This is a genomic window from Stenotrophomonas sp. Sm10 (genome assembly GCF_030985515.1).
In the GTDB taxonomy this organism is placed as follows: domain Bacteria; phylum Pseudomonadota; class Gammaproteobacteria; order Xanthomonadales; family Xanthomonadaceae; genus Stenotrophomonas; species Stenotrophomonas hibiscicola.
Map to the genome: position 1 here is coordinate 1 of NZ_JAPTFO010000024.1, position 53215 is coordinate 53215.

Here is a 53215-nt window from a genome sequence, read left to right on the forward strand (position 1 = left end):
GGGCCGCAAACGCCATTCCCCCACGGTGGGTGCCGACCGTTGGTCGGCACGGAGTCCTCCATGGCCATTCATCCACGCATGGCGTGGATCTACTGATCGCCGCGCCAGGCATGGATTGTGGTGGGTGCCGACCGTCGGTCGGCACGGCGACGCCACCCCGGTCATGACCCCAATCCACCGGCACGGTATCCTGCACGACGGAATCGAGTTCAGAGGTAGTCCATGGCGGGAGCCAAGCGCGGGTGTCTGTTCGTGGTAACGCTGGTGGTGGTGCTGGCCGCCGTCGTGGCCGGCGCGGGCGCGTGGTTCTTCTACCAGCAGACCCGGTTCGCCGATGCCCCGATCACCCCGACCGCCGAGAGCGTGGTCATCGCCAGCGGCGATGGCATGAACAGCGTGCTGCGCAAGCTGCGCGATGCCGGCGTGGACGAGGGCCAGGACACCCAGTGGCAACTGCTGGCGCGCCAGCTCGATGCGGCCGGCAAGCTGAAGGTGGGCGAGTACGCGCTCAGTGGCGAGCTGACCCCGCGCGAGCTGTTGCTGCGCATGCGCGCCGGCAAGGTGTTGCAGCACCGCGTCACCATTGTCGAGGGCTGGAACATCCGCCAGCTGCGTGCTGCACTCAAGCGCGCCGAGCCGCTGCTGCACACCACCGATACCCTGGATGACGCCGCGTTGATGCAGCGCCTCGGCTTCGGTGGCCAGCACCCGGAAGGCCGCTTCCTGCCGGAGACCTACGTCTACCAGCGCGGCGACAGTGATCTGGACGTGCTCAAGCGCGCCCACGCCGCAATGGAAAAGGCGCTGGACGAAGCCTGGGAAAGCCGCGCGCCGGACCTGCCGATCAACACGCCCTACGAACTGCTGACGCTGGCGTCGATCATCGAGAAGGAAACCGCGCTGGCCAGCGAGCGCCCGCAGATCGCCGGCGTGTTCATGCGCCGCCTGAAGATCGGCATGCGCCTGCAGACCGACCCGACCGTGATCTACGGCATCGGTGCCGCGTATGACGGCAACATCCGCCGCCGCGACCTGACCACCGATACGCCGTACAACACCTATACCCGTGCGGGCCTGACCCCGACCCCGATCGCCATGCCCAGTCGCGACGCGCTGATGGCCGCCGCGCAGCCGGCCGCCGGCGACGCGCTGTACTTCGTCGCCGTGGGCGACGGCAGCGGCGCTCACGTGTTCTCGCCCAGCCTGGAGCAGCACAACGCCGCCGTAGCCCGCTACCTGCAGCAGCTGCGCCAGCAACGTACCCAGGAGATCCCGGCGCAATGAGTCCCGCGCTGCTTCGTCACCCGCGTTTCGTCAGCCTGGAAGGCGGCGAGGGCGCGGGGAAGACCACCGCCATCAATGCCATCCGTGACTGCCTGCGCAGCCACGGCCACGAGGTGGTGCTGACCCGCGAGCCGGGCGGTACGCCACTGGCCGAGCGCATCCGCGGCCTGGTGCTGAAGCCTGATGCCGAGATCGCTGCCGAGCCGCTCAGCGCCGAAGCCGAGTTGCTGCTGGTGTTCGCCGCACGCGCCCAGCATGTGCGCCAGGTGATCCGGCCGGCGCTGCAGCGCGGTGCCTACGTGCTGAGCGATCGCTTCACCGATTCCAGCTACGCCTACCAGGGCGGCGGCCGTGGCCTGGATCCGCAGTGGATTGCCGACCTGGAGCGCCGCGCGGTCGGCCTGCTGCCGGGCCTGACCCTGCTGCTGGATGTGGATGTGGCGGTGGGCCGCGCCCGCGCGAATGGCCGTGACCTGTGGCCGGACCGCATCGAGAGCGAGCAGGACGATTTCTTCCAGCGCGTGCGCGCCGTGTTCCGCAGCCGCGCACAGCAGGACCCGCAGCGCTTCGCGCTGATCGACGCCGGCCAGGTGCAGGAACGCGTGGCCGCCGATGTGGTCGCACGTATCGAGCGTTGGCTGCAGGACGGGGAGGGCGCATGAGCACGTTTTCGCCGTGGCAGCAGCGCGCGTTCGACCAGACCGTGGCCGCGCTCGACGCCGGTCGCCTCGGTCATGGCCTGCTGATCTGCGGCCCGGCCGGGCTGGGCAAGCGCGAGGTGGCGCTGGCGCTGGCCGACCACGTGCTGGCGCAGGGTGATGCAACGCACGCCACGCGCACGCGCCAGCTGATCGCCGCCGGCACCCATCCGGACCTGCAGCTGGTCAGCTTCATTCCGAACAAGAGCGGCGACAAGCTGCGTACCGAGATCGTCATCGAGCAGGTGCGCGAGATCACCGAAAAGCTGGCGCTGACCCCGCAGTACGGCGTGGCGCAGGTCGTGATCGTCGATCCGGCCGATGCGATCAACCGTTCGGCCGCCAACGCGCTGCTGAAGACGCTTGAGGAGCCGCAGCCCGGCCGCTATCTGTGGCTGATCAGCAGCGATCCGGCACGCCTGCCGCAGACCATCCGCAGCCGTTGCCAGCGACTGGAATTCAAGCTGCCGCCGCAGCACGAAGCACTGGCCTGGCTGCAGCAGCTGGGCCACAGTGAAGCATCGGTGCGCGAAGCGCTGGAGGCCGCCCGCGGCCATCCCGGCCAGGCCGACAACTGGCTGCGCGAAGACGGCCTGAGCCTGCGCCGCGAAGTCGGTCGAGATCTGGAACAGCTGGCCGCCGGCAAGACCGGCGCGGTGGAGCTGGCGCAGAAGTGGTGCGGTGATGACAACGCGTCGCTGCGCCTGCGCTTCGCTGCCGATCTGGCGCTGGCCCAGGCCAGTACCGATGCCTTGACCACGCCGGAGCGATTGCACAAGCTTGCAGCCTGGTTCGATGCGGCCAACCGCACCCGCGACCTGCTGCGCACCACGGTGCGTGCAGACCTTGCGGTGGTCGAGTTGCTGCTGGCCTGGAACAAGGTGAACGAGCGGCCTGCCGCAAGGGGAAATCGATGAGTGCCAGCAACGCCCGCCAGGGCATCCTGTCCCTGGCTGTGAAGGACAAGGCCGCGCTGTACAGCGCGTACATGCCGTTCGTGAAGAATGGCGGCATCTTCGTGCCCACACCCAAGCGCTATTTCCTGGGCGACGAAGTGTTCCTGCTGCTGACCCTGCCCGATTCCAGCGAGCGCCTGCCGGTGGCCGGCAAGGTGATCTGGGTGACCCCGGCTGGCGCGCAGGGCAACCGCACCGCCGGCATCGGCGTGCAGCTGGCCGACGGCGCCGAAGGCGAGGGCGTGCGCCACAAGATCGAGACCCTGCTGGCCGGGCTTACCAGCTCGGACAAGCCGACCCATACGATGTGATTCCGGTAGCGCCGGGCTGGGCTCGGCTGCATGCCCCGAAACGCCTGTGAACCCGCTGTTCTGTAGAGCCGAGCCATGCTCGGCTGCGCACCCCGAAAACACCCGTGAACACGAATGTGAAAAAGTGTTGACGGCCTCTGAAAAGCCCCTATAATGAGCGGCTCAGCAACACACCGGGCGGTTAGCTCAGCGGTAGAGCATTGCCTTCACACGGCAAGGGTCACAGGTTCGATCCCTGTACCGCCCACCATGTTGCAGAACGAAAAAAGCCTCCAGCAATGGGGGCTTTTTTGTTACCTGCGATCCAGCAGGATCAGCCGAATGCGCGCTCCGTCTCAGCCGTGTTCTTCCAGCGGCGCGCTTGATCTTCGCCGTGCGTCAATCAGGCCGTGCCCGCATCAACGTGCCTTCAGTCACCCGACGCATCGGGCCGATCAACGACGGGGCCGACGAAGTCAATGATTTCTTCGATCTCAATGCCTCGTTGATTAGGTTCATCGTCAGGCCCCAAGCCGCTCTCTGACAGTTCTTCCAGCAACGCATCAATCAGCGACTCGCGATCACGCTCAACGAGGTATCTGACGCCATTCTCGGGTAGGAGCAAATTGTGCTTCGCTGCGATTTCAACCAACAGCGAGCGCAGGCTGGGTGAGATATCCTTCTTCATCTTTACTTTACCTTCGGGTCTCTCAGTCCTTCGCTATTCTTCGGGAAGGCCGTTATGACCTTCCCTTCGCCGTTCAAAACTACTTTCGCATCCTTCCCTGTGTACGCCGTCTTGCCGCCGGCCTGCTCGGCAACCTTCGCGGGTTCTTTCACTGCCGATAGTATGGCCTTTGCAGAGACCCCCCTGCCTCCATCGCGGGAGATTGCCTGATTCAAGCCGTGCTTAGTGTAGCCGGTGATCTTTCCCGCTACTGCGCCAGAAGTGCCCGTGACACCGGCGGCTCCTGCGCCAATCTCTGCCGCAGTGGCTACCGCTCCTGGATTTGCCATTGCGGCCAGACCACCCTCTGCGAGTACTGGAGCCGCCAGAATTGCGGTTAACGCGACACCAATTGCCGGTCCGAGGCTATCGCTTGGATTTCTCGGCGGAGGAGTAATCGGTTGCCCATTCGTGGCGTCGTTGACTACCTTGAAGGCTGCACCACTCTCCCGCCCATCAGGATCCGTGAACTTGTAAGGGTTTCCGTTGGCATATCGATACCGGTTGAACTGTTCAACTGGCTTCTGATAGGCCGTTACCGGGTCCACCGATAGGAAAATCCCCAACTGTGGATCCATGTACCGCTGCTGCATGTAGCTCAGCCCGGTGGCCGAGTCGCTCACTAAGTGACTGTTTCCTGGCCTGCGGCGATGGCAGATGGTAATAGGCCAAGGCCAAACGGCAGCGCAAAGCACAACCAGGTGCCTATGGCAGCCAACTGGCGGAACTGAGATTCAAATCTCCTGAAGCGCGAAATTACACCACCTGCAGCATCCCTGGATCTACGCATTCTTCGCATCCCCGAAAACGCCTTCGAGTAAGGCTTGACCGGATATTACGATCATGAAGCTTGTTGGTCGATGCGGGCCACGCAGGGGATGGGGCGGAAAGTCCTGCGCTACAGCGGTTCCAGCCATTCTCTGAGCTCACTGCTGGCCTTCATTTACAAAGTGGTTTTCTTCTGTGAATGGGAACAGGCCTTGTCTCAGCCGTGTTCGTCCAATAACTCGCGCGCGATCATCGCCGTGGCATCCAGCAGGTCATGGCCGCTGCCGGCCTGCACCACCACCGCCAGCAGACTACGGCCCACCCCGGCATTGCCGCTGGTCAGCTCCATCTCGCCTTCAAAGCACAGATCGGCCAACCACTCATGAGCCTGTTGCAGCCCGCGCCTGCGGACGCGGCGGAACTCCGCGAGCAGCTTCGCCTGGCCGGCCTCCTGCTCACCCTCGGCCAGCAGGCCGATCGCACCGCCGTGCGCTGCGCGCCAGAGGGCCGGTAGCGGGCGACCGTTCGCGTCCACCACGTCCGGCGAGAACTGCGCGCAGTACATTTCGTAGCGCTTGCCCGCTGTGCTGCGGGGCACGATGCCGGCTTCGGCCAGCAGGCGTTCGGCTTCATCCAGTGTGCTGAACTTCAAGCGCAGCAGTGCAGGGCGGCTCAGCTGTTGTGCCAGCGCGTGCTGGTTGGCAGCGAACCAGACGTTCCAGCCCACGGTTGCGCGGCCTTCCAGTGCGGCCTTGAAGTATTCCAGGTGTTCGGCGTCCATTGCGGTCTCCTGCGCTCCCTGCGCGATTGTAGCGGGAGCGTATCCGGGCCGCTCAGGCGTCGCCGCCGGAGAGGCAATGATGTGCCTCGCGCACCAGTTGTCGTGCGGCCACGATCAGTCCGTCGACATGGAAGGCACCCAACTGTTCGTCCGGGCCGCCTTCGTTGCGCGCATGGTCGGCGGCCTGCAGCAGATCGAGCAATGCGCCGAGCCCAGATAGCGAGCGGCGCAACGAAGCGTGATTGCTGGCGCCGAGGGTGAGGCTGATGCACGGCTGTCCGTCATCGCCGTCAGCATGGTTGATCGCATTGAGACGGGCGAAGAAAGTGGGCAGCTGCGCGGGCAAATTCTGCGCGTTCAGGGCGCACTCGATCTCGCGTGCGAGGTCTTCGGGCACATCGGCGGCGACGTCGCCGATAAGGGTGTACAGGCGGGGATGGACGGCGGTGCGGTTGGTCATGGCGAAACCCTCACTGGCGTAGGGCCACCTTCCGGAGTGAAGGTGGCGGACGGTGCGGGTTGGCGTACCGGGGCAAACACAACGGAGTGAGAAATCACCCGGCGGATCGAGTGATCCCCACACACCGCCCGCCATTGAGGGCAGTTGGTGCATTCTTGCGGCTACGCACTGCTGCGCAACCTATCCGTTCGGTTTGCTTTTTCGAGACGCCAATCCCGGCCAAGGCGTCTTGCCTCGGCGCGGCGATCTTCAAGCCGGGCAATCACATCGGTCTGTAAGGAAAATTCTCAACTGTCCCTAGGCAGGCCAGACGTTTTCCGATGTGTGTCGTTCGACACGCGCGAGTAGTGCGGCCCATCACTGATGGCGCGCATCGCCGCCCCTGCCGACCGTGCACATGACGACTCCGGAGGGATGCCACCATGGCAATCGCGTCATCCCGCGCGGCGGAGGCGGGACCATGCCACGCATGGAGCCAGAAGGTTCCATCCCTGCGCTGTCCCACCGCCCCGGGCAGGCGTAGTCTCAGCCCGTTGCCGTGCCCTTCCACCCTGGAGTGCCACCATGCCGCTCACCCGCATCGATCTTCGCAAAGGTAAATCCGCCGACTACCTGCAACGCGTCGGCGACACCATCTACCAGGCCATGCGCGCGGTGGGCGTGCCGGAGAACGATCGCTTCCAGATCTTCCAGGAGCACGCACCTGGCACGCTGATCTACGACCCGGGTTACCTGGGTGTGGATCGTACCGACGACTTCATCTGCATCCAGATCACCTGGAACGAAGGGCGCACGCTGGAGCAGAAGAAGGCGCTGTACGCCGGCATCGCCGATGGACTGCATGCAGCGGTGGGCATCCGCCGCGAGGACGTGTTCATCAACCTGGTGGAGGTGAAGAAGGAGAACTGGTCGTTCGGGAACGGTCAGGCGCAGTACGTGAGTTGATGCGGGAACGGTGCCTGCGCCTGATGCGGCTGGGTCAGGCCATGCGCGGCGACGCCTGCTGTTGTGCCTGTTGCTCGTCCTGCGCCAGCCGGCTTGCGTCGCGGGATTGCTGCTGCACATTGGCCTGCTGATACAGCGTATCCGCGTCGCCCTGCTGCGTATCGAGCAGGGACAGGCGCTGGCGATTGGCGGCAGGGTCCGGCGAGGCGGTGTCGCCGCTGCGATGCAGGAATACGTAGCCGGGTGCCTCGGCGGTGCTGTTTGAACTGAATGCCACCTGCAGCGTGTCCTTTTCGCCGAAGCCGGCCTGCACCGCCGCGTGGGTCAGATGGCCGGCCAGTCGTTCGTGCTCCTGGCCGGGGGGCAGTCCCTGCTGTTCGCTGGCCTGGGCGAGTGCGGTACGCACTTTCTGGTCCAAGGCATGAAGGCTGTGCCCCGGTGCGCGCGCGTCCGCAGCCAGACGCTCGCTCAAGGGGCCATCAATGCCATCGGTTTCGCTGAGCAGACGCTGCTTCAAGCTGCGCTCGGGCAGGGGATGAGTGGTGGTGCGGTTGAGTTCGCTGTTGGGGAAAGGGGGCTCAATGCTGTCCACGCCATGGATGTTGCGCAGCGGACGATAGCCGTCCTTGCCCTGTGACTGGACGCCCAGCGGAATGCGGACATCGGGCAGCAACTGGCCGACGGGGCCGCCGATGCTGTTCACGTCCAGGCTGTGCTTGCGCTGGATGCCGGCATGATTCAATGCGCCCCAGGTGAAGTCCACGCAGTTGTGGCGCACGTCGGCATAGTGCTTGCTGAAGCCGTACTTCACTGGATCGTCGCCGAACGCCTTGAGCTTGTTGTACTGGGCTTCGGTGATTTCCAGAGAGCGCGTGTAATGTGGGTTCTTGTAGGTCTTTGCATCGCTGTCCACGATGTCGCCCGGTCCGTTCATGCTGCCGTGCTTGATCGGTGCAAAGCCGTAGCTCGCCGGATCTTTTCCCGGTGCTCGCAGGACGTAGAACATGTGACCGGGCCCGGATGTCTGCGGGGAACCATCCGGATTGCTCAGCGGCTGCTGCGTTACGGGGACGAGAAGCGGTGTACCCGGTGCCGCAATGACGATATCGACGATGTAGCGTGGCTTGTCCATGTGCGTGGTGTTCCTCCTGGAAGGTGTACGAAGGCGCTGTGCTACTTGGCGAGCGGACGCGATTCGTGAATCAGCATCCTGGCGCTTGCGCCACGAAGTGGTGCGATGTCTTCAACCGTGCTGACCTGGACCCGATACCGGCCATGCGCCTGCAACGGCAGCAACGCGACATGCAATCGGTATGCGCCATCGCTGCCCCGTTGGATCTGGGCGTAGTTCAGACCCTTACCGCGGTGCCAGTCTGGCAGTGGCTGGCCAGATTGCGACTGTGCGATCTGATACGCGTCGGGGCTTGCCAGCGGCTGCCAAGTGCCGCCGGACCATTGCTGAAGTCCAACGCGTAAAGGAATGTGCAGGTCGCGCGGAGAAGCAGCATCTGGCGATGGGGAGACGTGCTGCAGATCCAGTTCCACCGCATAAGTGCGGTAGCTGGCAAAATTGCGCGCCGTGGTTTCGAACTCGAACTGCACCTGCTGGCCGGTCGCGTCCACGGCGATGGGCTGTGAGAGTTCCAGCGGCTCTGGCGGTGGGGGCGGCCCCTTGTCGGCGCAGGCAGCAAGCAGCGCGGTCAGGCCGAGCAGGCTGATGCGCTGCCGGTGTGTGATGCGGGTGGTCATGCAGATTCCTCTGGCTCCTTGCCGTGGCCAATTGAACCCTAACGTTGGCGAGGCAGAGCCCGCAAGCGCAGGGACCGCGGTGTGGTGCATTCACATGTCGCCGCGCGAGGCGAGCTCCTGCGTCACCGTGTCGCAGGGGGCAAACCCTGAACGGGGTCCAAGGTTGGCCATGGCCCCGTAGAATGGCGACGTGCGCCGTTCTGTTCTCCACCGCCGGTTCCAGGCCCTGGCATGGCTTGCCATGCTGCTGGTGCTGCTTGCCCCGCTGGTGAGCCGCTGGCTGGCGCATGGTCACGTGGCTGCCGCTGCAACGCCGGTGGCGGCCATGGACCACGCAATGCAGGCAGAACATGCGCAGCACGCGTTGGAAGGGCACCACGACCATCACGCGATGGCGATGCCGCACGGCGAGACCGCAAAGAAGCCGCCCGCCGATCCGCATGCCGATCATGAGATGGGCGTGGATTGTGATTACTGCCTGATTGCAGCGCGGTTGATCACCCTGTTGGTGGCGGCAGTGCTGCTGTTGATGCCGATGGCTCCGGTGTGCCGCGCGTTGCGCGGTGCGGTGCAGACGTTGCCGCAACGGCTCAGCGGCACATTGGGAGCGCGTGGGCCGCCGGCCTTGATGGCCGTCTAAGCCGCACGCGCGTTGCATTGATCGTTTTTCCATGAGGTTGCCGGCCACGGCCGGTACCCGCACGCGCGTGTTTGTCCCTTTCTGATTGCTGCCCTGCCATCGCGGGGTGGCCTTGCATGCCGTGAAAAAATGAAAACGAACCCCAAGTCCGCGCGCCTGCGCCGGGCGACGCTGCCTGTCCTGTGCGCGTTGCTCCTGCATGCCGCGCCCCTGCTTGCCGCCGACGCGGCACCCCCGACCACGCTGGAGACCGTGCGGGTGGTCGATACCCGCAGCGGCGAGCTGTCCTCCACCGCCAGCGCCGGCTCTGCATTGGGCCTGAGCGTGCTGCAGACGCCGGCCAGCCTGACGGTAATTTCGCGCGAACAGCTGGATCAGCGCGGCGACAGCAACCTCAACGATGCGATCAGCCGAGCGGGTGCGATCAGTGCAATGCCGCATCCGGGCAATGGCCTGAGTGCGCTGTCCAGCCGCGGCTTCACCGACGGTGCTTCGGTGATGCGGCTGTACGACGGGCTGCGACAGTACGGCGGCGTGGGCATCACCTTCCCGTTCGATACCTGGTCGATCGAGCGCATCGAAGTACTGCGCGGGCCGGCCTCGGTCATCCATGGCGATGGTGCGATCGGCGGGGTGATCAACATCGTGCCGAAGAAGCCCACGCGCGGCGCCATCGAAAACGAGATCAGCGTAACCGTGGGCAGCGAGGACACCGCGCGGCTGGGCTTCGGCAGCGGTGGCGCGCTGTCGCCCGAGCTGGCCTACCGGCTGGATGTGAGTGGCAACTACAGCGGTGGCTGGGTTGATCGTGGGCGCAACAGTGACGCGACATTCTCCGGTGCGTTGCTGTGGCAGCCACGTGCGGACCTGCAGCTGACGCTCACCCATGCGCAGGGCTACCAGCAACCCATGCGCTACTTCGGCACGCCGCTGGTCGAGGGCCGCCAACTGGAGGCGCTGCGCCACCGCAACTACAACGTCGATGACAGCGAGATCCGCTTCCGCGACCGCTGGACCCAGCTCGACGCGCTGTGGACACCGAACGCGAACGTGGAATGGCGAACCCGCGTCTACCAGATCGACAGCCAGCGTGACTGGCGCAATGCCGAGGTCTATGTCTACAACCGCGCTACCGGCTTGATCGATCGCTCGGGCAATACCGAGATCACCCACAACCAGGACCAGACCGGACTGACCTCGACGCTGCGCGTGCAGGGAACGGCGGGTGGCCTGCAGAACAACTTCGCGGTGGGCCTGGATGCCAACCGCGCGCACTTCAAGCACACCAACAACACCTATGCCGGCAGCTCGGGCCCGGTCGATCCGTTCGATCCGGTGCCGGGCCAGTTCGCCAGCGACGCGCCGAACCTGCCGCGCTATCGCAACCGCGCCGAGCAGTACGCGCTGTTCGTGGAGGACCGGCTGGCGTTGAGCGAACGCTGGTCGGTACTGGGTGGGCTGCGCCACGACCGCGCGCGCATCGATCGCACCGATCTGATCAGTGGCCAGAACGCGTTCTCGAAGACCTACAGCAGCACCGGCTGGCGTGCGGGTACGGTATTCGCGCTGCAGCCGACGCTGAGCCTGTATGCGCAGTATTCGCAGGCGGCAGATCCGGTCAGCGGGCTGCTGATGATCAGCCCCGCGAATGGAGCATTCGATCTGGCCAAGGGGCGGCAGATCGAGGTGGGCCTGAAGCAGGCCTTCGACGGTGGCGAGTGGACGCTGGCGGCGTACTGCATCCGCAAGACCGGGCTGCTCAGCCGCGATCCGCTGGTGCCGGATCGCCGCGTGCAGGTGGGCGCGCAGACCTCGCGCGGTATTGAAGCGTCGTTGACCTGGAACGTCGCGCCGCACTGGTCGCTCGATGCCAACGCGACGGTGCTGAAGGCCGAGTTCGAGAACTTCCTGGAAACCACGGGTTCGCCGGCGGTGCTGGTATCGCGTGATGGCAACGTGCCGTCGAACGTAGCCGAGCGCCTGGCCAGTATGTGGCTGAACTGGCAGTTCGCACCGGACTGGAGTGCGGCGGGTGGCGTGCGTTACGTCGGCAAGCGCTACGCCGACAACGCCAACACACTGGAGCTGCCCGGCTACAGCACCACCGACCTGGCACTGACCTGGCAGGCGGCACCGCGCACGCGGCTGTCCGCGCGGTTGTTCAACGTGTTCGACAAGGCGTACTACGCCACCGCGTACTACACCAGCACGCAATGGCTGCTGGGTGCGGACCGGCGCGTCGAATTCACCGTCGACCATCGCTTCTGAGGAGGCCGGCCATGACGCTGCGATCCACCGCCAGGCGCTGGACCTACCTGGTGCATCGCTGGCTGGGCATTGGTGGGTGCCTGCTGATGCTGCTGTGGTTCGTGAGTGGCATGGTGATGCTGTTCATTGGTTACCCGAAGCTGACGCCCGGCGAGCGGCTGGCGGCGTTGCCGGTGCTGGGTGAGGCCCGCGACCTGCAGGGGCTGTCGGTACTGCCTGCCGCCGTGCAGGCCGAGCCGGAGGCTGTGGCATTGACCACGCTACGCGGCGAGCCGGCGTATGTGGTGCGAAGTGGCAGCAATGTGGGCGCCTGGTCTGCCGTGACCGGCCAGGCGCTGCTGCCGGTGTCGGCACAGCGTGCCGAAGCGTCCGCTGCACAGTTCGCGGGCGGCCCGGCCTTTGTGGGTGCGATGCGCGTGGACGAGGACCGCTGGACGCATTCGCGTGCACTGGACGCGCATCGGCCGCTGTATCGCGTCGAGGTGGGCGGTGAGCAACCGGGCGACCTGTATGTGTCCTCGCGTACCGGTGAAGTCGTGCTGGACGCGCCGCATATGCAGCAGCGCTGGAACTATGTGGGCGCCTGGCTGCACTGGTTGTATTTCCTGCGCATGCAGTCGGTGGACCCGGTGTGGACGTGGGTGGTGATCGTGCTGTCCGCACTGTGCACGCTGGCGGCGGTCAGCGGCATCGTGGTGGGTGTGTGGCGCTGGCGTTTCCGTGGGCACTATCGTTCCGGTGCGAAGACACCGTACGTCGAGCCGTGGATGCGCTGGCACCATCTGATCGGTCTGGTGGCAGCGGCCTTCGTGTTCACCTGGATCTTCAGTGGCCTGATGTCGATGAATCCATTGGGTGTCTTCAGCAGCACGCATGCTGCCATCGACGGTGGGCGCTATCGTGGCGGCGCGGTGGCGGTGGATGGCGCGTTGGGCGATCCGGCGAAGCTTCTGGCGGTGGCCGATGCTGAGTGCTTCCGGCCGGTGGAGATCCAGTGGCGACGGATCGGTGGTGAGCTGTTCGCGGTGCTGCTGGATGGGAAGGGCGGCACCCGCATCGTGTCCAGCACCCATGGGCGCCTGCAGGTTGCGCGGTTGCTGCCGGCCGCGTGGCTGCAGCAGAAGGTGCGGGCGCTGTCCGCTGCGCCCATGCAGGGTTTCATGGTGCAGCATGCAGCGGATGCCCACTTCTATCCGCGTGCGCCCGAGGCCATGAACGGCGCAGCGGAACGCCGCTTCCCGGTGGCGGTGGTCGACTTTGGCGATGCGGAGGCGACGCGCGTCTACCTCGATCTGGCGACCGGCGATCCGTTGCTGACGATGGGGCATCGCGAGCGGGTGGGGCGCTGGTTGTTCTACTTCCTGCACAGCTGGGACCTGCCGGCGATGCTGCGCCAGGAAGGTGCCCGGCTGGCGGTGCTGCTGCTGCTGAGCGCTGCTGGCACCGCACTGTGTGCCACGGCGACGGTGATCGGCTATCGGCGCTTGCGGATGAAGCTGCGGCGCAGGCGGCGCTGATGCCCTGGGCTACACCCGCAGCCAGCGCGTGGACACCGCCACCAGCAACAAGGCCGTGGCCACGCCGACGAACGCGGCGATCAGGCCGAAATGGTCTGCGGCGAAGCCGATCAGTGCCGGTCCGGCAAGGATGCCGGCAAAGCCGAGCGTGGACACGGCAGTGATCGCCAGCGCGCCGGGCATGCGGGTCTGGTGGCCGGCCAGCGAGAACAGCGCCGGCGCGATGTTGGCGCAACCGAGGCCGACCAACACGTAGCCGACCAGCGACGCCTGCCACGGCGTGACCAGGGTCAGCACCAGCACGCCCGCAGCGGCAAGCAGAGCACCGAAGACGATCGCGCGCTGGCGGCCCACGCGCGCCACCAGTGCGTCGCCGAACAGGCGCGCCACGGTCATGGTCAGGGTGAAGGTCACGTAGCCGACGCCGGCCAGGCTGGCATCGACGCGCCGCACATCGCTGAGGAACACCGCGCTCCAGTCGAGCATCGCGCCTTCACCGAGGAAGGCGACGAACGCCAGCACGCCGATGAACAGCACGATGCCGTGCGGCAGGGCCAGCATCGGTGTGTCGTGCGGCATGCGTTCGCTGTGCCAGTGCGCTGCCGACAACAGCATCACCAGCAGCATGGCGCCAACGCCGATCAGCACCGATGCCAAGGGCGGCAGCTGTGCGGACAGCAGCACGGTCATGGTGGCCGCGCCGAGGAAACCACCGATGCTGAAGAAGGCATGGAAGCCGGACATCATCACGCGCCGTGCTTCGCGCTCGACGATGACGGCCTGCACGTTCATCGTGCAGTCCATTGCGCCCACGGCGGCACCGAACACGAACAGGACCAGCCCGAGTGTCCAAGCCGAACCGGCCAGCGCCAGGCCGGGCACGGTCAGGCAGATCAGCAGGCTGCTGGCCACCATCACCCGCCGGCAACCCAGGCGCGCGGCCAGCACGCCGGACAACGGCATTGCCAGCAGCGAACCGGCACCGAGGCAGAGCAGTACCAGCCCCAGCGTGGCGTCGTTGATCCTGGTGCGTGCCTTGGCGAACGGCACCAGCGTGGCCCACAGCGCGGTGGCGAAGCCGGGAATGAAGAACGCAGCGCGGGTCGCGTGCTGTTCGGCACGCGCGCGGTTGGCAAGGGACATGAGCGGTACGGTCACGGCGGAGTGGGGTGTACCGCGATGCCTGCGGCGCGGAAGCGTGCCGCCAGCGCCGGCGGGGCCGAGGTGGTGAGCACCAGGTCGTCGATCTCGTCCAGGCTGGCAATCTGCCAGTTGCCGCGTGCACCCAGCTTTTCAGTCGTGGCGGCGACGATGACGCGGCTGCTGCACGCGACCATCGCGCGCTTCAGCGTGGCCTCTTCTGCATCCATTGCCCATACACCAGTATCGCCGTCCACCGCGCAGGGGCCGGGCAGGTACACGTCGGCGCGCAGGCGCTGCACCTGGGCCAGTGCTTCTGCGCCGACCGCACCGCCACCGCTGGCCAGGCGGCCGCCGATCAGCTGCACCGAGGTGCCTTCAAGCAGGCTGGCGGCCGTGGCGATCTGTGGCGCATTGGTGATCACCGTCAAGCCGAGGGCGGGCGGCAACTGCTGGGCGATCGCCAGGTTGGTTGAACCGGCATCGAGCAGTACAACCTGATTGGGTTGCAGCAACGCGCAGACGCGGGCGGCCAGCTCGGCCTTGTCGCCGCGGTCGCGGGTCAGGCGCTCGCGCAGCGGGCGTTCCTTGGGCGGTGGCAGCACGGCGCCACCGTAAACGCGCTGGCACATGCCCTGTGCGGCCAGTTCGCGCAGATCGCGGCGGATCGAATCTTCGGACACGGCATAGCGGCGCGCCAGCTCGGCGGCGACCACGCGGCCCTGCTGGCGCAGTTCCTCCAGGATCTGCCGGGTGCGCTGGGCGGGGAGGGGGCTGGGATCGGAGCTCATGCTGCAAGTCTGCACGTTCGTGCATTAACGTGCAACAACGTGCATGTGGCATTGGGGGGACACAGGGCGGCTGGACTGCCGGTGAATCCGCCCACGCCCACGCCCACGTCTATGGATCGCCCTCGCGGCCCGGCATGATGGCGGGGCACCTGGCATGGAATCCCTGATGTCCCCCACCGTTCACCGCAAGCTGCGCATCGGCGCGCACCAATACACCGGCCAGAAAGTGGTCGACCAGCAGTTCCATGAGTGCGATTTTTCCGGTGCCGACCTGACCGCCACCGAGTTCATCAACTGCAGCTTCTACGATGCCGACAGCCGCAGCGGCTGCCGCTTCAATGGCGCCACATTGAAGGAAGCCAGTTTCCGCAGCTGCGACATCAGCATGTGCCACTTCAACTTCATCAAGGCGCTGGGCCTGGAGATCAGCGAGTGCCGCGCGCAGGGTGCGGATTTCAGCAACGCCAGCTTCATGAACCAGATCACCACGCGCAGCTGGTTCTGCAGCGCCTTCATCAAGAAGTCGAACCTGCGCTATGCCAATTTCTCGCGGGTCACGCTGGAGAAATGCGAACTGTGGGAGAACCGCTGGGACGGTGCGAACGTGAGTGGCGCAAGCTTCGCGGGCTCGGACCTGTCCGGTGGCCAGTTCGAGGGAATCGACTGGAACAGCGCCAACTTCACCGACTGCGACCTGACCAATTCCGATCTGGGCGAGCTGGACCTGCGCAGCACCAACCTGCGTGGCGCCACGCTGGACGTGCAGCAGGTGGCGCTGTTGATGCAGCGGATCGGCATCACCGTGGTGCCGTAGACATCACCCGGCGTACGCCACCCAGCCCTTGAAGCTGAAGCCCGCATAGAACAGCTCCACGCCATCGAAGCCGGCCTCCTGCATCAGCGCGACCTCCTGTTCGGGGGCCAGCAGCGGCAACCGCTCGGCAATGGCGTCGATCGCGCGCTGTGCATCGGCGTGGGCAACCCCCGAGGCTTCGGCGAACGCGGCGTAGCGCTGCAACCAGCGCAGCTTGCCGGCCGGATCCTGCGGCACGCTGTGGTGGGCCACCACCAGCGGTGCGCCGGGCTGCAGGCGCCTGTGCAGCCCGCGCAGCGTGTGCAGGCGCTGCGCGGCATCGAGGAAGTGCAGGGTCAGCAGGCAGCTGGCACCATCGAAGCGCAGATCGGGCGCATCGTCGATGTAACCTTCCAGCAGCTGCACGCGCGGCATCAGCGGACCCAGTGTCTGCTCGGCCAGGGCCAGCATCGGCGCGGCCGGATCCACACCCAGCAGCTGCCAGCCCGGCTGCGCTTCGGCAAAGGCCTTCAGCTCAAGCCCGCCCCCGGCGCCGAGTACCAGCACGCGGCCCTGTGCGGGAACGTGTTCGGCCAGCAGCAGGCGGGTCATCTGCTGCAACGCGAGGAAACCGGGCACCTGGCGCAGCGGCGCTTCGGCATAGCGGGCCACCGCCTGCGGATCGGAGAACGTGGACATGCGCGGATTCCTGCGGCGGAGGACATGCCACTGTAGCGCGGCGCGCAAGAGGCGTTGCGCGCCGCTGCCGCATCGTCGCGGCCAGTTGCGGGGCGTACGCATGGTGGTGGCTGCGCTGGTCGCGCATTCCCGGCTCAGCGCAGCGCGCGCGCCAGTACCTGCCAGATTCTCGGGTCCTGGCACTGCGAAACGTTGAAGCGCAGATAGTCGGCCGCGCGCTGCGACTGGCTGAACGCGTTGCCCGGCGCCAGCACGATGCCCTCGCGCAGGCAGTGCCGCGCCAGTGCGGTGGCGTCGCGGCCATCGGGCAGCTGGCACCACAGGAACAGGCCGGCTTCCGGCTGCAGCCACGGCGTGATGCCCAGCGTCTGCAGTTTCCGCAGTGTGTGACGGCGTGCATCGGCCAGTCGCGAACGGATCGACTGCATGTGGCGGCGGTAACCGCTATCGGTCAGCGCGATGTGCATCAACTGCGCGGCCAGATGGCCGCCGCCAAAGCTGGTGGCCAGCTTCAGGTCGGTCAATGCCTCTATCCAGTCGTGGCGCGCAGCGATGTAGCCGCAGCGCGACGCTGCCGACAGCGTCTTGGAGAAACTGCCGACGTGGATCACCCGTGACAGTCCATCGAGCGCGGCCAGCCGCGGTGCCGGCTGCAGTTCGAAGTCGGCGAAGATGTCGTCCTCGACGATGATCAGCTCGCTGCGTTCGGCCAGGCCCAGCAGGCGGTGCGCGGTGTTGGCTGAAAGCACCGCGCCGGTCGGGTTGTGCAGTCCGGAATTGGTGATGTACAGCCGCGGCGAATGCGCCTGCAGGGCTTGCGCGAACGCCTCCAGGTCCGGGCCGGTGGGCGTGTACGGCACACCCACTGCCTGTACCTGGTGCGCCTTCAGCAGCGCGTGGTAGTTGAAGTAGCTCGGGTCATCGACCAGCACGCAGTCGCCGGGCTTGAGCAGGAAACGGCAGAGCAGATCGACCGCGTGCGTACCGGATTCGGTCAGCAGGATCTGCTCCATCGGTGCATCGATGCCAAGCGAGGCGCTGCGCCTTTGCAGCAGCTGGCGCAACGCGGGCAGCCCGAGCGGGCCGGCGTAGTCCACCAGTTGCATGGCATCGGCACGCGCCAGCCCGCGCAGGCCGCGGCGCACGCCATCGTGATACAGCCAGTCACTGGGCATCCAGCCGCACCCTGGCTTGAGATCGCCCGCGGGCGTTTCCAGCGATTGTCGTGATACCCACAACGGATCCACCGCGCGGTCCAGCCGCGGCTCCATTTCGGCCAGCGCCAGCGGTGCGGCCGGGCCACTGACGTAGAAGCCCGAGCCTGCGCGTGCACTGATCAGGCCTTCGGCCGCCAGGCGCTCGTAGGCCTCGACCACGGTGGAGACTGAAACTCCCATGGTCGCTGCCTGCGCACGTACCGAAGGCAGGCGGGAGCCGGGGCCATCCACCCGTGCACTGATGCGGGTGCGGACGGTCTGGATGACCGATTCGATGCGGGTGAGCGGGCGCGGCATGGTGGAACCGTAGTGGAAGTGTGGGCAGTACAGTTACTTGCGGCTGTACTGGATTGTAGCTGGGGTCGTTCCGCGCTGGATGCTTCCATACAGGTGCAGCCAGGCATCGTCCGGCACCTTCAGGAGTACAGGCGTGGAACGGTCGGCGAGTGGTTGGATCAATGGCTTCATCGGTGTGGTGATCTTCGCCGGCTCATTACCGGCCACCCGCCTGGCGGTGCTGCAGCTGGATGCCGGGTTCGTCACCGCCGCACGCGCCACCATCGCCGCGGTGCTCGGCCTGGGCCTGTTGTTGATGCTGCGCCAACCGTGGCCGCGGCGCGGCGACCTGCCGGGGCTGGTGGTGGTCAGCCTCGGCGTTGTGGTCGGCTTCCCGCTGCTGACCGCGCTCGCGCTGCGCCATGCTTCGTCGGCACACACCATCGTGTTCCTCGGCCTGCTGCCGTTGAGTACAGCGGTGTTCGGCGTGCTGCGCGGTGGCGATCGGCCGCGCCCGGCGTTCTGGCTGTTTTCGTTGCTGGGCAGCGCCTGCGTGGTCGGCTATGCAGTGCGCAACGGCATCGAGGCGTCCTTGCAGGCCGACCTGCTGATGCTGGCGGCCATCGTGGTGTGTGGGCTGGGCTATGCCGAAGGCGGCCGGCTCGCCCGTCATCTGGGCGGCTGGCAGGTGATCAGCTGGGCACTGCTGCTGGCGTTGCCGGTGATGCTGCCACTGACGGTGCTGATGCGCCCGGCCTCGTTCACCGCGGTCGGTGCCTCGGCGTGGTGGGCGCTGGGCTACGTGGCGGTGTTCAGCATGCTGATCGGCTTCCTGTTCTGGTACCGCGGGCTGGCCCAGGGCGGCATCGCTGCCGTCGGCCAGCTGCAGCTGCTGCAGCCCTTCTTCGGCCTGGCCCTGGCCGCGCTGCTGCTGCACGAATCGGTCAGCCTCAGCATGGTGCTGGTGACTCTGGTCGCGGTGATCTGCGTCGCCGGCGCGCGCCGCTTCAGCCGCTAGGAAAAAGGGGACGGAAAAAGGGGACGGAGGGGATTAAGTCGTTTCAGGCATGGCAGACCCGATTACGACTTAATCCCCTCCGGGGAGCCGCGGAAAAGATGCGCAACGGCATAGTCGATGAACGCCCGCAGGCGTGCACTCGGATGGCGCCTACCGGGCCATAGCAGCGAGAACTGCCCCTGGTGCGTCGGCAGCGCGGGCAGCACCCGTTGCAGGCGGCCATCGGCCAGCGCGTCGGCTGCGAGGAAGTCAGGCATCCAGGCCAGGCCCATGCAACCGATCGCAGCGGCCAGCACGGCCTCCATGTTGTTGCAGGTCATCGCCGTGGGAAGGCGCGCCCCGGCGTCGCCTTCGATGCCCGGCAGCTGCCACGGATGCAGCTTTCCGGTGGTGGGGTAACGGAAGCGCAGCGCGCTATGCATGCGCAGGTCGCCCACATCGCCGGGCGTTCCATGCATCTGCAGATAGCCCGGCGCCGCACAGAGGATGAAACGAAAACCACCCAGCCGCCGTGCGGTCAGGCTGGAATCGGCCAGTTCGCCACTGCGTATCACTGCATCCAGGCCTTCGCTGACCACATCGACGATGCGGTCGTTGAAGTCCAGTTCCAGCTGCACCTGCGGATAGCGTTGCTGGAAGCCGGGCAGCACCGGCAGCAGGAAGCGGTAGCCGATGGTCGGCAGGCCGATGCGCAGCAGTCCGCTGGGGGCGTGCTGTCGCTGCGCCAGGTCCGCCTGCGCTTCGGAAAGCTCATCCAGCGCACGCCGGCAGCGTTGCAGCAGCAGTTCGCCTTCGTCGGTGAGATGCACGCGGCGGGTGGTGCGCTGGAACAGGCGCGTGCCGAGCTCCTGTTCAAGCCGGGCGATGCGCTTGCCGACGGCCGAGGCTGACAGGCCGAGTACGCGGGCGGCACCGACAATGCTGCCTGCCTCCGCGGTGCGGACGAAGGCGAGCAGGGCGGAGATGGAGTCCATGCTTGGATGATTGCGGAACATCTCGCCGCAATCAACGTCCACCGAGCCTGTTTTTCTGGAATAGCGGCCTGTCCATCATCAATGCCCCTGATGGATGGAGGCCCGCATGGCCCCGGATTCGATGCTCCCTGTACCTGTCCGCGCGCAGCAGCGCTGGGCGCTGCTTGCGGTCTGCCTGGCCGCGCTGGCGTTGCCGTTGTCCTTCTCTGCCGGTGCAGTCGCGGTGCCGGCGCTGGCCCGTTCCGCGGCGGCATCGCCCACCGCGCTGGCCTGGGTGACCAACGCCTTCATGCTCACCTTCGGCAGTCTGTTGCTCGCTGCGGGCGGCTTGGCCGATCGATATGGCCGTCGGCGGCTGTTCCTGCTGGGCACGGCGGGCTTCACCACCGCCACCGCCGCCGTCTGCCTTGCTCGCACGCTGCTATGGCTGGATCTGGCGCGCGGGTTGCAGGGCGTTGCCGCGGCGGCGGCGCTGGCATCCGGCACGGCGCTGCTGGCACAGGCCTGGCAGGGGCCGGCGCGTGCCCGTGTCTTCGCCCTGCTGGGCACCACGTTCGGCATGGGGCTGGCGTTGGGGCCCCTGCTCGCGGGCCTGCTGCTGCAGACATTGGGATGGCGCAGCGTGTTCGCCGCGGGCGGTGTGCTCACGTTGGTGGCCTTCGGCCTGGGGGCACGCGCGTTGCCTGAAAGTCATGGCGAGCGCCGACCACTGGATATCGGCGGCATGCTGAGTTTCAGCCTGACGCTGGCGGCGTTGACCCTGGCGCTGCTGTGGTCGGGCGAGTTCGGCCTGCATGCCGCGCGCGTGCAGCTGGCGCTGCTGGCGACGCTGCTGCTGGGCGGGGTGTTCGTCTTCATCGAACGGCGGCACCCCTCACCGTTGCTGGACCTCTCACTGTTCTCGCAACCGGCGTTCCTTGGTGTCCAGTTGCTGCCGGTGGCGACCTGCTTCGGCTACGTGGTGCTGCTGGTCGTGTTACCTCTGCAACTGCTGGGCGTGCATGGCCAGAGCGCGACGCTGGTGGGACTGCAGATGCTGGCCCTGTCCGCGCCGATGCTGGTGCTGCCGATGCTGGCCGCGCGCTGGGCGGAGCGCGTGGGAAGTGCGCGGCTGTGCACGCTGGGCCTGCTGGTCTGTGCCTCTGGTCTGTACCTGCTGTCGCGCCACGCATCGCATCCGTCGCCGTCGCAGTGGGTGCCGTTGCTGATGCTGATCGGCGCAGGAACGGCCTTGCCGTGGGGCTTGATGGATGGGCTGTCGGTCAGCGTGGTGCCGGTACAGCGTGCGGGCATGGCCGCTGGCATCTTCGGAACCGTGCGGGTGGCCGGTGAAGGCATCGCGTTGGCCACAGTCACTGCCTTGCTTGCGCTGCTGATCGGCCATCAGCTGCAGGGCGCGTCGCCGGCATCGCTGGTGCGTGCCGGTGCCTATCTGGCCACGGGGGCGCGGGAACAGGCGCAGGCACTGCTACCGACGATAAGCGGCATGCAGCTGCAGCACGCCAGTAGTGAGGCGCTGGCGACACTGCTGCGTGTACTGGCGCTGCTGACCGCCGCCTGTGCCGCCGTGTTGCGCCTGTTGTTGCGGAAAAGGACAGGTGCCTTGGTCGGGAACATGGTGTAGCAGGCTCATCGCCGCCTCCGCCGTCATCCCGTTGTCGTCTTCCGCTCACGTCGCCTATGCCCACCCGGGCCTAGTGTTGATCGTCCCCGTCCCCCACGGAGACCCGCCATGTGGCTGCTCGACCATCTCTGGCCCAGCCGTCGACCGCTTCCTCCCCCGGTCGCGGATGCGCCGCAGGCACCGCCGCGCCGGCCTTGGCTGAAACGCCCGGCGCGGGCGGGGCGCAGCGGCATGGCGCCCTGGCAGAAGATCGCCACGCCGCCGCGGCGCACGCGCCACTAGCCGGTGCGGTCTGACGGGTGGTTGACCCCGTCGCTGACCGGAATAACCCCCAGCGCGAACGGATCAATGCCCTCCAGGCAGGCCACGTTGTAGCCGTACTGGTCGGGGTTGGAGCGGCGCCGGTGATGGGTGTAGATGCCGCACACCCCGCAGAAGTAGTGCTCGGCCACATGGGTGTTGAACTGGTACTTCTGCAGGTGATGCTGCCCGCGCACCACCTGCAGGCCCTGGCGGGGGACGCTGGCGGCGATGGCACCCCGGCGCCGGCACATCGAGCAGTCGCAGCGGCGGGGATCGACGATGCCGTCCGGCAGGTCCAGCAGCAGCTCGACCGTGCCGCAGTGACAGGTTGCGCGGTGCCGGGGTTGGACCGGAACGCCGGCCACGGAAGTGATGCCCATCATTGCTCCTGTGTGATCCATCTGGCCGTGCGGCCGCCGGAGACGGTGCGCCGGCGTGCCTGAACGGGCCGTAGATGCCACGGTGAACCCGCTTGTGGCTAACTATGCGGCTTCGGGACCGCGACAGGATGCCAGTGAGAGCCGCAGGACGTTGGATGACAGGAAGTGCCATGGCGCTGGCGGCGTTGTGGGTGACCGGGCTGCTGGCCTATCAGGTGCCGGGGCCGGGCTGGCTGGCCAATGGCGTTGCGGCGCTGTGGCTGCTGGTTGCGCTGTGGGCGTCGTGGCAGGTCGCGCGTGGCCTTGGCCATCGTCGCCTGGGCATGGCGTTCGGCGCGTCGCTGGCGCTGGCCGGCCTGTGGTGGCTGCTGCTGACCCCACGCCAGGACCGCGTGTGGGCCGATGACGTGGCCCAGCGCCTGCATGTGGTGTCCTTCGACGGGCGCCACGTGGTGTTCGACAACGTGCGCGATTTCACCTGGCGCAGCGAAACCGACTACGACGCGCGCTGGGTGCGCCGCGAATACGACCTGGACCAGTTGCGCTCGGCCGATCTGGTGCTGTCGTACTGGATGGGCCCGGCGATCGCCCACACCCTCATCTCGTTCGGTTTCGAGGACGGTCGCCACGTGGTGTTCTCGCTGGAGATCCGCAAGGAGCGCGGCGAATCGTTTTCGGCACTGGGCGGGTTCTTCCGCAAGTTCGAGATGACCCTGGTGGCCTCGGAAGAGACCGACATCATCCGCACCCGCACCAATGCGCGTGGCGAGGATGTCTACCTGTACCGCCTGCACGGCATGGACCGTGCGCAGCTGAAGGAGCTGTTCGCCGCGTACATCGCGCAGGCGCGCGAACTGGATGCGGAGCCGGGCTTCTACAACACACTCACCAGCAACTGCACCACCATCGTCTTCGACCTGGCCCGCCATATCGCGCCGCGCCTGCCGCTGGACTACCGCCTGCTGCTGTCCGGCTACCTGGCCGAGTACGCACAGGAGGTCGGTGCACTGACCCCGGGTGTGCCGTACGCCGAGCTGCACGACAAGGGCCGCATCACCCAGCGTGCGCTGGACCTGGGCAGCGGCGAACACTTCTCCACCGTGATCCGCCAGGGCGTACCTGGCACCGAGCAGGACCCGCAGTAATGACTCGACTCCTCCTGATCCGCTGGCAGCGTGCGCTGCCGGTGTTGTTCGCCGCCTTCCTGCTGCTGGGCAGCAGTGGCTGCGCGATGGTCACCGTCAAGCAGGTCAAGTCCAGCGATTCGCTGGTCAACAAGCGTGCCGACGTGCTCAATACCGGCAAGCTCAGCCCCGCTGCGCGCGAGACGCTAAGCGCGGCAGGCCTGGACGAATCGCAGTGCGAGAAGGACTTCCTGGTCTGCCGCAGCACGCTGCTGATGACCGACGATCTCAATGTCGAGCAGCGGCTGTCGGCGCTGTCCGAACTGTGGGTGAAGGCCGCGCTGGCGCTGACGCCGAAGAAGACCGCAGCCGCTGATCCGCCGATGAGCGACGCAGCGCTGGACGCCTGGCTGGAAGCCGCGCGCTACGCCTATGCCTACCTGTTCTACAGCGGCCGCTCACCATCGGATCGCGCCTTCGAAGACCGGCAGACACAGGTGCGTGACTACTACAACTACGCGGCCGAGAAGGCGGCGGTGGTGCTGTTCGTCCGCGCGCGCGCCGCTGCGTTGGCGGGCGAGGACTACACGAAGCCGATCTCGGTCGGCAGCTGGTCGCTGGCTTCCAACTACCAGCAGCTGAACCTGAAGAGCATTCCCGCGCAGCTGGTGCCAGCCGGCACGGTCAGCTTCGTCGGGCTGCGCAGTACTTATCGCCGTGATGGCTTCGGTGCCGAACTGGTGATGGTGATGGACCCGCCGAAGCTGGTCGCACCGGTGATCGCACCCGAGGGCGCCAAGGCTGAGGCGCCGCAGGAGGATGAGGACGACGCACGCCGTGGCCGCCGTCATCGCCACGACGATTCGGTGCCCGAGTTCAGTGAGATGTCCTCGATCAACGTCACAGCACTGCTGCGCTTCGAAGGCAGTAACCTGGACGATGTGATGCGCACGCGCCGGGTCGAGCTGGACGCTTATTCGCCTGAAGCGACCGAGCGCATCACCCTGCATGGCGAGCAGGTGCCGCTGGCCGGCAACTTCACCGCCGCCTATGGCCTGTGGTTGGCGCAGAGCGGTTTCGCCCGGCAATCACTGCGCACCCTGTTCGGCATGAGCGAGGGCATCGGCGAACCGCACATCTACCTGATGCAGCCGTGGGACCCGAACCGCCGCATCATCTTCATGCTGCACGGCCTGGCCAGCAGCCCGGAAGCCTGGGTGAACCTGGCCAACGAGATCATGGGCGACCCCGAGCTGCGCCAGCAGTTCCAGGTGTGGCAGGTCTACTACCCGACCAACGCGCCGATCGCGCTGAACCGCTACGAGATCGCCAACGCGTTCAATGACACCCTCAAGCACTTCGACCCCAACGGCAGCACGCGCGCATCGAAGGACATGGTCTATATCGGCCACAGCATGGGCGGCGTGCTGGCGCGGCTGCTGGTGAGCGACTCGGGTGATGTGCTGTGGGATGACCTGCTGGCCAACTATGACCTGAAGGGCGAGCGGCTGAAGCGGGTGCAGGCCAAGCTGGGGCCACTGCTGCATTTCAAGGCGCAGCCGAACGTGGAACGCGCGATCTTCATCGCCGCGCCGCACCAGGGCACGGATATCGCCGGCAACAGGGTCGGGCGGCTGATCGGTCGCCTGGTACGCCTGCCGCTGACCATTCTCGGCAAATTCGAGGACGTGTTCATGGCGCTGGCACAGGCCGAGCAGCAGGTCGACGGCACCGCCAAGCCGAAGATCCCCAACAGCATCGACAACCTCAAGGCCAGCGATCCATTCGTGAAGGCCGCAGCGCAGCTGCCGATCGAAGCGGAACTGAAGTACCACTCGATCATCGCCCAGCGCAAGCCGGAGCTGCCGGTGGACAAGTCCGATGACGGACTGGTGCCGTACTGGAGTGCGCACCTGCCGGGTGCACAGTCGGAGAAGGTCATCATTTCCGGCCACAGCGTGCAGGAGACCCCGCAAGCGGTGCTGGAAGTGCGGCGCATCCTGCACCGGGATATCGACGACGTGGGGACGGGGACCCGGTAGTGCCGGCCGCTGGCCGGCACCATCACGGGATTCCCGCGTGCGCGGAGGTTGCCGGCCAGCGGACGGCACTACCGAAACCCGGCGGCGCTACACCCGCCGCGCGATCACCGCAGCCAGCACCGCCAGGCCGAAGGTGATCGCCAGGCACAGCAGGTAGCCGGTGTGCGGCGCGCTTTCCACGAACAGCGCGAACAACGCACCGGAGACCGCCAGCGCGGTGGCAACCGACAGGGCCTCGCTCAGCTGAAGGGCAGAGGTGTTGGCACCCTGCTCATGCGCTGCTGACAGTGACAGCGTCAGCACCGAGAGGCTGGCGTAGATCATGCCCATGCCGAAACCGGTGACCGTCCAGCCCACCAGGGCCACCGGCAATGGCACTGCATTGAACAACACCGCAAGCGTTGCGGCGATACCGAGCGTCATCATCGCCGTGCCGACGCGCAGCAGCTGCTGGCGTGACCAGCCGCGCTGCTGGTGACCCTGCAGCCAGGAGCCGGCGAACCAACCGAGTGCGCCGAGGCTGAGCACCGCGCCGGCCCAGCTGGGCGGGAGCCCGCGTTCGCGCTGCAGCAGCAGCGGCAGGTAGGCTTCGCAGGCGAAGAATGCGGCAGCGGCGATGCCGCGCAGTGCGATCACGCTGGGCAGGCCCCTGCGCAGGATCAGCGTTCCGGCCGGCAGCAGGCGATGCACGCATAGCAGCAGCGCCAGCATCGCCACGCCGATGCAGAGCAGGGCGGTCGGACCGTGCTGCTGGCCGCCGAAGTACAGCAGCAGCGCCGCCAGCGATGCACCACTGGCCCAACGCACGAGGTTGCCGCGCCCCTCGTCGTTGTTGCTGTCGGCGGAGGGCTGCATGCGCGCCAGCGCAGGCCGCAGCAACAGGGCAGCAGGGACTGCCAGCAGCGGCACCGCCAGGAACACCCAGCGCCAGCCGAGATGCTGGACGATCAGGCCGCTCAGAGCCGGGCCGACCATCGAGGGCACCACCCAGCCCGCCGAGAATGCCGCGAACACCTTCGGCCGCAGGTGCTCGGGGTAGCTGCGGCCGACCATCACGTACAGCGAGACCGAAATCGCGCCCGCACCCAGGCCCTGCAGCAGGCGCCCGGCCACCAGCATGCCCATGCGCACAGCGAAGCCGGCCAGCAGCAGGCCCAGCACGAAGCAGGCCAGGCCGTACCACAGCGGCCGTGCCGGGCCCTGGCGGTCGGCCCAGCGTCCGGCCAGGGTCATGCCGATCACGCTGGTGGCCAGTGTGCCACCGAAGGCCAGCGCATACAGGCGCAGGCCGCTGAGTGCTTCGGCCACCGTGGGCATCGCTGCCGCGACGGCCAATGCTTCGAAGGCGTGCAGCGCGACCAGCGCGACCATGCCGAGGGTGGTGGCGCGGTAGCGCGCGGACAGGATCGATGTGTCAGCCGGCAGGCGGGTATCGGCGGGAGAGAGGGTCGGGGTCATACCGGTCAGGAGCGGGCCGCGCTTGTCAACGGGCGGCGAAGATAGCAGCATGCCACCTCAACTATAGTTGAGGTAAAGCAATGGCATCCCAGGAACTCAGCGTTGGCGAGGTCTCCCAGCGCAGTGGCGTGGCCGTTTCCGCACTGCATTTCTACGAGCGCAAGGGGCTGATCAGCAGCCTGCGCACCTCGGGCAACCAACGCCGTTACAGCCGCGACGTGCTGCGCCGGCTGGCGGTGATCCGCGTTGCGCAGCGGGTGGGCATGCCATTGGAAGCGGTCGGCCGCGCCTTCGAGAGCCTGCCTGAAGGCCGTGCACCGACCAAGGCTGACTGGGCCAAGCTGTCCGCGCGCTGGCGCACCGAGCTGGAACAACGCATCCACATGCTGCAGCTGCTGCGCGATGAACTGACCGGCTGCATCGGCTGTGGCTGCCTGTCACTGCAGCATTGCCGCCTGGCCAACCCTGGCGACGTTCTCGGCGAACGCGGCGACGGCCCGATGCGCTGGGAGTGAGCGAGAAAAAGGGGACGCGCTCCCGGTAGCGCCGGGCCATGCCCGGCGGACGAAAACGACTTAATCCCCTCCGTCCCCTTTTTCTTACCAGACCGTGATCGTCTCGCCGCTCTGGATGCCTTCCACTGCACGCTGGAAGGCCAGTGCGGCGCGTTGTGCGCTTACCGCTTCGAATCCCGGGAAGTAGGGGCCGTAGGCCGCCATTGATTCGATCAGTACGTTCGGGCTGACCACGTTGATGCGCAGGCCGCGCGGCAGCAGCTCCAGTGCGGCGGCGCGCACGAAGCCTTCCAGTGCGGCATTCACTGCGGTGGCGTTGACGCCGTCGCGGATCGGTTGCGCGCTGACGATGCCGCTGGTCAGGGTGATCGAGCCGCCCGCACTGAGGTGGTGCTGCGCGGCCAAGGCCAAGCGCACCTGGCCAAGCAGTTTGTCCTGCAGGCCGATGTTGAACTGCTCGGGCGTCATGTCCTGCAGCGGACCGAAATGCAGTTTGCCTGCGGTCGAGATCACCGCATCTACCGGGCCTGTACGCGCAAACAGTTCGGCAACGCTGGCGTCATCGGTCAGGTCCACGCGCAGTTCGCCACTGTGGCGACCGGCGGCGAGGATCTGGTGCTGCTGGCCCAGCTGGCGGGCGACTGCCTGGCCGAGGGTGCCGCTGGCACCGACGAGGAGAATCTTCATGGCCGTTCCTTGCGTGAGGGAGTGAGCGCAGTCTGCGCCGTCACAGTGGGGTTAGGTAAGCGGCGTATGATTCGCAGATTCCTAACTCTGGATTAGCAATGGATACCCTTCGCTGCATGCAGGCCTTCGTGGCAGTGGCCGAGCGCGGCAGCTTCGCCGGCGCCGCCGAACAGCTGCAGGTGTCGGCGGTGATGGTGGGCAAGTACATCCAGCAGCTGGAGGCGCATCTGGGCACCGCGCTGCTGCAACGGAACACCCGCCGCCAGCGCCTGACCGAAGCCGGCAGCGCCTATCTGGCCGGATGCCGGCAGGTGCTGGAGCAGGTGCAGCAGGCCGAGGCCGATGTGGCCGGTCTGCAGGTACAGCCACGTGGCCTGCTGCGGGTCAGTGCGCCGACCACCTGGGGCAGCTGCGTGCTGGCGCCGCAGCTGGCCGGCCTGCTGCGCGCACAGCCGCAGTTGAATATCGAGCTGGACCTGAGCAACCGCCGCGTGGATCTGATCGAGGATGGTTTCGATGTGGCGATCCGGGTCGGGCCGCTGCCATCGCAGGAACTGGTGGCGCGGCCGCTGCCGCCGTATGCGATGAGCCTGTGTGCGTCACCGTCGTACCTGCGCCGGCGCGGCACGCCGCGTACGCCCGCCGATCTGGCAGGGCATGACTGCCTGAGCCATCTGGCCTGGCGCGGTGGCCACGGCTGGCAGCTGGCCAACGGTGAACAGGTGGACTGGGAAGCGCGCCTGACCTGCAACGATGGTTTCGCGTTGCGCGAAGCTGCCGTTGCAGGAGCGGGTCTGGTGCTGCAACCGACGGCGCTGCTGGCTGGCGAAATTGCTGCCGGGCGCCTGAAGCCGCTGCTGCGCGACTACCTGCCCGAGGCGCGGCCGATGCACCTGATCTACCTGCCCGACCGCAGGCCACGCCCGCGGTTGCAGTGCTTCGTGGATTTCGTCATGACCACGTTGGGGCAATGAGCATCCACGCCATGCGTGGATGATGGTAGGTGCCGACCGTTGGTCGGCACACATCGGGATCAATCATTCGCCGCAGACAGTTCCTGCCCACGCACCTGCGCGGCGCGCAGTGCGGTGTCCACCAGCGCCTCGAAGCCACCGGCCTGGAAGCTCTCGATCGCGGCCTGGGTGGTTCCGTTCGGCGAGGTCACGCGGCGGCGAAGCTCGGCCGGGCTTTCGCCGGCTTCAGCCAGCATCCGCGAAGCACCCAGCAGGGTCTGCACCACCAGCGTGCGCGCGGCGTCGGCCGGCAGGCCCTGGGCAATACCCGCCGCTTCCATCGCTTCGGCCAGCAGGAAGACATAGGCCGGTCCACTGCCGGAGACCGCAGTCACCGAATCCATCAGTACCTCGCTCTCGATCCACACCGTGCGCCCGGCGCTGGCCAGCACCTGTTCGGCCTGCGCGTGCTGCTGCGTGTCCACCGACGGTGTGGCGAACAGGCCGGTCACGCCAGCGCCGAGCAGGGCAGGGGTGTTCGGCATCGCGCGCACCACTGCCTGGTCGCCTCCCAGCCAACGCTGCAGCTGCGCACTGGTGATGCCGGCGGCAATCGACACCACCAACGGCTGGTTTGCCTGGGCCAGCGCCTGCAGCGACTGGCAGACCTCACGCAGCACCTGCGGCTTCACCGCCAGCAGCCAGGTGCTGCCCTGCGCAGCGGCATCAATCGCGTTGTCATGCACCTGCACACCGAAGTCGGCGGCCAGCGCCTGGCGCAGTGCGGCCACCGGTTCGGCGACGTGGATGTGCGCGGCGGGTGTGCCCTGGCGGATCAGGCCGGCGATCAGGCTGCGCGCCATGTTACCGCCGCCGATGAAGGTGATGGAATCAGTTGCCATGGACGTCTCCTTTGAAAATCAGGCCGGGCGCGGGCGCGCGCCGAACAGGGCGGTACCGATGCGCACCAGGGTGGCGCCCTCGGCGATGGCTTCGGCGTAGTCGCTGCTCATGCCCATCGACAGCGTGTCGACCTGCGCGTGCTGGGCGGCCAGCGACTGGAAAAGCGTGCGCATGCGCACGAATGCACCCCGACGGCGCTCGGCCTCGGGCCACGGCGCCGGAATCGCCATCAGTCCGCGCAGGCGCAGGGTGGGTTTGGCGGCAATTGCGGCGGCGAGTGCGTCCACTTCCTCCGGTGCACAGCCATGCTTGCTGGATTCGTCGTCGATGTTGACCTGGATCAGCACATTCAGCGGGCCGCGTGCGGCCGGGCGATGGCGCGCCAGCGCCGTTACCAGCTTGGGCCGGTCCACGCTCTGCACCCAGTCGAAGTGGGTGGCCACGGCATCGGCCTTGTTCGACTGCAGGTGGCCGATCAGGTGCCACTCCAGCGCCAGGTGCTGCAGCGCCTGCATCTTGGCCAGCGCTTCCTGCACATAGTTTTCGCCGAAGGCCTGCTGGCCCTGTGCGGCCAGCGCAGCCACGGCCTCGGCCGGTTGGGTCTTGGACACGGCCAGCAGGCGCGGATCGGGCCGGCCGGCCGCCTCGGCGGCGGCATGCAGGTTGCTCAGGATCTGGGGCAGGGGAGTGGCCACGTAACGCGTTCCATTGAATCAGGAGGCTATACTGCCGCCCGGGGAAAGATCCTTCCAGTCGAAGCCGTTATTGGGGAGTAGCCGCTCATGGATATCGCCGAACTGCTGGCGTTTTCCGTAAAGAACAAAGCGTCCGACCTGCACCTGTCTGCAGGCCTGCCGCCGATGATCCGCGTGGACGGCGATGTTCGCCGGATCAACATCCCGGCCCTGGACCACAAGCAGGTCCACGCGCTGGTGTACGACATCATGTCCGACAAGCAGCGCCGCGATTATGAGGAATTCCTCGAAGTGGACTTCTCCTTCGAGATCCCGTCGCTGGCGCGCTTCCGTGTGAACGCGTTCAACCAGAACCGCGGCGCCGGTGCGGTGTTCCGTACCATTCCGTCCGAGGTGCTCACCCTCGAGGACCTGGCCTGCCCGCCGCTGTTCCGTGAAGTGATCCAGCAGCCGCAGGGCCTGATCCTGGTAACCGGCCCGACCGGCTCGGGCAAGTCGACCACGCTGGCGGCGATGATCGACTACATCAACAAGAACGAATACGGCCACATCCTCACCGTCGAGGATCCGATCGAATTCGTGCACACCTCGCAGAAGTGCCTGATCAACCAGCGCGAAGTGCACCGCGACACGCATGGCTTCAACGAAGCGTTGCGCTCGGCACTGCGCGAGGACCCGGACATCATCCTGGTCGGCGAACTCCGCGACCTGGAAACCATCCGCCTGGCACTGACCGCTGCGGAGACCGGCCACCTGGTGTTCGGCACCCTGCACACCAGCTCGGCGGCCAAGACCATCGACCGCATCATCGACGTGTTCCCGGCCGGCGAAAAGCCGATGGTGCGCTCGATGCTGTCCGAGTCGCTGCGTGCGGTGATCTCGCAGGCGCTGCTGAAGAAGGTCGGCGGTGGCCGCACCGCAGCGTGGGAAATCATGGTCGGCACGCCGGCCATCCGCAACCTGATCCGCGAGGACAAGGTGGCGCAGATGTACTCGGCCATCCAGACCGGCCAGCAGTACGGCATGATGACCCTGGACCAGCACCTGCAGGACCTGGTCAAGCGCAGCCTGATCACCCGCAACCAGGCCCGCGACTACGCCAAGGACAAGCGCCTGTTCGAGTAAGGCAGGGCAGCCACGGGCGGCGCGTGCAATGGCGCGGCCGCTCCGTGTTGTTTCCTCCACCGACCGTTACCTGGTAAACCGCTTTTCCGGGAGCCTGCCGTGAACACCACCGCGACCACCATCGATTTCACTTCGTTCCTCAAGCTGATGGCGCACCAGCGCGCCTCGGACCTGTTCATCACTGCGGGCATGCCGCCGGCGATGAAGGTCAACGGCAAGATCTCGCCGATCACGCAGACTCCGCTCACGCCGCAGCAGAGCCGCGACCTGGTGCTCAACGTGATGACCCCTGCGCAGCGCGAGGAGTTCGAGAAGACGCATGAATGCAACTTCGCCATCGGCCTGTCCGGTGTCGGCCGCTTCCGCGTCAGCTGCTTCTACCAGCGCAACCAGGTCGGCATGGTGCTGCGTCGCATCGAGACGCGCATTCCGACCGTGGAAGAGCTGAGCCTGCCGCCGATCATCAAGACGCTGGCGATGACCAAGCGCGGCATCATCCTGTTCGTTGGTGCCACCGGTACCGGCAAATCGACGTCGCTGGCGGCGATGATCGGCTACCGCAACCAGAACTCGACCGGCCACATCATCACCATCGAAGATCCGATCGAGTTCGTGCACAAGCACGAGGGCTGCATCATCACCCAGCGCGAGGTCGGCATCGATACCGACAGCTGGGAAGCGGCCCTGAAGAACACCCTGCGCCAGGCGCCGGACGTGATCATGATCGGCGAGGTGCGTACCCGCGAAGGCATGGATCACGCCATCGCGTTCGCCGAAACCGGCCACCTGGTGCTGTGCACCCTGCATGCCAACAACGCCAACCAGGCGATGGACCGCATCGTCAACTTCTTCCCGGAAGACCGCCGCAACCAGCTGCTGATGGACTTGTCGCTGAATCTGAAGGGCGTGGTTGCGCAGCAGCTGATTCCTTCGCCCGATGGCCGCTCGCGCAAGGTGGCGATGGAGATCCTGCTGGGCACGCCGCTGGTGCAGGACTACATCCGCGATGGCGAGATCCACAAGCTGAAGGAAGTGATGAAGGACTCGGTCCAGCTGGGCATGAAGACCTTCGACCAGAGCCTGTTCGAGCTGTACCAGGCCGGCGAGATCAGCTACGAGGACGCACTGCGCTACGCCGATTCGCAGAACGAGGTACGCCTGCGCATCAAGCTCAGCCAGGGCGGCGACGCGCGCACCCTGTCGCAGGGGCTGGATGGCGTGGAGATCTCCGAGATCCGGTGACCTGGCGATGTGTAGAGTCGACTGACAGTCGACTCTACCGGGCGCGCGGGCGATTGATGAATTCCGGTCATGACCGACTGCCGTCCAGCCGGTTCAATCCATCGCCAATGCAGGCGTATCGTCAGCGCTCCCCTCTCTGGAGCACGACGATGCAGACACGTGAACTCGGCCGCAGCGGCCTGAAGGTTTCCGCCCTGGGCCTGGGTTGCATGGGCCTGACCCATGCCTACGGCCAGCCGGTTGAACCGAGCCAGGGCATCGCCCTGCTGCACGCTGCCGTCGAGCGCGGCGTGACCTTCTTCGATACCGCCGAAGTGTACGGCCCGTACACCAACGAAGACCTGCTCGGCCAGGCCTTGGCGCCCTACCGCGACAGGCTGGTGATCGCCACGAAGTTTGGTTTCAGGGACGCGCGCACCGATGCCGGCCTGGACAGCCGCCCGGAGAACATCCGCGCCGTGGCCGAAGCCAGCCTCAAGCGACTGCGTACCGACCATATCGATCTGTTCTACCAGCACCGCGTCGACCCGAACGTGCCGATCGAGGATGTGGCCGGCACCGTGCGCGACCTGATCGCCGAGGGCAAGGTCGGCCACTTCGGCCTGTCCGAGGCCAGTGCTGCCACCGTGCGTCGCGCGCATGCGGTACAGCCGGTCACCGCCGTGCAGAGCGAGTACTCGCTGTGGTGGCGCGAACCGGAGCGTGAACTGCTGCCGACGCTGCAGGAGCTGGGCATCGGCTTCGTGCCGTTCAGCCCGCTGGGCCGCGGCTTCCTGACCGGTGCGATCAACGCCGACACCACCTTCGACGCCAACGATTTCCGCAACAGCGTGCCGCGTTTCGAAGTGGAAGCGCGTCGCGCCAACCAGGCGCTGGTGGATCGCATCAGCACGATCGCGGCAGCGCGGGGTGCGACCCCGGCGCAGGTGGCGCTGGCCTGGCTGCTGGCACAGGCGCCGTGGATCGTGCCGATCCCAGGCACCACCAAGGTCCATCGTCTGGAGGAAAACCTGGGCGCGGCCGACCTGCAGCTGGCACCGGAGGAGCTGCAACGCATCGCACAGGCGCTGGACGAAGTGTCGATCGTCGGCGAGCGCTACAACGCGCAGCGCGCCGCCCAGGCCAAGGGCTGATCAACAGCTGGGTGCGGACCGTTGGTGGTGGGTGCGGAACGTTGGTGGTGGGTGCGGACCGTTGGTCCGCACTCCTTGATCCTCACCCCATCGGCCCACGCAGCGCATCAAGCACCGTCCGCATCGCCACGGTCACGTGGCGGCGCGAAGGGTAATACGCGTAGTAACCATCGAAGTGCGGGCACCAGTCGTCCAGCACTGATTGCAGCCGTCCATCGTCCAGCATCGGCTGCACCTGGTCTTGCGGCAGCCAGGCCAATCCGCTGCCGGCCAGCGCAGCGGTGCGGGTCATGCCCATGGTGTTGAACGTCCACTGGCCGCTCACGCGCACGCTCAGTTCATTGCCGTCCTGGCCGAAATCCCACGACATCAGCCCACCATGCGTAGGCAGGCGCAGGGTCACGCAGTTGTGCCCGGCCAGCTCGTCCGGATGCCGCGGCACCACGTGCTGGCGGAAGTAGCTGGGCGCCCCGACCACGCGCATGCGCAGCGGCGGGCTGATCGGTACGGCGATCATGTCGCGCGCCAGCCGCTCGCCCAGGCGGATGCCGATGTCGTAGCGCTCGGCCACGATGTCGGCCAACCCGTAGTCGGCCGCCAGTTCCACCTTCAAGTCCGGATACTGCTGCAGCAGCGGCGCCAGCCTGGGCCAGGCGATGTACTCGGCGGCGTGGCCGGTGGCATTGATGCGGATGGTGCCGGCCGGGCGTTCACGGTACTCGGCCAGCGCGGCCAGCCCATCCTCGATCTCGGCCAGGCGCGGGGCCAGCGTTTCCAGCAGGCGGGCGCCGGCTTCGGTGGTGGACACGCTGCGGGTGGTGCGGGTCAGCAGGCGCACGCCCAGGCGCTGCTCCAGTCCGCGCATGGCATGGCTGAGCGCGGACTGGGACACGCCCAGCTGGGCGGCAGCCTTGGTGAAGCTGCCCTCGCGGGCAACGTGGACAAAGGCCTGCAGGTCGTTGAGATTTTCGCGGGGCATGAGGGGATGATACGGCCGGGCTGCGCCCGGCAGCTGCCGAATCAACGTCAACGGCAACGTCAAAAGCTGGCTTCCCGTGGGAGGCGGGGTGGCTCAGGTTGCGGGGGACGGCGCAAGTCCCCCTCCGGGGCCCGGCCCAGCCGCTGGCGGCTGTGCGTTCGGGCGCTTGCGAAGCAGTGCTTCGCAAGCAAAGCGCCCTCACCCATGTAGCCTCGGTCGCGCTTGCTCGTGTGCGCTGTCCTGCGCACACGGCAAGAGCGGGGTTGGGCGTCCTGCCCAACCCGTCCGAGGCATGCCTCGGGCCCATGGCGCTCACGCCCCCGCAACCTGAGCCACCCCGCCTTCGACAATTTCCCGCGAGCTGTTGGAACGGCATTCTGCTTTGGTGGGTGCCGACCGTTGGTCGGCACTGGGTCGGACGTGTGGGTATGTCGATTTCTGCGTCTGTGGTTCGTCGAATGAATGACTTCAACGGGAGCTGCACATGAGCACTGACACCAAGCCCAAGGGCCCGGCCTCGTACTTCCCCTCCATCGAGAAGACCTATGGGCAACCGGTCGCCCACTGGCTCGGGCTGCTGGCAGGGAAGAAGGGCCTGAAACACATGGAACTGGTCAGCTTCCTGAAAAGTGAGCATGGGCTGGGCCATGGCCATGCCAACGCGCTGGTGGCGCACCATCTGGCCGGCAAGGGCTGAGCAGCGGCGGGCCCGGGGCAGGGCGGGGCGCATTCAGCTGAACGATTTCATCTGCAACTGTCATGCGGATCGTGTCTAATACCGCTCCCCACCTGCTGTTCCCCCACCCGCATGTCCCTTCCTTCCCATGGCCCCGCGCCGTGCGACGACGCTGACGGCCACCTGGTCACCGCCGGTCCGCTGACCCCGCCGCCCGACAGCGCCGGCACCACCGCCGACGAAAAAGCGCTGCGCCACTCGATCGCCGAGGACGTGCAAGGCATGGTGCTGGCCACGATGGTGGCCTCGCTGGGCCTGGCCATCTTCGCCAAGGGCGGGCTGATGATCGGCGGCATGGCGGGCATGGCGTTCCTGCTGCACTACGCGATGGGCTGGAACTTCGGCCTGGTGTTCGTGCTGGTCAACCTGCCGTTCTACTGGGTGGCGCTGCGGCGCATGGGTTGGGAATTCACCCTGAAGACCTTCGCTGCGGTCACCGCCTGTGGCGTGTTGACCGACCTGCTGCCGCGCTGGATCGACTTCTCGCACATCAACCCGCTGTATTCGGCGATCGTCGGTGGCGCGTTGTCTGGCCTGGGCATCCTGTTCTTCATCCGCCATCGTGCCAGCCTCGGCGGCATCGGCATCCTGGCGGTGTACCTGCAGCGCACCCGTGGCTGGAGCGCGGGCAAGGTGCAGATGTCCTACGACGCCTGCCTGATGGTGGCCGCGTTCTTCGTGCTGTCGCCGTCGAAGGTGCTGTATTCGGCCATCGGCGCGGTGGTGCTCAGCCTTGTGCTGATGTTCAACCACCGCCCTGGCCGCTACATGGGCGTGTGATCGCGCTCTTCGCGTTCGCCGGGCCATGCCCGGCGGCCGTCCTTCAACGTACGGCGGCCTGCAGCCACGGCGGCGACAGCGTCAACAGCCGCGCGTGCACCGGGCAATCCTCGGCGTGCGCACCGGGCAGGTAGCCCAGGCTCATCAGGAATTCGCCGGTGATCTCGCCGCCGGTGAAGCGGAACGTCTTCTTGAACAGCTTCACCCAGTCGGCCTTGCTGCGCGGGTGGTGCGCATCCAGCCACGCCGCGAAGCTGCCATGGCTGGCCCGCAACTGCTGGATCACCTGCGCGTTGTGGATCGCCGCCATCACCTTCAGCCGGTTGCGGATGATGCCCGCGTCCGACAGCAGGCGCGCAATGTCCTGCTCGGCGTAGGCCGCCACGCGGTCCACATCGAAGCCGTCATAGGCTGCGCGGAAGCCCTCGCGCTTCTTCAGGATCGTTTCCCAGCTCAAACCGGCCTGGTTGATTTCCAGTACCAATCGCTCGAACAGTTCACGCTCGTCCCGCTGCGGGAAGCCGTACTCGTTGGCGTGGTAGTAGTCGTGCACCGGATGGCCGGGGGCAATCAGGCAGTAACCGCTCATGGGGAAGGCTCGTTGGATTCGGATTCGGATTCGGATTCGGATTCGGGTTCGGGATCGATGGCCACTGCAGGGTGCCCGCCGATGGACAGCATCGGCCAGCGCGGTGGCACGAGCGTGAGTTTGCCGTTACGCAGGGCCTGGTTGATCGCCTCGGCCGGGCCGCTGACGGTGCCGAACAGCGCACCGGCCCGGCGCCACTGGGAATCGCTGCCACGTGCGTACAGCACGCAGTCCGGTCCACGGTGGGTGTACAGCTCGCACAGCAGCACTTCGCCGGTACCATCACCGTCCAGGTCGCGATGCACGACCAGGCAGTCGCGCTCGCTCTGTGCGCAGGATTCGCCATTGATCGATCGGGTGGCCAGAGCTTTCCACCAGTCGTCCGGTGGCGAGCTGGATCCGGCGGCCAGCTTCAGCGCGCGCCGCAGGGCGGCGACGTCCTGCGGCCCCTTGTCGAGGCGGTGGCCGTCGTCCCAGCGGAAGGTACGCGCCAGTGCTGCCGCGACCACCTGTGGCGCGTTGGCATCGGCGATGATGGCCGGATCACGCTGCAACTCGCGCAGCGCCTGCACGCCACGGCGGCCAAGATCGAAGCGCAGCACGTTGACGTCACTGCTGGTGATCGCCGGCGGGTCCGCGCGCAGGCGCTCCAGCTGGCTGGACAGGGTCAGCCGCACCGGGTCCAGCAGGGGCGAGTTGCCCAGCAGGGCCAGTGCGAGCACCACCCAGCACATCCAGCGGTTGACCGGTTCCAGCGCCTGCAGCCAGCGGCCCTGGCGACGCAGTACCGCCAGCGCATAGCCCAGGGCATAGCCGGCCACGGCCAGCGCGATCAGCAGTGCCCAGAACCGGTCCACTGTCCACCCGTACTGCACCACGCGCAGGCCCAGCGCATACAGCGCCAGCGCGGCGTAGACCGGCAGCGCCAGCAGGCTGGCCTCGACCAGACGGCGCAGCACGAGAGGGTACGGCGGGGAGTCTTCCCCCTGCTGGTAGACCGCATTGGTGAACGTCACCAGCAGCAGTGACACCACCACCAGCAGGCTGGCGGCCGAACGGGTCTTCCACAGTGGTTCCAGCCCGGCAAGCGGCAGGCTCAGCACGAACAACACGGCGATGAACGACAGCAGCGGCAGCAGCCCGCGGCAGATCGCGAACAGCACCTGGCGGGTGATCTGGATCGCCCGATGCTGGGTGCGCCCGATCAGCACGCCAAACCCGGCCAGGCTGCCGGTGGCCAGTGCGATGAAAGCATCCTGGCGGAACAGATCGCGGAAGAAGGTGACCTCCAGCAGCTGGAACAGCGCCGCCCACAGCCACAGCAGCAGCCAGGTCAGCCCGGTGAACAGCGCCGCCAGGGCCAGGGTCAAGCCGTTCTGCCAGGCGCGCTCGAACAGCTCGGGGTAGCTGGCGCGCCACTGACCGTGCTGCAGCTGGAACTGCCACCATGGCAGGGCCACGAACACCGCCACGGCCATGCCCAGGGTCAACGGAAGCTGCAACGCGCCCGATTCCAGTGCGGCCTCGCCATTGAGGTTCCAGCCGATCCAGGCGGCCAGTGCCAGCACCACCACCGAGCCGAGCGCCGCCTGCAGCCACAGGCGGCGTTGGCCCAGCTCGACCAGGCTCAGCGCCACCGCGCTGGGAATGGCCAGCACCCAGGCGTACCAGCAGTAGCGCCAGCCGATATCGCGGAACGGCCACGCATCGGACAATTCCTGCGCGGCATACAGCATCAGACCCTGCAGCAGGGCGATCAGGACGATGGCGCTGCGTGCCGGCAGGGTCAGGGGCGATGAAGACTGCATCGATGACCTTCCGTGGCAAAGCACCATCCTAGCCCATCGCGGTTCGGCGCCATCGCGCGACCATCCCGCCCCCAGCAGGTAGAATGGGCCCATGCCTGTAATGCCGACCTCCCTTGCCGATCACCTGCTCGTCGCGCTGCCGTCGCTGCTCGACGCGACCTTTGCCCGCAGCGTCGCGCTGATCTGCCAGCACGACGAGAACGGGGCGATGGGCGTACTGGTCAACCAGCCTTCCGAATACACGCTGGGTGAAGTGCTTGCGCAGATGGACATCACCACCGGTGATGGCGAGCTGCAGGCGCGCATGGTGCTTAACGGCGGCCCGGTGCATCCGGAGCGCGGTTTCGTCATCCATGACGACGCGCGGGCGTGGGATTCCAGCCTGACCGTGGGCGACGGCCTGTACCTGACCACCTCGCGCGACATCCTCGAAGCGATGGCGCGCGGCGAAGGCCCGGCCAATGCGGTGGTCACCCTCGGCTGTGCCGGTTGGGGCGCAGGGCAGCTGGAAAGCGAGCTGTCCGAGAACAGCTGGCTGACCGTGCCGGCCGATGCCGAGCTGGTGTTCCAGCTGCCGCTGGAGCAGCGCTGGCAGGGTGCGGCTTCGCGTATCGGCGTCGACCTGTTCCGGCTGACTGACTACAGCGGCCATGTCTGAGCCCATCACGCCCGCACCGGATTCTGCTGCCCCGGCCATCCGTCGTGACGGCACGGTCCTGGGTTTTGATGTCGGCTCGCGGCGGATCGGCGTGGCCATCGGCAGTGCCTTTGCCGCGCATGCGCGCGCGGTGGCGGTGGTCGATGTGCACGGCAACGGCCCGGACTGGACCGCGATCGAACGCCTGCTCAAGGAATGGAAGCCCGACGGCCTGGTGGTCGGCGACCCGCTGACCCTGGACGGCCAGGACCAGCCCAACCGCAAGCGTGCGCAGGGCTTTGCCCGCCAGCTGCGGGAGCGCTTCAAGCTGCCGGTGGTGATGATCGACGAGCGTTCCAGCTCGGTCGAGGCTGCCCGCCGTTTCGCCGTCGAGCGCGCCGAAGGGCGCAAGCGTCGCCGTGATGCGGCCGCCCTCGATGCTGTGGCCGCGGCGGTGATCATCGACCGCTGGCTGTCGTCCCCCGACGACGCCACCCCCATTCCCTGACTGCACGACTCCCGCCATGACTGCCCAGCAAATCGATGCCTCCGGACGCCTGCGCCACCTGCTGACCCTGGAGGGCCTGCCGCGCGGAACACTGCTGCAGTTGCTGGACCGGGCAGGGCAGATCCGTGACGCCGCAGTCGGCCGTGTCGGCAACAAGCGCCACGTGCTGGCCGGTTCTGCGGTATGCACGCTGTTCTTCGAACCGTCCACGCGCACCCGCAGCTCGTTCCAGCTGGCCGCGCAGCGCCTGGGCGCCGATGTGCTGAACTTCGACGCGTCGACCTCGTCCACGCGCAAGGGCGAAACGGCCTGCGACACGTTGCGCAACCTGGAAGCAATGGGCGTGCGCGGCTTCGTGGTGCGTCACCCCGATGACGGCGCCGTGGCCGCGCTGGCCGAGGCGGCGGGCGAGGGCACCGCACTGATCAACGCCGGCGACGGCCGCAGCGCGCACCCAACCCAGGGCCTGCTGGACATGCTGACCCTGCGCCAGGCCAAGGGCCCGGATTTCTCGAAGCTGAAGGTGGTGATCGTCGGCGACGTGAAGCACTCGCGCGTGGCGCGCACCGACCTGCATGCGCTGCGCACGCTGGGGGTGGGCGAGATCCGCGTGTGCGGCCCGCAGTCGCTGCTGCCGGACGACGAGACCCTGAGGGGTTGCGTGGTCGGCGATGATTTCGACGCGATGCTGGAAGGCGTCGACGCGCTGATGATGCTGCGCCTGCAGCGCGAGCGCATGGAAGAAGGCCTGGTGCCGTCGCTGGAGCAGTACCACGCGCAGTACGGCCTGACCCGCGAGCGCCTGGCGCGTGCCGGCAAGGACGCTGCGGTACTGCACCCGGGGCCGATCAACCGCGGCGTGGAAGTGACCGACGACGTGGCCGATGGCCCGCAATCGTGGGTGCTGCGCCAGGTCGCCAACGGCGTCGCCGTGCGCATGGCCGTGCTGGAAACCCTGCTGGGCTGACCACTTTGGTGGGTGCCGACCGTTGGTCGGCGCGGTTGATCTGTCCTCATCCGACCCGGTGGGGGCCGATCGTTGGTCGGCACGGTTGATCTGTCCTTATCCGACCCGGTGGGTGCCGACCGTTGGTCGGCACTGAACCATCAGTGCGGTGAAGTGCGGGCCTGGCCATTGAATGGTTCCGGGCCCACCTGTACTGACGTGGTTGCCCGATAGAAGAGGGATACCGGCAGGCGCACGCTTGGGCCCATGAACCGCGCACGCCTACGCCTTGGCCGTCATTCCCGGATCGGGCAATCCTACATCCTGACCACCGTCACCCAGGAACGTCGACGCTACTTCGATGATGCCACTGCGGCACAGGAGGTGATGGATGTGCTCCGTCGCATTGATGATGATGGCCTGACGCACTCACTTGCCTATGTGGTCATGCCGGACCACATCCATTGGCTTGTGGAGATCCGTGCGTTCTCGCTGGACTACATCATGCAACGCTTCAAATCGAGCAGTGCATTGCGGATCAACCGCATGCTGGGTAAGACAGGACCATTTTGGCAATCGAGCTATCACGATCACGCCATGCGTTCTGAAGAATCACTGTTTCGCCATGCGATGTACATCGTCGCCAACCCGGTCAGGGCGAACTTGGCGAGCTGCGTGGGAGAGTATCCGTATGCCTGGTGCCGATGGGAGATCGATGGGAGGTACCAAGCAATGGATTACCCCGAAGCGGAGAGATAGTGCCGACCAACGGTCGGCACCCACCAATACCCAAGCCGACCAACGGTCGGCACCCACCAATACCCAAGCCGACCAACGGTTGGCATCCACCAATACCCAAGCCGACCAATGGTTGGCATCCACCCACAGATGTTTCCCAGCAGAAGCTATGGCTCAGCGCTTCTGCGCGAACATCCATTCCCACATCGCCGGGTCGGCGTAGGTGGCGTCCCAGGCATTGTGGTTGCCTTCCGGGTATTCGGTGTAGCGCACGTCACGCGCGTTGGCGTTCTGGAATGCGGCGTGCAGCCGGCGGTCGTCATCCGGCGGCACCACGTCATCCAGCGCGCCATGGAAGATCCAGATCGGCGTCTGCCGCAGGCGCTGGGCAATGGCCGCATACGGGTCGGTTTCACCGGCCACCTGTTCGACGAACAGGGTCGGACGTACCGCGCGCGGGGCCAGCACCGCGCCGCACACCGGCACGATCGCAGCAAATCGCTGCGGGTTGTCCAAGGCGATATTCCAGCTGCCGTAGCCACCCATCGACATGCCGGTCAGGTATTGCCGCGCCGGATCGGCACCGAACTCGGCGATCGCTGCATCCAGCGCGGCCAAGGCCACACGGTTGTTGCGCCCGCTCCATTCCCCGCGTCCCGGCGCCTGCGGAAATACGGCCAACGCAGGGAAATCGGCGGCCTGCTCGCGCAGGTACGGTCCCAGCCCCGCGTGGGTCTGCTTCACGCCATCGGCGCCGCGCTCGCCCGAACCGTGCAGGAACAGCACGACCGGCAGTGAGCCCGGTGTACGCGCCGATGCGGCCGGAATGAATACCTGGTAGTAGGCCGTCTCGCCATCCACCTTCACGGCGCGGGCTTCGAAGCGACCCCGCGCGCCATCCGGCAGCGACGTGCAGCCGCTCATCAACAGAAGGGCCAGCAGTGGCAGCCAGCGCGACAGCAAACGGACCATGGGGTTTCCCGAAGTGGCGAGATCGCCTGCATCGTAGTCCGCTGTCGCCAGCGCGGCATCGTGCGCCGCGTCACTGCGGGCGCGGGAAGCTGGCAATGATGTCCAGTTGTTCCTGCGCTTCGGCATTGCCTGCCGCCGCCGCAGCCTGCACCTGCGCCATATCCGGGTGCAGGACCACCAGCAGCGGGTTCTCGCAGACCGGGCAGTCATACTCGGTGGCGTCCTCGTCCAGTTCCATCTCCATGGCGCGCGAGCTGCCCTTCCACTCGCAGGCCGGGCAGGTGTGCTGCTGGTCGCGCCAGCCGGGCTGGAAATAGTTTTCGATCGTTGTTGCCATGGGTGTTCCGGTTGGGTGGAGTCAACGACCCGTGTGGCGGGGGCCGATCCTCGATGCGGTCAGTGCAGCAGCACCAGCGTGGCCAGGCCAAGGAAAGTGAAGAAGCCCATCGAGTCGGTCACTGCGGTCAGGAAGATACCGCTGGCCAGCGCTGGATCGAAGCCGAAGCGTTTCAGTGTGAGCGGCACCAGCACGCCGGCCAGCGCTGCGAACAGCAGGTTGCAGGTCAGTGCGATGGCAATCACCGCAGACAGCCCGGGTGAATGGAACCAGGCCAATACGATCAGGCCCAGCACCGAGCCGAGCATCACGCCGTTCAGCAGCGCAACACGCACTTCCTTCCACAGCAGGGTGCGCGCGTTGGAGGCGCCCACCTGGCCCAGCGCCAGGCCGCGCACCATCAGCGCCAGCACCTGGGTGCCGGCGTTGCCACCGAGGCCGGCCACGATCGGCATCAGCACCGCCAGCGCCACCAGCTTGTCGATGGTGCCCTCGAAGTGACCGACCACGCTAGAGGCCAGGAAGGCCGTGCACAGGTTGATCGACAGCCACATCAGGCGGCGGCGCATGGCGCGCCAGACCGGGCTGAACAGATCCTCGTCCTCGTCCAGGCCGGCGGCGCCCAGCGCCTGGTGCTCGGCCTGGCCACGGATGATGTCGACCACGTCATCGATGGTGATGCGACCAACGAGGATGTTGTTCTCGTCCACCACCGGTGCGGAGATCCAGTCATGGTCGGAGAACTGCCGCGCGACTTCCTGGTCGCTCTCGCCGACGTCGATGGCCGGCTGCTCGTCGTCGATCAGGCGGTTGATCGGGGTGGTGTCCTCGTGGGTCACCAGTGCCGCCAGCGACACCCGGCCAAGGTACTGATGGCGCCGGCTGACCACGAACAGGTGGTCGGTGTGGTCCGGCAGTTCGCCGCGCAGGCGCAGGTAGCGCAGCACCACGTCCACGTTGACGTCGGCGCGCACGGTCACCACGTCCGGGTTCATCAGGCGGCCGGCACTGTCCTCGGGATAGGACAGCACCTGTTCCAGGCGCTCACGGTTCTCGCGGTCCATCGACTTGAGGACTTCGTCGATGACCGTATCGGGCAGGTCTTCGACCAGGTCGGCCAGGTCGTCGATGTCCAGGTCTTCGACCGCGGCGATGATTTCGTCCGGGTCCATGTCCGCGAGCAGGCTCTCGCGCACGTCGTCGCCGACGTGGACCAGCACCTCGCCGTCATCTTCCGGATCGACCAGGCCCCACACCACCTCGCGCTTGCCCGGCGGCAGCGATTCAAGCAGGTTGCCGATCTCGGCCGGGGCCAGGGTGTTGACCAGGCGACGCACCGGGCCCAGCCGACCGCTGTCCAGTGCGTCGGACAGCATCCGCAGTTGGCGCGCAGTCTTGTCGTGGCGTACGGCTTCAGCCATCGCAGCTCCCGCGGGATAAGAAAAGCCGCGATCCCGGCAAGGATGCGGCAACAGGGGTGTTCAGCGCGTCATTATCGCAAGGGGATGTTTCAACGCATAGCCGAGGGGCGGTGGTTGCGCCGGCCGCTGGCCCGCAATCGTCCCCATCGAAGTCCACGAGATTGCCGGCCAGCGACCAGCACCACCCTCGGCAGTCAGGCCGTTTCGGCCACCAGCGCCAGCCAGCGCTCGATCGCGCGGCGGTCGCGTGCGGCCAGCAGCTTCGGCGCGCGCGCGCGCAATGCGGCCAGATCGGCATCGCGGATCGCACGGCGCACTTCCAGCAGCGTGCCGGGGTGCAGGCTGAACTCGGTCAGGCCCAGCGCCAGCAGCAGCGGGGTCATCCGTGCGTCGCCGGCCATCTCGCCGCAGACCGCCACCGGGATGCGGTGACGCGCGCCGGTCTCGATCACCATCTGCAGCAGTCGCAGCACGGCCGGATGCAGTGGCGAATACAGTTCGCCCAGTGCCTCGTTGTTGCGGTCGGCGGCCAGCAGGTACTGCACCAGGTCATTGGTGCCGATCGACAGGAAATCGACCAGGTCGATGAAGCTCTCCAGCGCCAGTGCTGCCGCAGGAACTTCGATCATCGCGCCCAGCGGCACGTGGTCGGACACCATGTGGCCCTCGCCGCGCAGCTGTTCGGTCAGCTTGAGCATGCGCCGGCGCACCGCCAGCAGCTCCTCGCGGGTGCTGACCATCGGCACCAGCACGCGCAGCTTGCCGTAGGCGGAGGCGCGCAGGATCGCGCGCAGCTGGGTATCGGCCACCTTCGGGCGTGCCAGCGACAGGCGTACGCCGCGCAGACCCAGGGCGGGGTTCTCTTCATTGCTGAGGGTCAGGCCGGTGCGGTCGGCCTTGTCCGCGCCCAGATCGAGCGTGCGGATGGTGACCGGTCGCCCGCTCATGCCCAACGCGGCATCCCGGTAGGTCTGGAACTGTTCTTCTTCATCCGGCAGCTCGTTGCGCTGCAGGAACAGGAACTCGGTGCGGTACAGGCCCAGTCCCTGCGCGCCCAGCGCGTGCGCCTGGGTGACGTCTTCCAGCGATTCGGCATTGGCCAGCAGGGCGATGTCGACCTGGTCGCGGGTGCGGCTGGGCTTGCTGCGCAGGCGGCCGAGCTCGCGCTGCTCGCGCGCATGCTCCTTCAGGCGCGCGCGATAGTCACGCAGGTTGTCGGCCTGCGGGTTGGCGGTGATGCTGCCGTCGGCGCCATCGATGATCAGCACGTCGCCATCGGCGATGCGGCTGAGCAGCTGCGGAACGTTCACGATCAACGGCAGATGCAGGCTGCGCGCCAGGATCGCGCTGTGCGACAGCGCGCTGCCGGCGGCGGTGACGATGCCAACCACGCCCTGGGCCTGCAGCTGGGCCAGTTCGGACGGGGCGATGTTGTCGCAGACCAGGATCTCGCCGGCCAGGCCCTTCATCACCGGCGCGCGTTCAGGCTGCAGGAACGCGTGGATGCGGCCGATGACATGGTCCAGGTCGTCCATGCGGCTCTTCAGGTAGGCATCGTCCATGCCATCGAAGACCTTGGCCAGGCGGTCACGCTGCAGGCGCAACGCGTAGCCGGCACTGTAGGGACCGCTGCGGATCAGCTCGTCCAGCCCGAACAACAGCTCGGGATCGTCCAGCAGCAGCGCGTGCAGGTCCAGGAACTCGCCCACTTCCTGGTTCAATGCGCCATGCAGGCGCTGGCGCAGTTCGTGCATTTCCGTGCGCGCGGCATCCACCGCACGATGCAGGCGGGCCAGCTCGGCCTCGACCTGGTGGGCGCCGATGCGTTGCTCGGCCACCTCCAGCGCATGCGGCAGGCGTACCCGTGCGCGGCCCATCGCCGCGCCACGGGCAGCACCGTGCCCAGCCAGCAGCTGGACCGGCCGCTGGCCGGAAGGAACCTGGCCGGCGCGCGCGCGCGGCACGCTCAGCTGTCCTCGTCGAAGCGGCGCTCGAACAGACCGACCACCGCTTCCATCGCGGCGGCTTCGTCCTCGCCGTTGATGCGCACCGTGACCGGAGTGCCCTGGCCGGCGGCCAGCAGCATCACGCCCATGATGCTCTTGGCGTTGATCTCACGGCCCTTGGCGGCCATGGTCACGTTGCAGCGGAACGGCGCCAGGGTCTGCACCAGCTTGGCGGTGGCCCGGGCGTGCAGGCCCAGGCGGTTGCTCACGGTGAGTTCTCGTTCAAGCATCGTCGACTATCGCTCCATTACGGGTGCCCGCCGCGGCTGTGGCGGGCAGTAGATCCAGTCCCTGTTCCGGATAATTCATCACCCGCAGCAACATCGGCAGGCTCAGCGCCGATACCCGGCGAACCGGGGTCCCCAACCGGGCCAGCTGCCCGGCTAGGTTGGCGGGGCTGGCGCCGTACAGGTCGGTCAGGATCAGCACGCCATCCCCTGCATCGACCCGCCGCAGGGCGGCCGAGGCGAGCGGGAGCAGGGCGTCCAAGTCTGCGTCGAACGGTACTTCGAAAGCTTCGGTTTTCAGCGGCAATTGCCGCAGGAGCCGGGTCGCCACCTCAAGCAGGGCGGGCCCGACCCCCGGATGTGTTACGAGGAGAATGCCACAGGTCATTACTGCACGTTAACAGGTCAAGGTGAATTGGCGATAGCAGCAGATGAGGGGCACTGTGTCCCGTATTCAGCGTTGCTCGCAAGGGGAGCCTTTCCGTTGAGAAAGAGATCCGACCCCATCCGTTTTTCGATGCCTGACAGCGATTCATCCACGCACGCGTGGATCCATCGTGTCGACCAGGGTCGACACCCACCAACAGCACACGGAATCTGTCAGAGGCGGGGCGGTGTGGGCAGGCAGGACCGTTGGCGCCATGGATGGCGCCATCGAGCCCCCAAGGGTGAGGGCGCTTTGCTTGCGAAGCACTGCTTCGCAAGCGCCCGAACGCCCAGCCGCCAGCGGCTGGGCCGGACCGCGGAGCGGGGTTTACGGCGTGTGCTGCAGATCCACACCGCCCCGCCATCCCACGGAATGCCGCTTCTGCTGTTGCTGTTGCTGGCCAGCGGCCGGCACTACCGGCGGGTGCCGGGCGCAGCCCGGCCGACTCTCTCAATCCTGTTCGCGGTGATACGTGGCCACATCTTCCCAGCCCATCTCGCGGGCATGCCGGGCCAGGCGCTCGGCCAGGAACACCGAGCGGTGCTTGCCGCCGGTGCAGCCGAACGCCACCGTCACGTAGCTGCGGGTGCCATCCCCCAGTTTCGGCAGCCACGTATCGAGGAAATCCATCAGCTGGGCCAGGTAAAGCTGCACGTCCGGCTGTGCTTCCAGATAGTCGCGCACGCCCGGTTCGCGGCCGCTCAGCGCACGCAGATCGGGGTCCCAGTGTGGATTGGGCAGCACCCGCGCATCGAATACGAAGTCCGCCTCGGCCGGCACGCCGCGCTTGTACGCGAACGACTCGAACAGCAGGGACAGTCCGGTGGCATGGTCCAGCGTGAACTCGGTGATGATCCGCCGCCGCAGCTGATGCACGTTGAGGTTGCTGGTATCGATCACCGCATCGGCCTCGCGGCGCAGCGGTGCCGTCAATTCACGTTCGCGTGCGATCGCTTCGGGCAGCGACAGGCCCAGCTGGCTCAGCGGATGACGGCGCCGGGTGTCGGCGTAGCGCTTGAGCACAGCCTCATCGCTGGCCTCGAAGAACAGTACCTTCACTTCCACGCCGGCGTCAGTGGCCAGCTGCCGCCAGTTACCCAGCTGGCTCAGATCGGCCTGTCCGCGAACGTCGATGCCCACGGCCAGGCGGCGCGGCGCGCTGCCGTCATGGTTGGCCAGCAGGCTGCGCACGAAGTCGGGCAGCAGATTGATCGGCAGGTTGTCCGAGCAGTAGTAGTCCTGGTCCTCGAAGGTCTTCAGGGCGACGGATTTACCCGAGCCGGACAGGCCGCTGACGATGATCAGGGTCGGGGCGGAGGGGGTGACGGTGCTCATGGACAGGCTCTTCGAGGGGCAGGGAAATCAGGGTGTTCGCCGTTCCAGCAGGTTGCTGTGGCGGGCGATGAACATAGCCGCCGGGTCGATGCCCTTGGTGCGCAGGATGTGCAGGCGGGTCGCGGCTTCGGTCAGTACGGCCAGGTTGCGGCCGGGCATCACCGGCAGGGTGATCAGCGGAACGTCCAGGTCCAGCACATGGCGGGTGCCCGAATCGCCGGTCAGGCGTTCGTAGCCATGTGGGGTGGGTTCGGTCATCGGCTTGGTCAGGTGGACGATCAGCCGAAGGTACTTGTTCTTCTTTACAGCCGTGTCGCCGAACATCTCGCGCACGTTGAGCACGCCCAGGCCGCGCACTTCCAGCAGGTCCTGCAGCAGTTCGGGGCAGGTGCCGTCGAGTACGTCCGGGGCGATCTGGGTGAACTCGGGGGCATCGTCGGCGACCAGGCGATGGCCGCGGGTGAGCAGCTCCAGCGCCAGCTCGCTCTTGCCCGATCCGGCCTCGCCGGTGATCAGCACGCCGATGGAATAGATCTCCATGAACACGCCGTGCAGGATCACCCGCGGCGCCAGCGTACGCGCCAGATGGTAGGACAGGTGGTTGAGCAGTTCGTGGCCGCGCTTGGGCGAGAGCCACAGCGGCGTGCCGGATTCGTCAGCAGCGGCGCGGAGGTCTTCCGGGCAGGGCTGGTTGCGGGTCAGCACCAGCGCCAGCGGGTGCGACTGCATGATCTTTTCGATGGTCTCCCAGCGCTGGCGTGGTTCCAGTGCATCCAGCCAGGACAGTTCCTCGGTGCCCAGGATCTGCACCTTGTTGGGATAGATCGCGTTGAGGTAGCCGGCCAGCGAGGGACGCCGCGAGACGGTATTGCCGGCCTCCAGCTCGCGCTTCTCACCGGACTTGCCGGCGGCCCAGCGCAACCCCAGCCGCTCGCGCTGCTGTTCGAACAGTTCACGGGCGGTGATGCTGGTATTCATGCGGCACTCGCAGGAGGGGTCATGTCCAGCGCCTCGCGCAGCGCCCGGGCATCGCCCGCTTCGCGCAGGGCCTGGCGGATGTCCGGCGCGGAAAACAGTTCGGCCAGCTCGGACAACAGCATCAGGTGCTGGTGGGTGTAGTGGGCGGGGACGGCCATGGCGAACACCAGGTCCACCGGTTCGTCGCCGCCGAAATCGACCGGGGCGGCCAATCGCAGCAGGGCGCCACGGGGGCGGTCCAGGGTCGGCGCGCGGCCGTGGGGGATGGCGATGCCATGGCCGATCGCGGTGCTGCCCAGGGCTTCGCGCTGGCACAGGTTCAGATAGATCTGTTCGGCATTGGCCTGGCGGCAGGCCAGCAACCCGGCGGCGGCCTGCAGGACGCTGTCACGGTCGGTGGCCGTGCAGAGCTGGGTCTGCACGGCCGCCAGGAGGTCAGTCAGGGGCATGTCTGCGGGGAACGGTGGCGATCAGCCACCATTGTCGCCCACCGGCAGCGGCGCGTGCTGCTGTTTTTTCTCCTTGTGCTTGATCACCAGGCGGTCAAGCTTGTCCGCAAGCAGGTCGATCGCGGCATACATGGTCTGGGCATTGGCCTCCGCGTGCAGGGTCTGGCCCGGGATGTTGAGGCTGGCGTCGACATGGTGTTCGGTCTTCTGCAGCTTGAGGGTCACCCGCGCTTCGCAGTGCTGGTCGAAGTGCTTTCCGATCCGGGCCAGCTTTTCCTCCACATAGGACTGCAGGGCCGGGGTGACTTCGACATCTTTGCCAAACGTTTCGATGCGCATCGGGTTTCTCCTGTGTTCGGATGTGCCAATGAACCTCTCCGCCGGGCGCGGCGGCGCGTCAAGCGATTCTGACCCTTTCGTGCGAGGCGGAAATGTTCATGGCTTCACGATACTTCGCCACGGTGCGCCGCGCTACTGGGATTCCCGACGATTTGAGCAGGTCAGCCAGCTTGGCGTCAGAAAGCGGCTTGCGCGGATTCTCATCGTCGATCAGGCGCCGGATCATCGCCTGGATGGCGGTGCTGGACGCCTCGCCGCCGCCGTCGGTATCGATGCCGGAGGCGAAGAAGGCCCGCAGTGGCAGGGTGCCGCGAGGGGTGCGCACGTGCTTGCGGGCGATCGCACGCGACACCGTGGATTCGTGCAGGCCCAGTTCGGTGGCAATCTCGCGCAGGGTCAGTGGGCGCAGCGCCTGCTCGCCGAATTCAAGGAAGCCGGCCTGCTGCAGGATCAGGCTGCGCACGACGCGCAACAGGGTTTCGCCGCGCTGCTGCAGGCCTTTCAGCAGCCAGCGTGCTTCCTGCAGCTGGGCACGCAGGTAGCCGGCATCGGCATCGCCGCAACGCCGGATAAGCTGTTCGTAGCCGCGGTGGATCACCACCTTCGGCCCGGCATGGGCGGCCAGTGCAGCGCGCCACACGCCGTTCTGCCGCCATACCACCACGTCCGGCACCACGTAAGTGTCCTGCGACAGCGGTGCGATCTGCGTGCCCGGGCGCGGGTCCAGCGAGCGCAGCAGCGCGACGGCAGTCTCGACCTCGTCCATCGGCTGCTTCAACTCATGAGCAAGCCCGGCGACGCCACTGCGTGGCAGCCGTTCCAGCGGGCCTGCGGCAATCTGTCGCGCCAGCGCCAGCCCGGGCGTTTCGCCGGGCAGCACATCCAGCTGCAGCAGCAGGCATTCGCCCAGCGTGCGTGCAGCCACACCCACCGGATCGAAGCGCTGGATGCGATGCAGCACGGCGAGGATCTCGTCCTCACCGGCGTGGATCGCCGGCAACAGGGTGTCGGCGATGGTGCCCAGCGGTTCGCGCAGATAACCGTCATCGTCCAGTGCATCGATGAGCGCGGCACCGATGCTGCGATCACGTGGGGACAGATGCGACAGATGCAGCTGCCACAGCAGATGGTCGGCCAGCGTTTCGGTTTCGGCTACGCGCTCGGCGGCGCTGCCATTGTCGTCGTCATCGTCGAAGCTGCCGCCGCTGCCGGACGCGTTCCAGTCCAGTTCCGCCGGCGCCCAGTCGTCGCCGGCATCGGCGCGTTCTGCGGGCGCATCGTTGTCGTCGCCTTCGCCGGCAGGACTGCTGCTGTCACTGCTGTCGGCCCAGTCCAGCAGCGGATTGCTTTCCACCGCCTGCGCGATTTCCAGCTCCAGCTCGGTGGTGGACATCTGCAGCAGCTTGATCGCCTGCTGCAACTGGGGCGTAAGCACCAGTTGCTGTCCCAACGATGTCTGCAGCCGAGTCTTCATGCCTGTGCCGAAAGGAAGGAAAGGGACCCGGCGACTGCTTCACAGCTTGAAGGAATCCCCGAGGTAGACGCGGCGTACATCGGCGTTGTCCAGGATCGCTTCCGGCGAACCCTGGGCCAGCACGCTGCCCTCGGCGAGGATATACGCGCGGTCGCAGATACCCAAGGTCTCGCGCACGTTGTGGTCGGTGATCAGCACGCCGATGCCACGCTGCTTGAGATGGGTGACGATGCGCTGGATCTCGCCGACCGAAATCGGATCGACACCGGCGAACGGCTCGTCAAGCAGGATCAGGCGCGGCTGCGCTGCCAGGGCGCGGGCGATCTCGCAGCGGCGGCGTTCGCCACCGGACAGGCTGGCGCCAAGCTGGTCGGCAACATGGCCCAGCTGCAGTTCGTCGAGCAGGCTGTTCAATTCGCGCTCGCGGCCGGCCGCATCCAGGTCTTCGCGCAGCTCCAGCACCAGGCGGATGTTGTCGGCCACGGTCAGCTTGCGGAACACCGACGGTTCCTGCGGCAGATAGCCCACGCCCTGCTTGGCGCGGGTATACATCGGGTCGCCGGTGATGTCCTTGCCGTCGAGCACGATGCTGCCAGCGTCAGCCGCAACCAGGCCGACGATCATGTAGAAGCAGGTGGTCTTGCCGGCACCGTTGGGGCCCAGCAGGCCGACCACTTCGCCGGCGTCGAGGGTCAGCCCGAAATCCTTGACGACTTCGCGCTGCTTGTACTTCTTGCGCAGGCCCTTGGCGACGAGCATTACTTCCTGCTCCCGGCCGGCTGCGCCGGCGTGGTGGCCTTGGGCTGTGCCGCAGGCGCGGCCGGGGTCTTGTTCTTCGGCGGGATGACGGTGCGCACACGGCTGCCGTCACCACCGGAGTTCATTTCGCCGGTGCGGGTGTTGTAGACCATGCGCTGGCCGGCATTGGTGCCGCGCGCGCTGGTGACCTTGTAGTTGCCGGTCAGGGTGATGATCTCGGTCTTGATGTCGTAGTCGATGCGGTCGGCAACGGCATCCATCCAGGTGCCGTCATCGAGCTGCTGCTTCATCTTGGCCTGCTTGCCAGTGAACACCGCGCGCACGGCTTCGCCATCCTTGAGGTAGATCTCGGCCTCGGACGAGCGCAGGTCCAGCGTGCCCTGGGTGATGATCACGCCCTGCGACAGCACGGTCTTGCCGTCGCCGGTGAGCGTGCCGGACTGGGCGCCGGAATCGATGTGCATGTCTTCGTTGCGGTCGGTGGACTTGGCGAAGGCGGCGCTGGGGACAAGAAGACCGAGCGCGAGTACGGCGGCAAAGGAAATCTTCATCGGGGTCCGTTCTACCGGTGGGGGCCTCCCGGGCGGGCCGGGGG

The 53215-nt window shown here is 66.8% G+C and carries 55 protein-coding genes, 1 tRNA gene and 1 pseudogene; 25 read left to right on the top strand and 32 right to left on the bottom strand.

The annotated features are described in order from the left end of the window. The first annotated feature begins 222 nt into the window (after nucleotides 1–222). From mltG to O0J15_RS08975, 5 genes are all read left to right on the top strand, one after another. The gene (gene mltG, locus O0J15_RS08955; protein WP_019659494.1) at nucleotides 223–1284 is read left to right on the top strand and encodes an endolytic transglycosylase MltG; all 1062 of its coding nucleotides are present in this window, start codon (nucleotides 223–225) and stop codon (nucleotides 1282–1284) included. Then, entirely contained in the window at nucleotides 1281–1946 is a 666-nt protein-coding gene (tmk, locus tag O0J15_RS08960; RefSeq protein WP_019659493.1) for a dTMP kinase, read from the top strand. Before mltG ends, tmk begins: the two co-directional genes overlap by 4 nt. Beyond that, entirely contained in the window at nucleotides 1943–2899 is a 957-nt protein-coding gene (locus O0J15_RS08965; RefSeq protein WP_155029044.1) for a DNA polymerase III subunit delta', read from the top strand. The genes tmk and O0J15_RS08965 overlap by 4 nt, the downstream gene beginning before the upstream one ends. Then, nucleotides 2896–3249: a PilZ domain-containing protein gene (locus O0J15_RS08970; RefSeq protein ID WP_004146965.1), complete on the top strand. Its 354-nt coding sequence runs from the start codon at nucleotides 2896–2898 to the stop codon at nucleotides 3247–3249. The genes O0J15_RS08965 and O0J15_RS08970 overlap by 4 nt, the downstream gene beginning before the upstream one ends. Before the next feature lie 175 nt (nucleotides 3250–3424). Then, nucleotides 3425–3499 (top strand) — tRNA-Val (locus O0J15_RS08975). 159 nt (nucleotides 3500–3658) lie between these two features. Here O0J15_RS08975 and O0J15_RS08980 read toward each other — a convergent pair. From O0J15_RS08980 to O0J15_RS08995, 4 genes are all read right to left on the bottom strand, one after another. Beyond that, nucleotides 3659–3916 (bottom strand): hypothetical protein, encoded by a 258-nt coding sequence (locus tag O0J15_RS08980; RefSeq protein ID WP_021202623.1) that lies wholly within the window; start codon nucleotides 3914–3916, stop codon nucleotides 3659–3661. Nucleotides 3917–3918: 2 nt separating this feature from the next. After that, nucleotides 3919–4533 (bottom strand): RHS repeat-associated core domain-containing protein, encoded by a 615-nt coding sequence (locus O0J15_RS08985; protein ID WP_308305505.1) that lies wholly within the window; start codon nucleotides 4531–4533, stop codon nucleotides 3919–3921. Nucleotides 4534–4940: 407 nt separating this feature from the next. Further along, nucleotides 4941–5504: a hypothetical protein gene (locus tag O0J15_RS08990; RefSeq protein ID WP_100447860.1), complete on the bottom strand. Its 564-nt coding sequence runs from the start codon at nucleotides 5502–5504 to the stop codon at nucleotides 4941–4943. 52 nt (nucleotides 5505–5556) lie between these two features. Then, on the bottom strand, nucleotides 5557–5964 hold the full coding sequence (locus O0J15_RS08995; protein ID WP_111098580.1) for a hypothetical protein: 408 nt from the start codon (nucleotides 5962–5964) through the stop codon (nucleotides 5557–5559). A 564-nt stretch (nucleotides 5965–6528) separates the two neighbouring features. Here O0J15_RS08995 and O0J15_RS09000 point away from each other — a divergent pair. After that, complete coding sequence (locus tag O0J15_RS09000; protein ID WP_308305506.1) at nucleotides 6529–6909, top strand: tautomerase family protein; 381 nt, start codon at nucleotides 6529–6531, stop codon at nucleotides 6907–6909. A gap of 34 nt (nucleotides 6910–6943) precedes the next feature. Here O0J15_RS09000 and O0J15_RS09005 read toward each other — a convergent pair whose 3' ends face one another. Together O0J15_RS09005 and O0J15_RS09010 are read right to left on the bottom strand one after the other, a co-directional pair. Then, entirely contained in the window at nucleotides 6944–7843 is a 900-nt protein-coding gene (locus O0J15_RS09005) for an XVIPCD domain-containing protein (RefSeq protein ID WP_308305507.1), read from the bottom strand. A gap of 239 nt (nucleotides 7844–8082) precedes the next feature. Beyond that, the gene (locus O0J15_RS09010; RefSeq protein ID WP_155029046.1) at nucleotides 8083–8658 is read right to left on the bottom strand and encodes a hypothetical protein; all 576 of its coding nucleotides are present in this window, start codon (nucleotides 8656–8658) and stop codon (nucleotides 8083–8085) included. Between the two features lie 241 nt (nucleotides 8659–8899). Between O0J15_RS09010 and O0J15_RS09015 the strand changes: the two genes are divergently transcribed. The 3 genes from O0J15_RS09015 to O0J15_RS09025 all read left to right on the top strand — a co-directional run bounded on the left by O0J15_RS09015 (nucleotide 8900) and on the right by O0J15_RS09025 (nucleotide 13083). Then, entirely contained in the window at nucleotides 8900–9298 is a 399-nt protein-coding gene (locus O0J15_RS09015; protein WP_308305527.1) for a DUF2946 family protein, read from the top strand. 129 nt (nucleotides 9299–9427) lie between these two features. After that, nucleotides 9428–11566, top strand: coding sequence for a TonB-dependent receptor (locus O0J15_RS09020; RefSeq protein WP_308305508.1), 2139 nt, complete (start codon nucleotides 9428–9430; stop codon nucleotides 11564–11566). 11 nt (nucleotides 11567–11577) lie between these two features. Then, on the top strand, nucleotides 11578–13083 hold the full coding sequence (locus O0J15_RS09025; protein WP_308305509.1) for a PepSY domain-containing protein: 1506 nt from the start codon (nucleotides 11578–11580) through the stop codon (nucleotides 13081–13083). Nucleotides 13084–13092: 9 nt separating this feature from the next. Here O0J15_RS09025 and O0J15_RS09030 read toward each other — a convergent pair whose 3' ends face one another. Together O0J15_RS09030 and O0J15_RS09035 are read right to left on the bottom strand one after the other, a co-directional pair. Then, nucleotides 13093–14226 (bottom strand): MFS transporter, encoded by a 1134-nt coding sequence (locus tag O0J15_RS09030; RefSeq protein WP_308305510.1) that lies wholly within the window; start codon nucleotides 14224–14226, stop codon nucleotides 13093–13095. A gap of 11 nt (nucleotides 14227–14237) precedes the next feature. Then, entirely contained in the window at nucleotides 14238–15014 is a 777-nt protein-coding gene (locus tag O0J15_RS09035) for a DeoR/GlpR family DNA-binding transcription regulator (protein WP_308305511.1), read from the bottom strand. Nucleotides 15015–15180: 166 nt separating this feature from the next. Between O0J15_RS09035 and smqnr the strand changes: the two genes are divergently transcribed. Then, the gene (gene smqnr, locus O0J15_RS09040) at nucleotides 15181–15828 is read left to right on the top strand and encodes a SmQnr family pentapeptide repeat protein (RefSeq protein ID WP_171952387.1); all 648 of its coding nucleotides are present in this window, start codon (nucleotides 15181–15183) and stop codon (nucleotides 15826–15828) included. A gap of 3 nt (nucleotides 15829–15831) precedes the next feature. On the opposite strand, the gene O0J15_RS09045 is transcribed toward smqnr, so the two are convergent. Together O0J15_RS09045 and O0J15_RS09050 are read right to left on the bottom strand one after the other, a co-directional pair. Continuing rightward, nucleotides 15832–16506 carry a methyltransferase gene (locus O0J15_RS09045; protein WP_308305512.1) on the bottom strand — a complete coding sequence of 225 codons (675 nt, stop codon included), beginning with the start codon at nucleotides 16504–16506 and terminating at the stop codon, nucleotides 15832–15834. Between the two features lie 134 nt (nucleotides 16507–16640). Continuing rightward, the gene (locus O0J15_RS09050; RefSeq protein ID WP_134734720.1) at nucleotides 16641–18020 is read right to left on the bottom strand and encodes a PLP-dependent aminotransferase family protein; all 1380 of its coding nucleotides are present in this window, start codon (nucleotides 18018–18020) and stop codon (nucleotides 16641–16643) included. A 133-nt stretch (nucleotides 18021–18153) separates the two neighbouring features. Between O0J15_RS09050 and O0J15_RS09055 the strand changes: the two genes are divergently transcribed. Beyond that, nucleotides 18154–19017 carry a DMT family transporter gene (locus O0J15_RS09055; RefSeq protein WP_308305513.1) on the top strand — a complete coding sequence of 288 codons (864 nt, stop codon included), beginning with the start codon at nucleotides 18154–18156 and terminating at the stop codon, nucleotides 19015–19017. Between the two features lie 62 nt (nucleotides 19018–19079). On the opposite strand, the gene O0J15_RS09060 is transcribed toward O0J15_RS09055, so the two are convergent. After that, nucleotides 19080–19991 carry a LysR substrate-binding domain-containing protein gene (locus O0J15_RS09060; protein WP_308305514.1) on the bottom strand — a complete coding sequence of 304 codons (912 nt, stop codon included), beginning with the start codon at nucleotides 19989–19991 and terminating at the stop codon, nucleotides 19080–19082. 106 nt (nucleotides 19992–20097) lie between these two features. Here O0J15_RS09060 and O0J15_RS09065 point away from each other — a divergent pair, with 106 nt between their 5' ends. Further along, nucleotides 20098–21615, top strand: a complete 1518-nt coding sequence (locus O0J15_RS09065; protein WP_134734723.1) for an MFS transporter — start codon at nucleotides 20098–20100, stop codon at nucleotides 21613–21615. A gap of 278 nt (nucleotides 21616–21893) precedes the next feature. Here the strand turns inward: O0J15_RS09065 and O0J15_RS09070 are convergent, their stop codons facing one another. Beyond that, nucleotides 21894–22298 (bottom strand): GFA family protein, encoded by a 405-nt coding sequence (locus tag O0J15_RS09070; RefSeq protein WP_005415530.1) that lies wholly within the window; start codon nucleotides 22296–22298, stop codon nucleotides 21894–21896. Nucleotides 22299–22468: 170 nt separating this feature from the next. Here O0J15_RS09070 and O0J15_RS09075 point away from each other — a divergent pair, with 170 nt between their 5' ends. Together O0J15_RS09075 and O0J15_RS09080 are read left to right on the top strand one after the other, a co-directional pair. Then, nucleotides 22469–23443 carry a DUF4105 domain-containing protein gene (locus O0J15_RS09075; protein ID WP_308305528.1) on the top strand — a complete coding sequence of 325 codons (975 nt, stop codon included), beginning with the start codon at nucleotides 22469–22471 and terminating at the stop codon, nucleotides 23441–23443. Then, the gene (locus O0J15_RS09080; protein ID WP_308305515.1) at nucleotides 23443–25464 is read left to right on the top strand and encodes an alpha/beta hydrolase; all 2022 of its coding nucleotides are present in this window, start codon (nucleotides 23443–23445) and stop codon (nucleotides 25462–25464) included. The genes O0J15_RS09075 and O0J15_RS09080 overlap by 1 nt, the downstream gene beginning before the upstream one ends. Nucleotides 25465–25551: 87 nt before the next feature. Here O0J15_RS09080 and O0J15_RS09085 read toward each other — a convergent pair whose 3' ends face one another. Beyond that, complete coding sequence (locus O0J15_RS09085) at nucleotides 25552–26973, bottom strand: MFS transporter (RefSeq protein WP_308305516.1); 1422 nt, start codon at nucleotides 26971–26973, stop codon at nucleotides 25552–25554. Nucleotides 26974–27002: 29 nt separating this feature from the next. Here O0J15_RS09085 and soxR point away from each other — a divergent pair, with 29 nt between their 5' ends. Further along, the gene (gene soxR, locus O0J15_RS09090) at nucleotides 27003–27437 is read left to right on the top strand and encodes a redox-sensitive transcriptional activator SoxR (RefSeq protein ID WP_111175615.1); all 435 of its coding nucleotides are present in this window, start codon (nucleotides 27003–27005) and stop codon (nucleotides 27435–27437) included. Between the two features lie 84 nt (nucleotides 27438–27521). Here soxR and O0J15_RS09095 read toward each other — a convergent pair. After that, nucleotides 27522–28151: pseudogene (locus tag O0J15_RS09095) on the bottom strand (short chain dehydrogenase); the annotation flags it as partial. Between the two features lie 71 nt (nucleotides 28152–28222). Between O0J15_RS09095 and O0J15_RS09100 the strand changes: the two are divergent. Next, a complete protein-coding gene (locus tag O0J15_RS09100) occupies nucleotides 28223–29098 on the top strand; it encodes a LysR family transcriptional regulator (protein WP_019659471.1) in 876 nt (291 codons plus the stop codon). A 59-nt stretch (nucleotides 29099–29157) separates the two neighbouring features. Here the strand turns inward: O0J15_RS09100 and proC are convergent, their stop codons facing one another. Together proC and O0J15_RS09110 are read right to left on the bottom strand one after the other, a co-directional pair. After that, nucleotides 29158–29979, bottom strand: a complete 822-nt coding sequence (gene proC / locus O0J15_RS09105; RefSeq protein WP_308305517.1) for a pyrroline-5-carboxylate reductase — start codon at nucleotides 29977–29979, stop codon at nucleotides 29158–29160. Between the two features lie 18 nt (nucleotides 29980–29997). Then, a complete protein-coding gene (locus O0J15_RS09110; protein WP_308305518.1) occupies nucleotides 29998–30675 on the bottom strand; it encodes a YggS family pyridoxal phosphate-dependent enzyme in 678 nt (225 codons plus the stop codon). Nucleotides 30676–30762: 87 nt separating this feature from the next. On the opposite strand from O0J15_RS09110, the gene O0J15_RS09115 reads away from it, so the two are divergent. The 3 genes from O0J15_RS09115 (at nucleotide 30763) to O0J15_RS09125 (ending at nucleotide 34175) form a co-directional block, all read left to right on the top strand. Continuing rightward, entirely contained in the window at nucleotides 30763–31800 is a 1038-nt protein-coding gene (locus O0J15_RS09115) for a type IV pilus twitching motility protein PilT (protein ID WP_006422551.1), read from the top strand. 99 nt (nucleotides 31801–31899) lie between these two features. Continuing rightward, nucleotides 31900–33042, top strand: a complete 1143-nt coding sequence (locus tag O0J15_RS09120) for a PilT/PilU family type 4a pilus ATPase (protein ID WP_006422552.1) — start codon at nucleotides 31900–31902, stop codon at nucleotides 33040–33042. 149 nt (nucleotides 33043–33191) lie between these two features. Continuing rightward, the gene (locus O0J15_RS09125; protein WP_134734732.1) at nucleotides 33192–34175 is read left to right on the top strand and encodes an aldo/keto reductase; all 984 of its coding nucleotides are present in this window, start codon (nucleotides 33192–33194) and stop codon (nucleotides 34173–34175) included. A gap of 82 nt (nucleotides 34176–34257) precedes the next feature. Here O0J15_RS09125 and O0J15_RS09130 read toward each other — a convergent pair whose 3' ends face one another. Further along, nucleotides 34258–35154 (bottom strand): LysR family transcriptional regulator, encoded by an 897-nt coding sequence (locus O0J15_RS09130; protein ID WP_308305519.1) that lies wholly within the window; start codon nucleotides 35152–35154, stop codon nucleotides 34258–34260. Nucleotides 35155–35638: 484 nt separating this feature from the next. Between O0J15_RS09130 and O0J15_RS09135 the strand changes: the two genes are divergently transcribed. After that, nucleotides 35639–35851 (top strand): DUF4287 domain-containing protein, encoded by a 213-nt coding sequence (locus O0J15_RS09135; RefSeq protein ID WP_019659465.1) that lies wholly within the window; start codon nucleotides 35639–35641, stop codon nucleotides 35849–35851. A 111-nt stretch (nucleotides 35852–35962) separates the two neighbouring features. After that, nucleotides 35963–36670, top strand: coding sequence for a YitT family protein (locus O0J15_RS09140; RefSeq protein WP_014036228.1), 708 nt, complete (start codon nucleotides 35963–35965; stop codon nucleotides 36668–36670). Between the two features lie 43 nt (nucleotides 36671–36713). Here the strand turns inward: O0J15_RS09140 and O0J15_RS09145 are convergent, their stop codons facing one another. Together O0J15_RS09145 and O0J15_RS09150 are read right to left on the bottom strand one after the other, a co-directional pair. After that, on the bottom strand, nucleotides 36714–37259 hold the full coding sequence (locus O0J15_RS09145) for a DNA-3-methyladenine glycosylase I (RefSeq protein WP_308305520.1): 546 nt from the start codon (nucleotides 37257–37259) through the stop codon (nucleotides 36714–36716). Next, on the bottom strand, nucleotides 37256–39067 hold the full coding sequence (locus O0J15_RS09150) for a DUF4153 domain-containing protein (RefSeq protein WP_308305521.1): 1812 nt from the start codon (nucleotides 39065–39067) through the stop codon (nucleotides 37256–37258). The genes O0J15_RS09145 and O0J15_RS09150 overlap by 4 nt, the downstream gene beginning before the upstream one ends. A gap of 91 nt (nucleotides 39068–39158) precedes the next feature. Here O0J15_RS09150 and O0J15_RS09155 point away from each other — a divergent pair, with 91 nt between their 5' ends. From O0J15_RS09155 to O0J15_RS09170, 4 genes are all read left to right on the top strand, one after another. Further along, nucleotides 39159–39725, top strand: a complete 567-nt coding sequence (locus tag O0J15_RS09155; protein WP_058979385.1) for a YqgE/AlgH family protein — start codon at nucleotides 39159–39161, stop codon at nucleotides 39723–39725. Next, nucleotides 39718–40212 carry a Holliday junction resolvase RuvX gene (gene ruvX, locus O0J15_RS09160; protein ID WP_005408378.1) on the top strand — a complete coding sequence of 165 codons (495 nt, stop codon included), beginning with the start codon at nucleotides 39718–39720 and terminating at the stop codon, nucleotides 40210–40212. Before O0J15_RS09155 ends, ruvX begins: the two co-directional genes overlap by 8 nt. A gap of 16 nt (nucleotides 40213–40228) precedes the next feature. Then, nucleotides 40229–41179 carry an aspartate carbamoyltransferase catalytic subunit gene (locus O0J15_RS09165; protein ID WP_308305522.1) on the top strand — a complete coding sequence of 317 codons (951 nt, stop codon included), beginning with the start codon at nucleotides 40229–40231 and terminating at the stop codon, nucleotides 41177–41179. A gap of 246 nt (nucleotides 41180–41425) precedes the next feature. Then, entirely contained in the window at nucleotides 41426–41917 is a 492-nt protein-coding gene (locus tag O0J15_RS09170) for a transposase (protein WP_308305523.1), read from the top strand. Between the two features lie 153 nt (nucleotides 41918–42070). On the opposite strand, the gene O0J15_RS09175 is transcribed toward O0J15_RS09170, so the two are convergent. From O0J15_RS09175 to lptA, 13 genes are all read right to left on the bottom strand, one after another. Then, nucleotides 42071–42868 (bottom strand): prolyl oligopeptidase family serine peptidase, encoded by a 798-nt coding sequence (locus O0J15_RS09175; protein WP_308305524.1) that lies wholly within the window; start codon nucleotides 42866–42868, stop codon nucleotides 42071–42073. A gap of 70 nt (nucleotides 42869–42938) precedes the next feature. Continuing rightward, entirely contained in the window at nucleotides 42939–43205 is a 267-nt protein-coding gene (locus O0J15_RS09180) for a hypothetical protein (protein ID WP_019659457.1), read from the bottom strand. 59 nt (nucleotides 43206–43264) lie between these two features. After that, nucleotides 43265–44626: a magnesium transporter gene (gene mgtE / locus O0J15_RS09185; RefSeq protein ID WP_019659456.1), complete on the bottom strand. Its 1362-nt coding sequence runs from the start codon at nucleotides 44624–44626 to the stop codon at nucleotides 43265–43267. Between the two features lie 194 nt (nucleotides 44627–44820). Continuing rightward, nucleotides 44821–46590: a phosphoenolpyruvate--protein phosphotransferase gene (gene ptsP, locus O0J15_RS09190; RefSeq protein WP_019659455.1), complete on the bottom strand. Its 1770-nt coding sequence runs from the start codon at nucleotides 46588–46590 to the stop codon at nucleotides 44821–44823. Nucleotides 46591–46592: 2 nt separating this feature from the next. After that, a complete protein-coding gene (locus O0J15_RS09195; protein ID WP_005408385.1) occupies nucleotides 46593–46862 on the bottom strand; it encodes an HPr family phosphocarrier protein in 270 nt (89 codons plus the stop codon). Then, a complete protein-coding gene (locus O0J15_RS09200) occupies nucleotides 46855–47247 on the bottom strand; it encodes a PTS sugar transporter subunit IIA (protein WP_111103436.1) in 393 nt (130 codons plus the stop codon). Before O0J15_RS09200 ends, O0J15_RS09195 begins: the two co-directional genes overlap by 8 nt. Nucleotides 47248–47736: 489 nt before the next feature. Next, nucleotides 47737–48621: an RNase adapter RapZ gene (gene rapZ, locus O0J15_RS09205; RefSeq protein WP_308305525.1), complete on the bottom strand. Its 885-nt coding sequence runs from the start codon at nucleotides 48619–48621 to the stop codon at nucleotides 47737–47739. A gap of 27 nt (nucleotides 48622–48648) precedes the next feature. Next, nucleotides 48649–49599 (bottom strand): HPr(Ser) kinase/phosphatase, encoded by a 951-nt coding sequence (gene hprK, locus O0J15_RS09210; RefSeq protein WP_019659452.1) that lies wholly within the window; start codon nucleotides 49597–49599, stop codon nucleotides 48649–48651. Beyond that, nucleotides 49596–50048, bottom strand: coding sequence for a PTS sugar transporter subunit IIA (locus O0J15_RS09215; RefSeq protein ID WP_019659451.1), 453 nt, complete (start codon nucleotides 50046–50048; stop codon nucleotides 49596–49598). The genes hprK and O0J15_RS09215 overlap by 4 nt, the downstream gene beginning before the upstream one ends. Before the next feature lie 21 nt (nucleotides 50049–50069). Further along, nucleotides 50070–50387, bottom strand: a complete 318-nt coding sequence (raiA, locus tag O0J15_RS09220) for a ribosome-associated translation inhibitor RaiA (RefSeq protein ID WP_004147311.1) — start codon at nucleotides 50385–50387, stop codon at nucleotides 50070–50072. A gap of 58 nt (nucleotides 50388–50445) precedes the next feature. Further along, the gene (locus O0J15_RS09225; protein WP_308305526.1) at nucleotides 50446–51861 is read right to left on the bottom strand and encodes an RNA polymerase factor sigma-54; all 1416 of its coding nucleotides are present in this window, start codon (nucleotides 51859–51861) and stop codon (nucleotides 50446–50448) included. 39 nt (nucleotides 51862–51900) lie between these two features. Further along, nucleotides 51901–52620, bottom strand: a complete 720-nt coding sequence (lptB, locus tag O0J15_RS09230; RefSeq protein ID WP_019659449.1) for an LPS export ABC transporter ATP-binding protein — start codon at nucleotides 52618–52620, stop codon at nucleotides 51901–51903. Further along, complete coding sequence (gene lptA, locus O0J15_RS09235) at nucleotides 52620–53171, bottom strand: lipopolysaccharide transport periplasmic protein LptA (RefSeq protein WP_019659448.1); 552 nt, start codon at nucleotides 53169–53171, stop codon at nucleotides 52620–52622. Before lptA ends, lptB begins: the two co-directional genes overlap by 1 nt. Between the last annotated feature and the right edge of the window lie 44 nt (nucleotides 53172–53215).

Excerpts from the sequence above, each read along its gene's own strand:
- O0J15_RS08995 (WP_111098580.1), bottom strand. The coding sequence starts at position 5,964 with ATGACCAACCGCACCGCCGTCCATCCCCGCCTGTACACCCTTATCGGC.
- O0J15_RS08970 (WP_004146965.1), top strand. The coding sequence starts at position 2,896 with ATGAGTGCCAGCAACGCCCGCCAGGGCATCCTGTCCCTGGCTGTGAAG.
- O0J15_RS09065 (WP_134734723.1), top strand. The coding sequence starts at position 20,098 with ATGGCCCCGGATTCGATGCTCCCTGTACCTGTCCGCGCGCAGCAGCGC.
- O0J15_RS09010 (WP_155029046.1), bottom strand. The coding sequence starts at position 8,658 with ATGACCACCCGCATCACACACCGGCAGCGCATCAGCCTGCTCGGCCTG.
- O0J15_RS09135 (WP_019659465.1), top strand. The coding sequence starts at position 35,639 with ATGAGCACTGACACCAAGCCCAAGGGCCCGGCCTCGTACTTCCCCTCC.
- rapZ (WP_308305525.1), bottom strand. The coding sequence starts at position 48,621 with ATGAGCACCGTCACCCCCTCCGCCCCGACCCTGATCATCGTCAGCGGC.
- O0J15_RS09005 (WP_308305507.1), bottom strand. The coding sequence starts at position 7,843 with ATGAACGGACCGGGCGACATCGTGGACAGCGATGCAAAGACCTACAAG.
- O0J15_RS09155 (WP_058979385.1), top strand. The coding sequence starts at position 39,159 with ATGCCTGTAATGCCGACCTCCCTTGCCGATCACCTGCTCGTCGCGCTG.
- mgtE (WP_019659456.1), bottom strand. The coding sequence starts at position 44,626 with ATGGCTGAAGCCGTACGCCACGACAAGACTGCGCGCCAACTGCGGATG.
- O0J15_RS09200 (WP_111103436.1), bottom strand. The coding sequence starts at position 47,247 with ATGACCTGTGGCATTCTCCTCGTAACACATCCGGGGGTCGGGCCCGCC.
- O0J15_RS09115 (WP_006422551.1), top strand. The coding sequence starts at position 30,763 with ATGGATATCGCCGAACTGCTGGCGTTTTCCGTAAAGAACAAAGCGTCC.
- O0J15_RS09125 (WP_134734732.1), top strand. The coding sequence starts at position 33,192 with ATGCAGACACGTGAACTCGGCCGCAGCGGCCTGAAGGTTTCCGCCCTG.
- O0J15_RS09015 (WP_308305527.1), top strand. The coding sequence starts at position 8,900 with ATGCTGCTGGTGCTGCTTGCCCCGCTGGTGAGCCGCTGGCTGGCGCAT.
- O0J15_RS08990 (WP_100447860.1), bottom strand. The coding sequence starts at position 5,504 with ATGGACGCCGAACACCTGGAATACTTCAAGGCCGCACTGGAAGGCCGC.
- tmk (WP_019659493.1), top strand. The coding sequence starts at position 1,281 with ATGAGTCCCGCGCTGCTTCGTCACCCGCGTTTCGTCAGCCTGGAAGGC.
- O0J15_RS09150 (WP_308305521.1), bottom strand. The coding sequence starts at position 39,067 with ATGCAGTCTTCATCGCCCCTGACCCTGCCGGCACGCAGCGCCATCGTC.
- O0J15_RS08985 (WP_308305505.1), bottom strand. The coding sequence starts at position 4,533 with ATGGATCCACAGTTGGGGATTTTCCTATCGGTGGACCCGGTAACGGCC.
- smqnr (WP_171952387.1), top strand. The coding sequence starts at position 15,181 with ATGTCCCCCACCGTTCACCGCAAGCTGCGCATCGGCGCGCACCAATAC.
- O0J15_RS09195 (WP_005408385.1), bottom strand. The coding sequence starts at position 46,862 with ATGCTTGAACGAGAACTCACCGTGAGCAACCGCCTGGGCCTGCACGCC.
- raiA (WP_004147311.1), bottom strand. The coding sequence starts at position 50,387 with ATGCGCATCGAAACGTTTGGCAAAGATGTCGAAGTCACCCCGGCCCTG.
- proC (WP_308305517.1), bottom strand. The coding sequence starts at position 29,979 with ATGGCAACTGATTCCATCACCTTCATCGGCGGCGGTAACATGGCGCGC.
- lptB (WP_019659449.1), bottom strand. The coding sequence starts at position 52,620 with ATGCTCGTCGCCAAGGGCCTGCGCAAGAAGTACAAGCAGCGCGAAGTC.
- O0J15_RS09050 (WP_134734720.1), bottom strand. The coding sequence starts at position 18,020 with ATGCCGCGCCCGCTCACCCGCATCGAATCGGTCATCCAGACCGTCCGC.
- O0J15_RS09100 (WP_019659471.1), top strand. The coding sequence starts at position 28,223 with ATGGATACCCTTCGCTGCATGCAGGCCTTCGTGGCAGTGGCCGAGCGC.
- O0J15_RS09030 (WP_308305510.1), bottom strand. The coding sequence starts at position 14,226 with ATGTCCCTTGCCAACCGCGCGCGTGCCGAACAGCACGCGACCCGCGCT.
- O0J15_RS08965 (WP_155029044.1), top strand. The coding sequence starts at position 1,943 with ATGAGCACGTTTTCGCCGTGGCAGCAGCGCGCGTTCGACCAGACCGTG.
- O0J15_RS09080 (WP_308305515.1), top strand. The coding sequence starts at position 23,443 with ATGACTCGACTCCTCCTGATCCGCTGGCAGCGTGCGCTGCCGGTGTTG.
- O0J15_RS09170 (WP_308305523.1), top strand. The coding sequence starts at position 41,426 with ATGAACCGCGCACGCCTACGCCTTGGCCGTCATTCCCGGATCGGGCAA.
- O0J15_RS09175 (WP_308305524.1), bottom strand. The coding sequence starts at position 42,868 with ATGGTCCGTTTGCTGTCGCGCTGGCTGCCACTGCTGGCCCTTCTGTTG.
- O0J15_RS09165 (WP_308305522.1), top strand. The coding sequence starts at position 40,229 with ATGACTGCCCAGCAAATCGATGCCTCCGGACGCCTGCGCCACCTGCTG.
- lptA (WP_019659448.1), bottom strand. The coding sequence starts at position 53,171 with ATGAAGATTTCCTTTGCCGCCGTACTCGCGCTCGGTCTTCTTGTCCCC.
- O0J15_RS08980 (WP_021202623.1), bottom strand. The coding sequence starts at position 3,916 with ATGAAGAAGGATATCTCACCCAGCCTGCGCTCGCTGTTGGTTGAAATC.
- mltG (WP_019659494.1), top strand. The coding sequence starts at position 223 with ATGGCGGGAGCCAAGCGCGGGTGTCTGTTCGTGGTAACGCTGGTGGTG.
- soxR (WP_111175615.1), top strand. The coding sequence starts at position 27,003 with ATGGCATCCCAGGAACTCAGCGTTGGCGAGGTCTCCCAGCGCAGTGGC.
- hprK (WP_019659452.1), bottom strand. The coding sequence starts at position 49,599 with ATGAATACCAGCATCACCGCCCGTGAACTGTTCGAACAGCAGCGCGAG.
- O0J15_RS09145 (WP_308305520.1), bottom strand. The coding sequence starts at position 37,259 with ATGAGCGGTTACTGCCTGATTGCCCCCGGCCATCCGGTGCACGACTAC.
- O0J15_RS09180 (WP_019659457.1), bottom strand. The coding sequence starts at position 43,205 with ATGGCAACAACGATCGAAAACTATTTCCAGCCCGGCTGGCGCGACCAG.
- O0J15_RS09140 (WP_014036228.1), top strand. The coding sequence starts at position 35,963 with ATGTCCCTTCCTTCCCATGGCCCCGCGCCGTGCGACGACGCTGACGGC.
- O0J15_RS09045 (WP_308305512.1), bottom strand. The coding sequence starts at position 16,506 with ATGTCCACGTTCTCCGATCCGCAGGCGGTGGCCCGCTATGCCGAAGCG.
- O0J15_RS09075 (WP_308305528.1), top strand. The coding sequence starts at position 22,469 with ATGGCGCTGGCGGCGTTGTGGGTGACCGGGCTGCTGGCCTATCAGGTG.
- O0J15_RS09060 (WP_308305514.1), bottom strand. The coding sequence starts at position 19,991 with ATGGACTCCATCTCCGCCCTGCTCGCCTTCGTCCGCACCGCGGAGGCA.
- O0J15_RS09225 (WP_308305526.1), bottom strand. The coding sequence starts at position 51,861 with ATGAAGACTCGGCTGCAGACATCGTTGGGACAGCAACTGGTGCTTACG.
- O0J15_RS09025 (WP_308305509.1), top strand. The coding sequence starts at position 11,578 with ATGACGCTGCGATCCACCGCCAGGCGCTGGACCTACCTGGTGCATCGC.
- O0J15_RS09020 (WP_308305508.1), top strand. The coding sequence starts at position 9,428 with ATGAAAACGAACCCCAAGTCCGCGCGCCTGCGCCGGGCGACGCTGCCT.
- ruvX (WP_005408378.1), top strand. The coding sequence starts at position 39,718 with ATGTCTGAGCCCATCACGCCCGCACCGGATTCTGCTGCCCCGGCCATC.
- O0J15_RS09070 (WP_005415530.1), bottom strand. The coding sequence starts at position 22,298 with ATGGGCATCACTTCCGTGGCCGGCGTTCCGGTCCAACCCCGGCACCGC.
- O0J15_RS09000 (WP_308305506.1), top strand. The coding sequence starts at position 6,529 with ATGCCGCTCACCCGCATCGATCTTCGCAAAGGTAAATCCGCCGACTAC.
- O0J15_RS09085 (WP_308305516.1), bottom strand. The coding sequence starts at position 26,973 with ATGCTGCTATCTTCGCCGCCCGTTGACAAGCGCGGCCCGCTCCTGACC.
- O0J15_RS09035 (WP_308305511.1), bottom strand. The coding sequence starts at position 15,014 with ATGAGCTCCGATCCCAGCCCCCTCCCCGCCCAGCGCACCCGGCAGATC.
- O0J15_RS09215 (WP_019659451.1), bottom strand. The coding sequence starts at position 50,048 with ATGCCCCTGACTGACCTCCTGGCGGCCGTGCAGACCCAGCTCTGCACG.
- O0J15_RS09130 (WP_308305519.1), bottom strand. The coding sequence starts at position 35,154 with ATGCCCCGCGAAAATCTCAACGACCTGCAGGCCTTTGTCCACGTTGCC.